This window comes from Dyella humi, assembly GCF_044904605.1.
GTDB classification, from domain to species: Bacteria; Pseudomonadota; Gammaproteobacteria; order Xanthomonadales; family Rhodanobacteraceae; genus Dyella_B; species Dyella_B humi.
In genome coordinates, this window is record NZ_JADIKI010000022.1 from 1,261,781 (window position 1) to 1,319,451 (window position 57,671).

Below are 57,671 nucleotides of genomic sequence, written 5' to 3' on the forward strand. Positions count from 1 at the left end.
ACACGGTGGAACAGATGATTGAGGCCCTGGATCTGCCGGCGACGATCCTGCGTCCCGCGTACTTCATCCAGAACGACCTTCGCCAAAAGGATCTGCTGCTCAATGCCGGCGTCTATGGCATGCCCATCGGGCAGAAGGGCATCTCCATGGTGGACGTGCGTGACATTGGCGAGGCTGCGGCATTAGAGCTGCTGCGCCGCGAACAGGCTGCTTTCCCGTTACCTCGCGAAACCTACGCCCTGGTGGGTCCGGATATCATCACCGCACGTGAAGTGAGCGCAATCTGGAGCGAGGCTTTGGATCGCCCCATTAATCATGCCGGCGATGATCTGCAGCGATTCGAGGGGCTGCTTAAGACCATGATGCCCGCATGGTTGGCGCTGGATATGCGAGTCATGTTTGGTCGCTATCAAAGCGACGGCGCGATTGCCACCGCGGACGATGTGTCGCGCTTGTCGCAACTGCTCGGTCGCAAACCGAGGTCTTACCGCGATTTCGCGCGCGATGCGGCGGCTCAATGGCGTGCACAATAAAGCACGTCCTTGAGGGCCCTTATTGAGAATTTCATAACTCGTGATATGGGCTCCGCAGTGATCTTCACCTGTCATCCCAGCTTTCGCTGGGATGACGAGCAAAAGGGCAGGGTGCGCTGAGGTTCAACACCAACCATGGCAACCTTCCCCAGACAGCAGTAAGCGAAAGCCCGGATCATCGGGTCCCAGCTTTCGCCTGCACGACGAACAAGATTCGGTGCTGGATCTATTCCGTCGAGTCGAGAGTTTTAGCCGCGATCAATCTCGCCGATCGCTTGATCTTAGCGTGCAGGCATGGGTGCGATAGCTTGCCTACCGGCCTCCATCAGCACTCCCCCGCGATAGATGGAATCATGATCCGGCTCATTCCACACATACCAAAATATGCCATCTAGGCGTCCCTGCCGAAAAAGGTGAAGGAAGTAAGTGCGCATCTCCGCGACAGAACGGGCGCGGGTCTGATCGTCGCCGGAGGATTTGGCGGTACTGGAAAATCCCCATTCCGTAAGCCAGTAGGGCTTCGTATTTCCTGGCGGAAAAATCGATTTATCCAACATGGCGATCCGCTGCGCAGCGGCGGTTTTGTCTCCCGGATTCACTTCCGGGGGATAGTCGTGGACTCCATAGCCGTCAACGAGTTTGTCGAGCCCATGGGCTCGAAGATACGCATAGGTAGCCGGAATGGAGACGCCATCGACCTGCAGTTTTTGCTGCCACGATCCGCCGGTCACGGCAGCCATTCCGGCCGAAATGATGGGTGTGTGCTGGTTTAGCTTGGAATGATCGCGCACCTCCTTCAAGACAGCCAAAACCTTCAAATACTGCAGGAATCCTTGAGCAACCTGCTTTGCTTCTGGATCTTGGGAGAGATCCTCCAGGGTGAAGGACTTGCCTTGGCCGGGTATCGGGAAGTCCCCGTTGAAATCGGCCCAATTGATCTCATTGCCCAACTCCACTCCCGTCAACACGACTCCTTTTGCGTCCAGTTTGTCGAAGATCGTTTGGAAGTAGGCACGGGAGCGCTCAGGATCGGCATAGGACAGAGGCGTGGCGCTTCTAAAATGCCGCGTCGTGTCGGCAGGGCGCAGCGGAGCATTGGGAGAGAACTGGATGCTCGACACAAGAACCAGCCCGATCCCCTCGTCCTGGAGAGTCTTCGCCAGGTTCATGTTCTTGTCGTCCGGCCTGAGGGAGGTACGCACGAAACCGACGCCAGAGTGCTTTAATTGCCCCACGATCTCCTGCTGCTCTGCGGCGCTAAAATTTTGAAAGCTATTCACATTGACGCCAACGGGACACTCCGTCCCGTGCGCAAAACCCAGTGTCCATGTCATGGCCAAGACGAGGGCAAAAGGCGTTCTCCGGTAAGAACGGTTGATGACATAACGCACGCGGGTAATCCAATGGAGTAAAAAAGGAAAAAGATGGCACGGCACTGTTGGCATCGATATCTCCCTGATTCAGATGGCTGCTTAGACCCAATGGTTCTACCAGCGTTTCGGTCCATGCAAAATGTTGTTTGTGGTCAGTTTGGCAACGCAGGCACCGACTCGTGTCGATTTAGCTGTCAGTCGTTCGTTGCATGGATGGAAGAGTACGCCGCTGAGGTGTACGACACCCGGAACCGGCAGGAGCACGCATGCCGCGGAACATGGACAGCGATTATCCGCGTTGGCAGCCCTGATCGAGCCCTTTCAACTTAGACGGAATAACTTGCCATGAACAACACTATCCGAACAGCTTCTCGGCGGCTTGCCGCCAGCTCGGTTGCCATCTTGCTTGGTGCGTATTGCGCAATGTCTCACGCTGCCGACTCTTCCGCACCACCTGCAATGCCACCCATGACTGCACCGCCCGCTGGCGTGTACCAAATCGATAAGGCCCACGCGAGTCTGCAACTTCGTGTAAGCCACATGGGGTTCTCGACTTACACCACGCGATTTAGCCGCTTCGATGCAACATTGACGTTCGATCCAAACAACATACCTGCATCCAAGCTCGTAGCTACTGTCGATACGGCGTCGTTGGAAATGGATGCGGCACCGAAGATGTGTACGGATATTGTGAAAGGACCCCAGTTCCTTGACACAAAAAAGTTTCCCAAGATCGTCTTTCGCTCGGAAAAAATTCGAATGACCGGCGCCAAATCGTTTGAAATCTCGGGCACCCTGGATTTGCACGGTGTCACGCGCCCACTGATTCTAACCGGCACTTACAACGGTGGGTATCCAGGAATGTCCATGGACCCACACGCTCGCATCGGATTCTCCGCGCATGGGGCCTTCAAGCGCTCAGATTTCGGTATGGGATATGGCGTGCCCGCTCCGGGCACAACGATGGGCGTGGGTGACTTGATCGACGTGTCTATTGAGGCCGAGTTCTCTGGTCCGCCGTTGGCGACTGCTGCCGGCAAATCACACTAACGCCAGTTATAAAAGGACGTTCACCAATATATTGCGTGATTCCGTCACGCGGCACAACGACTGAGGTCCGTTGTGCCACGTGTTGGTGCGGTTATCGTCTCGCCGACTCAAGGGTTCTTTCGCGAGTATTCGCCGCGAAAAGCGGTGGACCAGGTGTTGCCGTTGTCGGCTGATTTCTCCCACACCTGATCCACTCTGTCTGGCCCGATCCGGATTATCTGGACGCGATTGAGCACCGATGCTCCATCGGGCCCGATGCTGGGGCCTGAGAACGTCAAGCCATCCGGTGATGCTTTTCCGTCCTGAAATGTATGCACACGTCCCTCGTTGTCCACAAACATACCGTGCCAATGTTTGTCGTCCGCACTGTACGCAAAGATGTTTTCGCCACGATGCCCGCGACCGCCGTCCCAGCGCTCGATCACCACGCATTTGTCCAGCGTCAGGGAAACATTGCTGGACGCGTTGGCCCCTGCGCCGTGTCCTCCGATAGCCCAGCTGCCGACCCAAAAGTCGAGTTGGCGGCTTTCTGCAGCGGTAGCGCAAGACGATGCTGTCGATGCACCAAAGGCTTGTGGGGTGAGCGCCATGCATGCGCCCGCTATGGAAACCAGAACAAGATGCCGTAGCTGCTGGGTCATGATTGCGTTGCTCCACCGTTCGATGTGACCCAGCATGGTCGTTGCGGCACTTGCAGACTATCGATACAGTGACAATAAATGTCGAATGAGCGACAAACGGTGATTGTCGATCGCGTGGAGAATAGTGCCGACGCGATAGTTACGCTTACGCGTGATTACCCTGCCGGGCATACCATTCCGCTGCATCTTCATGATCGCGACCAGTTGGTTTACGCATCACGCGGTGTGATGACTGTTCGCACCACTAGCGGCACGTGGGTGGTACCGACTCATCGAGGCGTCTGGATACCGAAGGGCATTCCGCACACGATAACCATGTCAGGCATCGTGGCCATGCGGACGCTTTATCTAAAACCCAGGCTTGCGAAAACCTTGCCACGTGAGTGCTGCGTCATAAACGTGTCGCCGCTGCTGCAAGAGCTCATTTTTTACGCGTGCACGTTCAGCTCACTGCAGACGAAGGTCCGCGCACAGCGTCATGTGATCGACATCATCATTGATCAGCTGCAAATCATTCAGATGGTGCCCCTGCAACTTCCTCATTTGACCGACCCACGAGCACTCCGCGTTACCGAAACGCTGCTGGCAGAACCCGGTTACCACCAGTCGCTCGATCAAGTCTGTAGAGCAAGCGGCGCCAGTCGAAGAACGATAGAGCGACTTTTTCTGGACGAAACGGGGATGACCTTCGGCAAATGGAGGCAACAGCTTCGATTGATGCACGCCTTGCGCCTTCTCGGCGAAGGATCGAAGGTGACTCATGTTGCCCTGGAAGCAGGTTACAGCACCCCTAGCGCATTTATTGCAGCCTTCCGCTCTGCACTGGGAACCACACCTACGCTGTATTTTGGAAAGCCGGCGATGAGTGCCACTTTACGAGGGTGTTAGGCCCTTATGAGGCATATCGAATCATGTGGCGATGGCTTCATTGTCAGATGATGAAGCATGTCTATTTCTGAAGGTTCCGATCGTCTAAAGGATAAGCTCACTTTGAGCCTTAATCCTGAAATGGAGATTGGCCTTATGTCTTCGAAACAGCCTCTTGAGCCTGAAGTTCAAACACTTATGAGCGGTATCGCCATGGGTGAGTCACCGCGTTGGCATCAGGGTCGCCTATGGTTTGCCGACTGGGGAACCCAGCAAGTCGTCGCCGTCGATGCGTTGGGGAACAGCGAAGTGATGGTCGAAACCCATCTTGATCTTCCTTTTTCCATCGACTGGCTACCTGACGGGCGCCTTCTTATCGTGGCAGGGCGGGCCAGTCTGATATTGCGCAAAGAGGTAGACGGTATGGTAGTGACTCATGCCGATTTACGCAGTATCTCTGATATGGGCTGGAACGAAATCGTCGTAGACAGGAATGGACGCGCTTACGTCAACGGAGGGCCTGGTGTCATCGCTGTCGTGAATCCGGATGGATCCGTGCGACAAGTGGCCGACAACATCGCTTTCCCTAACGGAATGGCCATTACCCAGGATGGCAAGACGTTGATCATCGCCGAGTCTCATGGGAGACGGCTCACCGCTTTCAACATCGAAGGTGATGGAAGCCTATCCCATCGACGTGTGTGGGCCGATTTGGGAGAGGGATGTCCCGACGGCATCTGCGTCGACGCTGACGACGCTGTCTGGTATGGGGATGTGCCTAATAAGCGCTGCGTGCGCGTGCTCGAAGGTGGAGAAGTGGTCCAAACCATTGCGCTTGACCGTGGCTGCTTTGCTTGCATGCTGGGAGGAGCAGAAGGTAAGACCCTATTCCTGGTAGCAACCGAGTGGCGCGGCATGGAAAACGCTTCCGCAGTCGCGTCCGCACGAACCGGGAAGATATTGACCGCCGAAGCACCCGCTGCGGCTGCGGGACGGCCCTGAGTACAGGCCACTCGTCAACGCATGTATCAAGCACAGCCATTTACGTATCGCGCCCCTGTCTTTCTCAAAAAAGGCGCCACCACTTGGATATCGACAATTCGCCCACATCGCTCTTCTGAACATCCTGAAATGAACATCCTTAAAGGAGACGCGATCATGACCCAGTCCGATACCCTCTCTTCCCGCCCCGTCAAACAGCCTGGTCCGGACCATCCCATCACCATCGCGCGCAATCCGCAGCGTGTCGTGGTGAAGGCAGGTGGCCGTACCGTGGTTGACACTCGCCACGCGCTTACGTTGCAGGAGGCGAACTATCCAGCCGTGCACTATATTCCACGCGCCGACGTTGACATGACGTTGCTGGAACGCACCGATCACGCCACCTACTGCCCATACAAAGGTGACTGTTCGTATTACAGCATTCCTGCCGGTGGCGACCGCGCGACGAACGCCGTGTGGTCGTACGAAAACCCATATGACGCCGTTGCTGCGATCAAGGACTACGTGGCTTTTTATCCGGATCGAGTCGACGCGATCGAGCTGACCGATTGACCGGTATTGTCGATGGCGATGGGCGTCGATTTCTTCCGATATCGTTCGTCATATAGATCAGAGGGCCTTCCTCTGCCACCGAGACCAAGCCATGCCCCATACCATTCGTCTTCACCGCATACTCCGTTCTACCCCCGAACGCGTCTACCGCGCCTTTCTAGATGCGGACGCCATGGCCAAGTGGCTACCGCCGAACGGGTTTACCGGCAAGGTCCATGAGTTGGACGCCAGGGTAGGTGGACGCTACAAGATGACGTTCACCAACTTCACCACGGGCGAAAACCATGCGTTTGGTGGGGAGTACCTGGAGCTGGTGCCGCATGAGCGCATTCGCTACACCGACACGTTCGATGATCCGAACCTGCCCGGGGTGATTCAGACGACAATTTCATTGCGTGCGGTGGCATGCGGCACGGAATTGAACGTGGAGCAGGCAGGCGTGCCCGAGGCCATTCCGGCCGAAATGTGCTACCTGGGTTGGCAGCAATCCTTGCTGTTGTTGGCGAATCTGGTCGAGGCCGAAATCCGTCAATAAGAAAAACGCACCGGTCGGCAGGCCGGTGCGTTTCTTTGCGGTGCGCGATGAGCGGCTGATGCATGCAGTTCAGTGGCCGAGGAAACTCTTGCCTTGTTTGAGCACGACGTCACAGGCCTTGGTGGTGATCTTCGATTTCAGGTCGCTGTTGCCGCCGCCGACGTCGGAGAGGTTGGTGGTCTTGCCGTTACTGCCTTTGAGAATGCCGCCCAGGCCGCTTTGGTAGTCGGTGTTGCTGGATCCACCCTGGGTTTTGCCCAGCAGCTTGCCGGCCAGGCCGGAGGCGCCGGAGTCGCCGCCCAAGTAATTGTTCTTGACGCAGTACTGCAGCAAGCCGGCCACGTTGCCCATGCTGCCGGAGCTCATGGAACCGCTGCTGCCGCCGAGCACGCCGCCCAGTTTTCCTCCGAGATTGCCGAGATCCTGCGCGGTGGCCGTGCCACAGGCCAGGGCAAGCACCAGGGCTGTCGCGGCCATGGCCGCGGTTGTTGCCATTGCGTTCTTGTGCGTCTTCATGATCCTTCCTCCTTTTGGGTGTGCCGATTCAACACGGAAGCTTGTTAGAAGTATGTCAGCGTGTCGCTCGATAACCCTGCCAATGGAATGAACGGGTTCAGTGAATCGATGCCTTGAGCGCCTTGGCGGCTTCGCCGGCGATATCGTCCTGGATCGTCAGCGTGTCGTCCCGGCGTCGATTATAGGTCTGCAATCGTTCCGTGAACCACAGGGGCGTCCACATGATTCGCCGTCGTCAAGCGATTGCAAATGCGAGGGCAGCGGTGAAGAAGTAAGGCAACGGGCACATGTATGTGCCGGTTTTTTGCAGCCGCCGACACCCCTGTAACGCTATATCGGGTCTAATTCGCGCAGGTGATAAAAAAGGCATGCGATATGCAGAAATCCGCCGAGACTGCGCAAACGGTCATCAAAACCCAGCTCACCGGCTACGACCTCGTCAACAAGCCCATGTTGAACAAGGGCATGGCCTTTACCGAGCGCGAGCGCAACGTGTTTCGCCTGCATGGCTTGCTGCCGCCGCATGTCGGCACCATCGAGGAGCAGGCCGATCGGCGGTTGAAAATTCTGCGCGCCTTCAGCACTGATTTCGAGCGTTATGCGTTTCTGCGCGATCTGCAGGACACCAACGAAACGCTGTTCTACCACGTGCTGGTGCATCACTTGGAAGAACTGCTGCCGCTGGTCTACACGCCGACGGTGGGGGAGGGCTGTCAGCATTTCAGCGAGATCTGGCGCAAGCCACGCGGATTGTTTCTGAGCTATCCCAACAAGCATCGCATGCGCGAGATCCTGGCCGATCCGCGTTTCGACCACGTGCGCGTGATCGTGGTGAGCGACGGTGAGCGCATTCTGGGCCTCGGCGACCAGGGCGCGGGCGGCATGGGCATTCCCATCGGCAAGCTCTCGCTGTACACCGGTTGTGCCGGCATCCATCCCGAACTCACGCTGCCAATTCTGCTGGACGTGGGCACCAATAATCGCGAGCGCCTGACCAATCCGCTTTATATCGGCTGGCGGCACGAGCGCATCGTGGGTACCGAGTACGACGAGTTCGTGGAGGAATTCGTCAACGCCGTGATCGAGCGTTGGCCGAACGTGTTGCTGCAGTGGGAAGATTTCGCGGGCACGAACGCAGGCCGCCTGCTGCAGAAATATCGCGATCGCCTGTGCACGTTCAACGACGACATCCAGGGCACCGCGGCCATCGCCGCCGGCACCTTGCTTGCCGCCATCAACGTCACCGGCATCAGTTTGACGGAGCAGCGCATTGCCGTGCTCGGCGCCGGTTCGGCCGGTTGCGGCATTTCTTCTTTGCTGCTGCGCGCCATGGTGGATGCCGGCTTGAGCGAAGCGCAGGCACGTAAGGCGTTCTATCTCGTCGACCGTAACGGGTTGCTGGTGGAGGGCATGGAAGGCGTCACGTCGGCGCAGGCGCCGTTCGTGCAATCGCGCGAAACCGTGGCAGGGTGGGGCGATGCATCGAACCATATCGGGCTGCTCGAAGTGATGCAGCGTGCCAAGCCCACTGTATTGATCGGTGTTTCAGGGCAGGCCGGTGCGTTTACGGAACCGGTGGTGCGCGCGATGGCGCAGAACGTGGAGCGTCCAGTGATTTTTCCACTTTCCAATCCGACCTCGCGCAGCGAGGCCACGCCGCAGCAACTGGTTGAGTGGACGGAAGGGCGCGTGCTGATCGGCACCGGAAGCCCATTCGCGTCGGTCCAGTGGAAGGGCAGCGCCATCCATGTTGATCAGACCAACAACTCCTATGTTTTCCCCGGCGTTGGTTTGGGTGTATTGGCGACCGGTGCGAGGCGCGTGACGGATGCCATGTTCATGGTCGCGGCCAAGGCAGTGGCGGCCATGTCGCCCACAGTGAAGGACAAAACAGCAACACTGCTACCGCCGGTAGATCAATTGCGCGATGTTTCCATGGCTGTGGCAAAGGTCGTTGCACGACAGGCGCAGGAGGACGGCGTGGCAGAGCGTTGTGATGACGCGATTATCGACGAGCGTATTCGGGCGATCGTGTGGGAGCCAAAATATTTGCCTTATGAGCTTGCTGAGTAAAGCGCCTCAGCGATGAACCAGCTAATCAGGTAAAAAGTTAATTCTGGAAAAGAAAAAGCGCCGGCGATGCCATGGATCGCCGGCGCCATTGGCCGGATTAACGTGCCCGCATGGATTAACCGCGAGAATCGTCGTGCATATCACTCCTGTGCCCCCACACATTGAAAACGCAGATATGTGCCATCGCTACGTTTCAACTCGACAAATCGCCGAAGAACTTGGTATGCAGCTTTAATTCTAGGATTTATCGGTAAGCCATCACCATCTCCGGAGAGGACAAAGCTCTGGTGCAATCAGGCCACTGTTTATGGCAGGCATCGCATTAATTTGCGGATATGTTTTTGCTGTTGCATATCGGCCGGCCAAGACATTTCATTGGCCCAATTTGGACAGTGAGTCACTGGCCATAATCGCTTAACTTATTTCAAACAGCGCGACTTTTTCCCCTTGGCGAGCCCTCAGCAGCCGAGGCGGTTTTTTGCTGGGAAAAATCAAGTTTTTCGACGTCCTAGGGGATTTGTTTCATGAAAGATCAACAGCGTAAATGGCTGTGCGTGCTTATTTGCAGTTCGTTGGCAGGCACGCTTGGGCATGCCGATACCGTACTGGCGCAGACGACATCGTCCGATGCAAATCAGGCATCCGCGGCACCGGATGTACAACAGAAACCGCTGCAAGTGATCAAGGTTACCGGTTCGCTGATTCGCAGTGTGGACATTGAACAGGCGCAGCCCGTCGTAACCATTACCTCTTCGGATATCCAGCGCCAAGGGTTCGCTACGGTGGGGCAGTTTCTACAGAACCTCACTGCGGCTTCCACACCGGACGTCAGCAAATCCGAACCCTTCGAAGCCGGTCCCGACGTTGGCGGCAGTTCCATCGATCTGCGCGGACTAGGCGCGTCGCGCACACTGGTCCTGATCGACGGTAAGCGCATGGGAACGTCGTACATGGGCATGGCCAACCTCGACACCATTCCGGTATCGATCATCGACCACATCGACGTATTGGCCGACGGCGCGTCGGCGGTGTATGGCTCGGACGCGATCGGCGGCGTGGTCAACATCATTACCAAGAAGGATTTCAACGGCGCCCAGATCGACACGTATGAAGGCAAATTCATGCCGCACGGCGATGGTTCGCAGGGCCAGTACGGTGTGACGTTCGGCAAAAGCAGTTCGCGTGGTTCGATCCTGTTCTCGGCGCAGTATCAGAACCAGGATGCGATCGACGCCAACCGTCGTCCTTACAGCGCCTATCCGCTGACCGACAAGTTTCCGTTGAACGGCCTGTCTACCATGGGCGCCAGCGGTGAGTACTACAACCCGGACGGTACTGTTTCCGTGCTCAATGCGGGCGGCGATCCGCGCAACATCAACGACTATCACTTGCAGGTGCAGCCCACCTATGCGTCCAACGGAAGAGTGACCAACGCAGGCGATACCTACAACTATAGCAATCAGATGTCGTTGCAGAGCGCAACGAACATGAAGAACCTGTTCCTGCAGGGACAGTACAACCTCTCCGACAACCTCTCCGCCAATTTCAGCGCGGCCTTCAACCAGGACCGCAATACCAGCGAACTCGGCGGTTTTCCGCTCTCTACCTCCAGTCTCGTTTCTCTGGCGCAGCCGCAGTACAACAACTTGATGCTGTCGGCGCAGAGTTACTACAACCCGACCAACGCGGACGGGCAGACGCCGACTGACCTGGCCTTCCAGCGTTATGTGCAGGAACTGCCGCGCCTGAACATCAACAAATCTGAGAACTTCCGTTTCAGCGCAGGGTTGGAAGGCTATTTCAACCTGGGCGAGCACCAGTTCAGCTGGGACGCCTACTACTACGACACACGTTACGCCGGCACGATCATGGACACCGGCAACTTCTACCTGCCGCATCTGGCGAACGCGCTGGGGCCTTCGTTCATGGCTTCCAACGGCACGGTGGAATGCGGTACGCCAGGCAATGTCATTGCCGGCTGCGTGCCGCTCAACGCGTTGGCCGGTCCCGGCGGTTACACCGCGGACATGCTCAAATACATCGCCGTCGACACGTATGAGCGTTACGGCAGTTCGGAGAAAGGTCCGCAGGTCGACGTGAGCGGCGAAGTGCTGACGCTGCCGGCAGGCGGCGTGAACGTGGCCTTGGGCGCCTCGCATCGCTCCGTTTCGGGCTACGACACACCGGATACGCCTTCGATGCAGGGCCTTACCACCAACCTCGCCGGTCAGCCGACAAGTGGCGGTTATGGTGTGAACGAAGCCTATGCCGAAGTCAACGTGCCGCTCTTGAAGGATATGCCGTTTGCGCAGTCGTTGAGCGTGGACGTTGCCAGCCGCTTCTCGCACTACACCAACTTCGGTAACACGCATAACAACCAATACAAGATCAGCTGGAAGCCGATCGACGACTTGCTGGTTCGCGCGAGCTACGGTTCCGGTTTCCGTGCGCCGACCGTGGGCGACTTGTATGGCGGTGTGACGACCACTTATGCCGGTTATGTCGATCCGTGCGACGTTACCTATGGCTTGGCCCGCTACAACGCCAAGGTCGCCAAGAATTGCGCCAACGGCATCGGCGGACAACCTGCGCTGAGCCAGGACGCCTTGAATGCGGCAGGCCTGGGAAGCCTGTACACGAATGGATTCATGCAGGAGCAGGCACCCAATGCGCTGGTGACTTCGCCGGGCGGCTCGCCGGTGTACGCACCGTTCACCCAGGGCGGAAATCCAAGGCTTCGTCCGGAAACGTCCAAGAGCGCGCAGCTCGGACTCGTTTACAGCCCAAGCTATTTGCCAGGCTTCAACGCCTCGGTCGACTGGTTCAGCTACAAGGTGCGCAACGTCATTTCGTACATCTCGCCGAACGAGGTGCTGTACAACTGCTACGCGCTTGCCATCGCCAAGGATTGCGGCTTGTTCCAGCGCACGGCCGCCGACCAGTATCAGGTGAGCGGGCTGTTCATGGGCGAGGAAAATCAGGGCTACATGAGCGCCGCCGGCTACGACGTGAACCTGTCGTACACATTGCCGAAGTTTTCGTTCGGCGAGTTCAAGCTGACCTCCCAGTCCACGTACTACACGCGCAACGATTATCAGCAGTATTCCGGCACGCCGGTGACCTCAGTCAACGGCACCGGTTCCTCCTGGCGCCTACGTTCCAACTTCACCATCAACTGGGATTACCACAATTTCGGCGCGCAGTGGACGCTACGTTATTACTCGCCGCTCAAGGATTCCTGCTACAACCCGCAGTATTCGGCGTTCGCATGCACATTGCCGAATTACTACCAGCCGGGCGTCGGTGTCTCGCCGATGACGCAGATTCCGTCGGTGACGTTCAACGACGCACAGGTGCACTGGAAGTCACCTTGGGGCGGCGTCATTGCGCTGGGTGTGAACAACATCTTCAATCGCGTGGGACCGTATTTCTACGGTTCATCGGGTAGCGATAGCGCTTATTCGTACAACGCCTCGTACGACTATGGACGGTTCGTGTATCTGCGTTATTCGCAGAAGTTTTGATGCGCGAACCGCATATCGCCCGATCGCTGAATTTTCTCGTTTAATTTCAACTACACCGATTCGTCGCCCCGGCGAAAGCCGGGGTCCAGTGACGTTGACTGACATCCAAGTCGCTGGGTCCCGGCCTCGCCGGGACGACGAACATTTAGGCATTTTCGCAAATCGGGCAAAATTTTCCCCCGACAACAATGCGCTTTCGCGCGAATGACAAGAGGCACGCATGCGCGCGGTTTCCGAGGCTGCCTTATCGATCAAGACCGCCTCGAAATCACGCATCACTCCACGGCCGACGCGGTTGCGCCGCCGCCAAATGCAGCCGGTTGTTGATACCTTTCACGCCCTCGACGCCGTCCACGCATTGCTCGACGCGATGTCTCAGCATGGCATCGGCAACTTCGCCCTCAATGGTGACCAAGCCGTTGCGTACGTGCAGCGAGATGTCGGGTGCTTCGATGTCTGCGCGGCCGTCTAGCGCTTCGTAGATTTCCTCGCGAATGCGCTCATCCGTGCGGTTCCCGTGCTGCGCAACGTGATGGCCAAAGCCTGGGATTTTTTCGGCGTTGCGGTCAACATAGCGGTCCGGTGAGGTCTCGAGGTCTTCCGCAGTGAGACGGAAGCCGAGGTCGGGGTCGTCGGGCTCGTAGGCCGAGCTGATGTCGTTCGGCGGTAGGTCCGCCAGCAGGTCGCTCTCCGTAGAGCCGCTGTATTGAGGGTTCTGCCATGCACCGTCTCCCGCCGGGTCGTAGTGCATGTGTGGCATGCCTTCCTCGTCGTGGTAAGTGGAGACTTCGTCGGCGTATTCGTTGTAACCGCCTTCGGGCAGCGTGAGACGCTCCACGCTGTAATTGGTTTCGTCGAAGCGCAACGGGCCCTGCGACGGTTCCCCCGGGTCGCGATAACTCAGGCGCTCGGTGCGTCGATCGGGATCGACGCTGCGAGGGCCGAAGCCGAGGCTGATGTCGCGTGAATCCACCGTGGTGCTGGCCACGGTGCGGTCCTGCGCCATCATGCGGTGATGGCCCGGGTGTGGGCGTGATTTCTTTGCTTCGCTGGATTTTCTTGTCATGAGTCACTCCGTTCGTTGTCTCATCGGCAAAAGCTACTGCGCACCGGAGTGGCGGGAGAGTGAATCGGAAGCTAGCCGAATGTAATGTTGGCTTGGCCGTTCATATGCGTGGAAGACCGCGTTTTTAGCGTAGAAGCAAGCACACACACGTTCGCTTGCTGCGCGCGTTGTCGCATGAGTGTTTGATGCAACGTTATGTGATGCGCGACAAATTTCCTGCGCACATCGCGCGCAAGAAGCACGCAAGCATCACACAAGCGATGGCATGTTCCCCTCTATGCACAGTTGCTAGACAGCACGATTTCGCCAGAGCAGTGCAAGCAAGAGGTAAAGGCATGAGCAGGAAACAGCGTAACCCGGATAGGGGCGCCATGAGCGTGCGCGAGGCCGGCCGAAAAGGCGGCGAGGCACGCAAGGAGCAGCTGGGGCCGAAAGGCTACTCGGAACTCGGCAAGAAAGGTGGCGCCGCACGCAAAGAGGAACTCGGTTCGGAAGGCTATTCGGCACTCGGCAAGCAGGGCGGCGAAGCCCGCAGGCAGGAGCTGGGGCGCGAAGGGTACGCTGAGCTGGGCAAGAAGGGCGGCATGCGCAGCCGCACATCGGCCGATCGCACGAAAGGATCGCAACATCCGCAACGGTGACGCGTGCGGTCAGGCACAGCGTACGCGAATTCACCATGCGCGTTCATCATGAATGGTTTATGGATGTGATTGTTGACTGAATCTGCACATCATTTCGATAAGCGGTATCGCAAGCTTCGCGAAGGCAGCGCGAGGATGACCGAGATGCCGCAAAGTCGACCGGCGTGGGAGTTCCCGTTAGCCCGCCCCCCAACCTTGCCGCCACCTTCCGGCACGTTGAAGGAACTGCGCGAGTTGGCATCGCGCTGCCACGATTGTCCGCTCTGGAAGCACGCGACGCAGACGGTTTTCGGCAAGGGTCCCGCGCACGCCACGCTGATGCTGGTGGGCGAACAGCCCGGCTTGCAGGAAGACACAGCAGGCGAGCCCTTCGTTGGACCCGCGGGCGCGCTGCTGGACCGTGCGTTGAAGGAAAGCGGGCTCGAACGCCGCGAGGTGTATCTCACCAACGCTGTCAAGCATTTCAAATACGAGCTGCGCGGCAAACACCCCTTGCACAAGCGCGCCAACGCGGCGGAGCAAGCCATCTGCCGGGAGTGGCTTGCGGCTGAGCTGCGTGAAGTGCGCCCGCAGCGGATTCTGGCGTTGGGCGTGATGGCGGCACAGGCGTTTTTCGGCACCACGTTCCAGCTCACCATGAGTCACGGGCGCTGGTTCAAACTGCCCGGCGGCATCGACGCGATGGCCACTTGGCATCCGTCATCGGTGCTGCGCTCGATCAATCGCGATACGCATGATCATCGGTATCAGCAGCTGGTGGATGATTTGCGGGCGTTTGTGGCGGGGCCTGTGAATGTTGGGGCGGCCTCGGGGAGAAGGGCGGGGTAAGGTGCGAGAAACATTTGCTCCCTCCCCTGCTTGCAGGGGAACATCCTTGATCTTCTTCTCCTGCAAGCAGGAGAAGGTGGGGTGGGGTGAATACTTGCCTCAGACTTTCCCGCAGGGGTTCACCCCCTCCTGACCTCCCCCTGCAAGCAAAGGGAGGGACCACTCAGGAAGCTGCACGCAAGTCAATTACGAGATGGCGTTATAAACATCCGAATCAATCCGCCGGCAGCAACAACAATTGCGCCTTGGCCAGCAGATCCCCCATATCAAACGGCTTGATCAAGGCTTCCGTAGCGCCATCCAGCTCATCGGAATCCAGCCATTTCGAATCAGCGTAGCCCGTCATCAGGATCACGCGCAGTTTGGGGAATTGCTCGCGTGCCTTGCAGCACAGTTCGTAACCGTCCATCGCTGGCAGGTCGATGTCCGACAGCAGCAGATCCCATGAGGGGCTGCCGGCGAGTATCGACAGCGCCTCGTCACCCGACGCCGCCTCGGACACTTCACAACCAAGCTGCCGCAACCGCGCCGCCACGGAATGCCGGATGGTTTCGTTGTCTTCCACCACCAGAATGCGAAAGCCGCACAGGTTGGGCGCGGGCTTGGTATCTTTCGGCGGCGCAGTTTCCAGCACTGCTTCGTCGCACGGCAGATACAGCAACACCGAGGTTCCGGCGCCCTGCATGCTGCGGATGTCCACCGCGCCGCCGTATTGCGTGACGAATCCGAACACCATCGACAGGCCTAGCCCGGTGCCGCGACCTTCCGGCTTGGTGGTGAAGAACGGTTCGAACGCGCGTTTGCGCGTTTCCTCGCTCATCCCGGGGCCATCGTCGGCGACGGTGATTTCGATGTAGGCGCTGTGCGCAGCGTCCAGCGTCACCTGCACGCTGCTGTCATCGGGGCTGCACACGCGGCAACTCATGCTGAGGCGCCCGTGCCCGGCCATGGCGTCGCGTGCGTTGACAGCCAGGTTCACCAGCGCGCTTTCCAGTTGGGCGCTATCGCAGGCGAGCGGCGGCAGCTCATCGGGAAACGACACCTCCAGCACGATATCGTCACCCAGGGTGCGGTCGAGCAGTTCGCGCATCGAGTTGAGCACCTTGGCCACGCTGGTGCGCTGGCTGGAAGAGCCTTGCCGCCGCGACAGCGAAAGCAGGCGCTGGGTGAGCCGGCCAGCACGCAGGGCTGCATCCAGCGACACCATCACGTGTCGCTTGGCCTGCGCAAGGTGGTGGCGATCCAGGGAGAGTGATGCCAGTTCTAGCGAACTGATGATGCCTTGCAGGGCATTGTTGAAATCGTGCGCGATGCCCCCGGTGAGATGGCCGATGGCTTCAATCTTCTGCGCATGCACGATCTGCTCGCGCGCTTCGTGCAGGCGTCGCTCAGAAAGTTGTTGCTGGGTTTGGTCGTGAATGATCAGGGCGAAGCCGAGCAGGGAGCCGTCGCCTTCATGCACTGCTTCAATGATCACCTCCGCCGGAAAGCATTCGCCGTCGGCGCGCTTAAGATCGCATCCGATGTTCGCGCGACCGCTTTGGCCGGCCGTTCGCAAGAGTTGCGCGGGAAGATCGTCCGCGGGTTGCTGTTCGTCGAAGAAGATGGCGATCGGTTGACCTACAACGGCCTGTGCCGCATAACTGGTCATGCGTTGCGCACCCAGGTTCCAGTCCAGCACGACGCCGTCGAAATCGAGCATGCAGATGGCATAGTCGGTGACGTCGTGTACGAACAGGCGGAAGCGGCGTTCGTTTTCACGCAGGCGGGTTTGCAAGCGCTTGTACAGATGCGTATCGCGCACGAACATGGCGAAGCCGTAGACGCTTCCGTCTCCGCCTTTCAGCGCCTGCATGGAAACCTCAACTCGAATGCGCCGGTCGCGGCTCTCGGACAGCCAGGCTTCCACGCGCGCCGGCTCGGCACTGTGTGCATGCAAGGCGGCACGCAGTAACGCGTCATCGCGATCGCCTAGATACACGCTGGCGTAATGCTGGCCGATCAGGTCATGGGAGCGGCGGTTGCCGAACAGCGCTTCGCCCTCGTGAACGGCAATGACATGGCCACGGCGATCCAATATAAAAACCGCGTGGTCGGCAGGTAGCAAATGAGGTGGACTGTCATGGCGTAAAGCTAGCGGCATGGCATGGCTCAAGCATGTGTGGCCGGGCGGTCAATGCAGTGTCGTCATGAATCAACGAAGCACTGCGTTTTTACTCATGCATCGGCAACGGACCACCATGTATGACATGGTCGTTGCGCGAACTCGTGCCATCGAAACGCGCGCAACACATGCCTGGCGTAGTCGGGTGTAGCCGTCCTTCGATGATCTACTGCAACGGCACACCTCGACTGCTTCCGTACCCTGTCGGCGCCAGAGCCCCCTTTGACCCGTTACCGTCCGTTCAAGATGATGGTAATGGCGTAATGGTGGCGTGAAACAAGCGAGTAGAAGGGCCGATTTCAGGGTGAATGCTTAAGGTGGCCTTCACGTAGCTGAAGCTGTTCAGGCTGCCCGCCTGGTATTCGTGTGGAAGAGTTCGTTCATGTTCCCTGCGTGGCACTTTTTTCTGCTGCGCAGGCTGGCCAATTCACCCATGCACAAAGACGTTCGCCCGCAAAAAGCGCTGCCGCATGCGGGAAGATTTTTCTAACCTCTCTTTTTCCTAGGACAACAGTGCACCTTCGCCGAGACGCTTTACAGCAGTGAAGCTGGTCAATGACGCGCTTATTTGGAACGAATGGCGAAGTAGCCTTACATCGGCGGCAACGGCGGCGCCGAAGCCGTAACGCGCGGGTCCAGTTCCTCTGCCATCTTCAGATGCAGATCCAGCGTCGGCAGCGTCGTTTCGGCGAGCCGTCGTATTTCGGCGTTCGTGCTGTGCGCCGCCGCGCTAAACAGGTCGATGGCTTTGCGGTGATCCTGCACGATCACTTCGTCGTACGCCTGGTCGAACGCGCTGCCGTGCAGCGAGCGCAGTTGTCGCGCTTGCTGTTTGGCTTCGGGGCCGGGCTCGGCCGACACGTTCACGCGGTAGCGCCACGCCAGGCTCGCCAATTTGCGGTTCACTTGGGTCTGGTCGTCCACGATGCGCTTGGCCATGTATTGCACCGGCGCGGCAGCAGATGTTTTCAGTGCCAGCTGGCTCAACGTGACTTCAGCGGCGGAGACGGTGACAGCCTGGCGCAAAAAGCGCCGATCGTCCTTGCTTATGCTGCCGTGGATACGAGCGGGGTGATTGGCACCGGCTTTCAGTTGGTAGTAGATCACCAGCGCGACAAGGGCAAGAATGCCGGTCAATAACGTGGTTTGCGTCAGGTCCATGCTTCTTCGGAGGGTTTCGGTTCTTCGTGCACGCTGCCACGGCGGCCAAGCTCAGCCATGTGCTTGCGGTTGCGACTGATCTGACTACCGCCTTTCTGGCCGGCCTTGCGCGCTTCTTCGGGCGTGAAGCAATGGGCGCGACCTCTCGCGTGGGCGATGCGGCCGCCGAGGCTGGCCACTTCACGGCGCCGGCGTTCATCCATGGCGGCAAAACCTCGAGGAGAGGCGTTGGTTTTGTCGTGATCGGACATAGAAGCACTCGTTGCGCGATTTGCGGGTGTACAGAGTGTTCAACCTCGGGCCTGCGGAGGGCGTGAATGTGCGGAAAAGAGGGAGTGAACGCTCCCGCCGTGTCGCTGACGTAACACACCTCACATGTTCCAGGCACGCAAGTCTGTTTCGGCGGCACGAAAACACAGACGCTCGCTTCACCCGAAAAGTTGGATATTCATCGGCATCAAGCAAGGGAGGCGAAAAACTATGACATCCACTTACGACGCATCCGAACAGCGCTTGCGACACCTGGAGCGTCTTTGCGGACAGTTGTTGGCGCAGAACCATCGACTGATCGAGCGCAATGCCAGGCTGATCATGGAAATCCAGGCGTTGAACCGTGAAGACCGTGTGACACTGCCGCTCAGCAATATCGCGCGCATGCCGTTGTCGCCGCATCTTCATCCGGTGCGTTGAACAAGATCGCTTGCCGTCGCCCAGCGTGCGCACGAATCCGTGCGATCGGGTCATGACGAAATGAGTCGCTTGGAAGCATTCCCTGCATAGCGTGCATGGCTGATCGCATAAGCGGTAGCCGCAGGCGTCCATATCCGGGGGGCGCCTGCGGCGGGAGCGAATGGCTATCATGCATCGAGTCGCAAATTACGTGACACTTTTGGCAAGCAGCCCGTTGAGGCAGCCGAACAGCTCGTGCAAGTGCACCGGTTTCTGCAGTCGCTGCAGGTGCGCGTAGTTGCGCGGAATGGCGTCTCCGTCGTAGCCGGTGGTCAGCACGATCGGCACGTTGTCAGCCATCAGGCGATCGGCCAGCGGAAACACGCGTTCGCCGTTCAAATTGACGTCCAGCACCGCCGCATCCGCTGTGGCGCCCTTATCCAGGGCCTCCATGGCGGCGGCAACGTTCGGAAACGGACCTACCACGTGGACGTCTTCCATTTCAAAGGCCGAGCAGAGCGCGTCGGCAATCAGGTATTCGTCCTCCACCATCAGGACCGATTTTCCGCTCAACTGGCTGGAAGTCATGAGCTATTTTCCCCACACAAAAAACTTTATTTACACGCGGCCTTGCTTAGGTGGCGTGTACAACCAGACAAGAACATGTCCGTGAGCACTGCTGGGTCGTCACGGTCGGGAGGTTGCTTCCGCGTCGCAGCGCTGAGAATGCGAATGGCGTAATCATCTGCTTGGAAGTGCGCAAGCCCCTCTCCTTTCGGGAGAGGGGCGGGGGTGAGGGTGCAATCAGCGCGCGATGACTAAAGATTTGGGCAAGACACGTAAAGTGCTTCACATCAACACTGGCACTGAGATCGAACAGCGCACACCTTCTGGCATCATCTCGTAGCACGTTTTTGCCTTCAGCTGGTAGGGCAGTGCGCGCTCGATCAGTTCGCGGCCATAGCCGGATTGCGGGATGTTGCCGTCGATATCGGCGAGATGCACGCCGGTTTCCTCCCAATGCACGTGCAGCAGTGGCGGCTGGTCATCGCCGTCTTCCACTTCCCAGCGCACCAGCAGGTGCGCGTTGGGATTGGCGAGTGCACCGTACTTCACTGCGTTGACTACCAGTTCGTGGATGGCCAGCGCAAACGTCTGCAAGGTGGAAGAGCGCAGGCGCACGCCGGGCGGGCCGTCCAGGGTGATTTGCTGCAAGGATGCCGCGTGCGCCGCAAGCTCCGTGCGAAGCAGACCGTCGAACGTGACCTTTTCGCCCTGCACCAGGCGTGACAGATACGTCTGCACGCGACTGATCGCATCCAGGCGCGATACGAACACCGGGGCAAAACTGTCCAGTGTGGTGTGCTTGGTCATGGTGCGATCGAACACCACCTGGATCACGCTGAGCAGGTTGCGTGTGCGGTGCTGCAGTTCGGTGTTGAGCACCTGTAGCTGACCGGTGAGCGCTTCGCGCAAGGCATCACCCGCATGCGCCCATTCGGCATCGGACGTATCCAGCAGGCGTCGCGCAAGATCATGATGCTGTGCCATCAGCATGATCATGTCCGTTTCATAGGCGAGTTCCGGATGCGTTTCCGTCCAGTAATGCGCCATGCGTATGAAGGCGAGCAGGGCGACGACGTATTCGAACGGACCGTCGCCCACCGCTTGCCGCACTGCCGTGCGTGCCTGCGCCGAGCGCGAGGGAACCACGAACATCACCGTAAGCGCGTCGAACAGATCTTCTTCGGCCTTGCTACGTGGAGCGGGAATCTCGGCAGGTTCCAAGTAGCCTTCCAACCGCGTGAACACGGCTTCCAGCTGCGCGGCATTGGGTACCGGACGACTCAGAAGAATGACGATCTGTTCGATGGTTTCCGGCGTGACGCGGGCGTTGCCAGCCGGATAGCCCTTGCCGAGCAGAAAACCGGCGTGGCGTACAATGCAGTAACGCACTTCGCAAAAGCGCGACAGATGCACAAACAGGCGTTCCTTGAACAGCGAAGGCAGCGGATTGTCGAGATAGGCGGCTTTGGCCTGCGCCCAAAGTTGCGAGGCAAGCGCGGGTGCAGCCGATGTCGAGGTGAAGAAATTGGGCAGAACGCCGAGGCGATTCTGCACTTCACGCTCAAAGCGGTTGCGCGCGACCACGTCACTGCCCGTGCGCTTGGTGGGCACCAGCGCCATCCGCCAGCGTGCGCGAAGCCCAACCAGAAACTTCCGGCGATCCCCGCGCGAGGCGGCAGAAACGCGACGCATCGCCGGTGCTTCGACCAGCGCGCGAACGGTTCGTTGCAGCACAGCCGCGATGGAGAGCCGGCGCAACGCCATAAGATCAGTTGGCCGCGGCATGAGCTTTACTGCCGGTAGTGATGTCTTCCGCATGATGTTGCTGGAATAGGTCGGCGTTCATTATTTAATTCTTCTTACTTCTTTCTCTGCTACAAAAATGGCTGCATGGAGCGCAGCCATTGCTGTTTAGATATTGCCAAGCAACAACAACACGATAGCGATCACGCGTGCCACGCCCGTCGCCGAGCGGGTAATAGCCCAACGTTCGGTTGTACAGCCAGGTCGGCAGCGCACCTAACGGGACGATCAGCAGAGCGATGAGCACGATCAGCGACATTGCATACCTAAGCTACACCGGCAAACCGTGCGCATGGATGGGATGGTGCGACTATGGCATCAGCTAACTCAACGCCGTGCAGACACATCGTCAGGATGGGTTTCACATTTTATTGGGCATGATCAGCGACGCCATCCGCGATCGTGGCAGCGTGCGTGAAGAGTTCGTCTTCGTTGAGACCGGTGATGGCCTTGTGGTTTAGCGCGTAGGTTGCTAGTAACGCGATCATCACCCCTTCACTGGCCGAGCCCGATACAGTGCCAATGATCGCGCCATCAAACTCACGTGCCCTTCGCTCACGTTAGACGCCTGATGCACCGTGCTCACCAGCAATCGCCATTCCATCTTGCCGGATACCTGCGGCAGAACAAAATCCACGTCCTCGAATTGGCCGTTGATCAATAGCAGCAACGTAGTGTCGGCGCCGGGGCGTTTGAGGCCGGTGGGTTTGGCGCGGCCGTCGAGCAGCATGGCGAGGCTGCGCTCGTTGGGGTTGTGCCATTGCTCCTCGGTGAATTCGCGACCATCGTGGGTGAGCCAGGTAACGTCGCGGACGCCCGATTCTTCGTCCACCAGGCCGCGCAGGAAGCGGCTGCGGCGCAGTAGTGGATAGTCGCGACGCAAGCGGGTGAGGCGGCGGACGAAGTCGGTAAGCGCGCGCTGCTCGCTCGCGGCGAGCCAGTCGAGCCAGGTGACGTTGTTGTCCTGGCAGTAGGCGTTGTTGTTGCCACCTTGCGTGCGAGCGAATTCGTCGCCGGCCAGCAGCATCGGCGTGCCCTGCGAGAGCAGCAGTGTAGCGAGCATGTTGCGCATCTGGCGTTGGCGCAGGGCGAGGATATCCGGATTGTCGGTAAACCCTTCTTCGCCGTGGTTCCAGCTGAGATTGTTGTCGGTGCCGTCGCGGTTGTTTTCGCGGTTGGCTTCGTTGTGCTTGGTGTTGTAACTGACCAGATCGTTGAGGGTGAAGCCGTCGTGCGCGGTGACGAAGTTGATCGACGCGTTCGGGCGACGCCCGCGCTGATCGAACAGATCGGCCGAGCCGGTGAGGCGTGTGGCGAAATCGGCCAGCGCGCCTTCGTCGCCGCGCCAAAACGCGCGCGTAGCGTCGCGGAAGCGGTCGTTCCATTCCGCCCAGCCGGGCGAGAATTTGCCGGCCTGGTAGCCGCCGGGGCCGATGTCCCAGGGTTCGGCGATCAGCTTCACGCGGCCGAGCACCGGATCCTGTCGGCAAGCGTCGAGAAAGCCGCCGCCCTGGTCGAAGCCGTGCAATTCGCGTCCGAGAATGGTGGCCAGATCGAAGCGGAAACCGTCCACACGCATTTCGGTGGCCCAGTAGCGCAGCGAATCCATCACCATCTGCAGCACGCGCGGGTGACTTAAGTCCAGCGTGTTGCCGGTGCCGGTGTCGTTGACGTAATGGCGGCGGTCATCCGCAAGCCGGTAATAGGTGGCGTTGTCGATGCCGCGCAGGGAAAGCGTGGGGCCAAGATGATTGCCTTCGGCGGTGTGGTTGTAGACCACGTCCAGGATCACTTCCAGGCCGGCGTCGTGCAGGTGCGCCACCATTTCTTTGAATTCCGCCACCGTGGAGGCAGCCATATAGCGCGGATGCGGCGCGAAGAAGCCGATGGTGTTGTAGCCCCAGTAGTTACGCAGTCCCACGCTGAGCAGTTGCTTGTCGTCGACGAAGGCGTGTATCGGCATCAGTTCCACTGAGGTGACGCCCAGCGAGCGGATGTAGTCGACCACGGGCTGATGCGCGAGGCCGGCAAACGTTCCTCGTAATTCTTCAGGCACATGCGGATGCAGCATGGTATAGCCGCGCACGTGAGTCTCATAGACGATCGTCGTGTCCCATGGCACGCCTGGCCAGTAGTGCCTGCCCCAGGTGAAGGCCGGATCGATGACGCGCGACTTGGGCATGTACGGTGCGCTGTCGCGTTCGTCGAAACTGAGATCGCAATCGGGATGCCCGATGGTGTAGCCGAACAAGGCGTCGTGCCAGGTCAGTTCACCGATAATCTGCTTAGCGTAGGGATCGAGCAGCAGCTTGTTGGGATTGAAGCGATGGCCGGCTTCGGGTTCATACGGGCCATGTACGCGGTAACCGTAGAGCTGTCCGGGGCGCGCATCGGGCAGATAACCGTGCCATATCTCGTCGGTGTATTCGGGCAGCCGAATGCGCTCGGTTTCATTGCCTTCTTCGTCGAACAGGCAAAGCTCCACCATGGTGGCGTGAGCGGAGAACAGCGCGAAGTTGACGCCAAGCCCGTCCCAGGTGGCGCCAAGCGGAAAGGGCAGGCCTTCGCGCAGGCTGGCGCTGTGGGCTGTCGTCTCCGCGCCGTGACGCTGTCGCGAGGGTTTGGTTATGACGTTCATCTTTTTTCGGCCTGATTTAAATATTTACGCAACTATCAAAATCGCCCGGTCGTCATTCCGGCGAAGGCCGGAATCCAGTTCAAATATGCGTCCAAAGGACACAACATCTGATTTTTATTTTGAGTGCTTCGCACGTCGTACTGAAACTGGATTCCGGCCTTCGCCGGAATGACGGTGAGGCAAGACCATGTATGACATCCAAGATGTGCAAATACCGGTTACCTATTCTGCTTACCCATCTTCTTCTGCTGCTGCAAAGCATGCCGCTCCTCCGCCAGCACCAGCTTTTCCGCCATCAGCCAATGACGGACTTCCTGGCCAGAAGGGCGGCCTTCCGATTCCCAGATGCTGTGGGCGATCTCGCTGATGCGAGCATGCCGCTCGGCGGAAGAGCGTGTCGCTTTCATGGTCGGAATGCTCAGATCAATCTCCAAAGGTTTGACCGGATCTTCTAGGACTCGGCTATCAGCACGGCCACTGGCCATTCGGCGAAGAGCATCCGCGCGGGCAGACCTTGTGTGCCGCCCTGATGCGTACGGTGAGTAAATAAATCAGTGAAGGTGCAGGCGCCGTCATCGTTGGGGCAAGCCACGGCGGTGTCGCCCCAGAAATCCCTGTCCACCATGGGACGATCGTTGGTCGCCATGCCCGCCGCACACAGTCGTGGCACGGCCACCAGCAGTTGATGCCGCTCGTAGCGGCGGATGAATGCCACCACGTGTTCGCGCCGCCAACCGGTCACTTCCAGCGGATCGTAGCCGGCGCGTGCGAACAATTCGGGTCGGCGCCGGCGTACGCGCAGCAGGCGATGGATCACCTGTTGCTTGATCACGCCGGTGCGATAGTCGGCGAGTAGTTCATCGGGCAGTTGATTGCCGTCGAACGTGGTCGCGCGCACGGTGTAGTCCACCGGGCGGCGGTTGTCCGGATCCACCAGCGACTGATCCCAGTATTCCGTGCCTTGATACAGGTCGGGCACGCCGGGGACAGTGAGGCGCAGCGTGACTGCGGCCAAGCCATTTAATGCACCTGGCGCATCGAGGCTGCGTGCCGCGTCGTGAATGCTGTGACGTAGTGCGTCATAACGTGGCGAGAGCAGAATGTCGCGCACGGTGGTTTTGCAGGCTTCTTCGTAGGTGGGATTGGGCGTGGTCCAGCGCGTTTGGAGTTTCGCTTCGCGTTCTGCTTTCAAGAACCATTGCTCGACGCGATCGGAAAAAAGGCGCAATGCTTCGTCGTCATCGCACGACATGCCCAGCGGCCATGCAGACAGCACAGTCTGCAGCAGCATCCACATCGCGCCATGGGAAGGGCGGTTCGGGCGATCGAGTTCGGCCAGCCAGCGGCTTGCCTGGTCGACGAACCATCGCGCACGTTCGCTCACCACCGCGAGCCTGGCGCGCACGTCTTCGCCGCGCTTGTGATCGTGCGTGGCGGTGGCGAGCAGCGCGCGCGGCCAGGCGGTGGCACGCTGCTGCATGATGGTATGAAAGCGCCGTGGGGTGATCGCGAAGACGCGCGGATCGCTGCCCACCTCGTTGCGCGAAAGCAGCACTCCGTAGCGATAGAAAGCCGTGTCTTCCACCGCCTTGGCGTTAAGCGTGGTGGCGAGCTGTTCGAACAGGCGCCGAGCGATCTGCAGATGGCGCCGCTGCGACAGCGTGCTCAGCCAACGCGCCTTGGTTTCCAGCAGGTATTGCCGTAGGTACGCGCGAAACGCGACGCGATCGGGATCGCCGTCCTTCATCGCGCGCTCGAACACGTGCTCCAGCGTGCGGCGGTCTTCGTTGCTGGGGGTGCCGGTGCTGAGGTAAGTGCGGTATACGGGCATTTGTTCCAGGATTTCCGTCAGCGCCTGCTGCAGCGCCAACGGTGTGAGATCGCCGCTTTCCGGCGTATCCGTCATGTAGCGTTCGAAGGCACGCACACAGCGAGCAAGATCCGTGGCCAGGCTCGATGCCAGCATGCTTCGCCGCGCTTCGTGTTCTTCCTCGCCGAAATGTTTCGAGCGTCCGCTCAGCGATGCCCAGGCCGAGGCCAATTCCGCGTGGCCTTGATCGTCGTGCTGTAGCGCGACGACTTGATTCATGAAGTCGTAACCGGTGGTGCCATCCACCGGCCAGCCCTCGTGCAGCACCTCGTCATGAGCGAGGATTTTTTCCACGTGCAGCGTGATGCGCCGGGCCATCTGGCGCGGATCGACGCGGGCAGCGCGATCCACCCGCAGGCGCAGCTTGCGCAGGTAATCGCGCGGCTGGGTGAGACCATCGACATGATCGATGCGCAAACCATCGATCAGCCCCTCGCGGATCAGGCGCAAGGGCAGCGCATGCACCGCGTCGAACACGTCGTCGCGCTCCACCGCCAGCGCTACCAGCGAATCGATATCGAAGAAGCGGCGATAGTTGACCACTTGGCTGGCGCTACGCCACCAGGCGAGTCGGTAGTGCTGCAAATTAAGGAAGCGGCGCATCATTGCCTTGTCGGTATGCAACTGCGCGATCGCGTGATCGATCTGCTCGCGGGTGCTTTCGTCCTGGATCGCGAGCCGCAGTGCATCCATGGCATCGGCGGAAGCCCTGAAACGCGGCAACACCCGGCCGGCAAGATCGAACAGCAGGCGCAGGCCCTGTTCGGAAATCGGCAACTTCGTGCCCGCCACGCCCAACGCGATGGTGGTGCCGCCTACGTGGCGTTCCAGCCGCAGCTCGGCGCCTGCGAGCGCTTGTTCCAGCGGCACGGCAAGTATCGGCAGCCACAACTTGCCTTCCGTGTGCGGCGCATGCCAGTCGATGTCGAAGTAGTGCGCATAGCGGCTTGCGCGCCCCATCGCCAACACATCATTCCACCAGGGATTGGCGACGTTTGCGGCCATATGGTTGGGCACGATGTCCAAAATCGCACCCATGCCGTGCGTGTGCAGCGTCTGCACGAACTTGGAGAGCGCCGGCTCGCCGCCCAATTCGGGATTCACGATCATCGGATTGATCACGTCGTAGCCGTGCATCGAACCGGGTCTTGCCATTGCGATCGGCGAAAGGTAGGCATGACTCAAGCCGAGCGCTGCGAAGTAGGGCACATGTTCGGCCGCCGCAAGGAAATCGAACTCGTGGTTGAGCTGCAGGCGTACGGTGGCGCGCAATTCAGTCATGCCGGCATGGCCTCCTTTAGGGAGGTGCCGATGGACTGCAGCAAAGGTTGCAGTTGATCGATGGCGTCGTCCGGCAGGCGGTGTTGCCAGTTGGGGTGGCTGTCTACGGTGCCGGGAAGGTTGGGTTGTTCCTTGCGAGCGAGGGCGTCTTCGAGGGGGATGAGGATCAGGGGGGAGGGGGTTTGGATGAGGTATTCAACGTAGCTGTTACATGTCTGCGTAGCGGCCTGGATTGCCTCACCGTCATTCCGGCGAAGGCCGGAATCCAGTCCTGATACGTCGTGCGAAGCACTCAAAACTGATTTGGTGTCCTCCGGACGCGTATTTAAACTGGATTCCGGCCTTCGCCGGAATGACGGTGAGGCAATGGTGAGGGCTTCATCCAGACGTGCGACATCCTTCTTACGCGCCTGCATGCTTTGTTGCAGTTTTCCATCATCCCACCCATGCGCCTTCGCAAGCTGCTCAATGTCCAATCCTTCCCGCCATCCCATCAACGGCGGCAAATCGTGCGTCGTCGTCATCGCCACCGCATTCTTCCGCCACTGTCCGGGCGCAAGAAAATCGCCGTTCTTGTCACGCGTAAAAAGCAGCACATCAATGCCGAGCACGCCGCGCGCAGCCAGCACGTCGCGCAGGCCTTCCGGCACCGTGCCCAAGTCTTCGCCGATCACAATGCACTGCTGACGCCACGACTCCAGCGCCGTGAGCCGCAACAGATCCTGCAGCGGCTGGTGAACGTAGCCGCCTTCGGTGGAGGGTCTGCCTTTCGGTAACACCCACAGGTGCTGGAAGCCGATGATGTGATCGATGCGGATGCCGCCGCCGCGCGCCATGTTCGCGCGCAGCAGTTCGATGAAGGGACGGAAGCCGCTTGCCTTCAGTCCCCACGGTGAATAAGAAGTGATGCCCCAGCTTTGCCCGGTGGGATTGAATGCATCGGGCGGCGCGCCCAGCTCCAGTCCTTCCAGCACATGCTCGCGCCAGGCCCAGGCTTCGCCACCGCCTGCTTCGAAGCCGACGGCGAGATCCCAGATCAGGCCGATGCGCTGTCCTGCATCCCGCGCAACTCGGCAGGTTTTTTCCCAACAGCGCGCGGCCAGCCATTGCAGGAAGATTTCGAAATCCACCGCCGTCGGATGGCTCTGCGCGAAAGCGTTCGCGGTGGCTTCGTTGTGCCAATTCTCCTGCCATGTTTTCCACGACGTAGATTCTCCACGCATCACCGCTTGCGACTGGCGTGCTGCCAGCCGTGCATGACGGCTCAGCGCATCGCCACCCTCGGCGATGAACCGTTCCAGGTCGTTACGCAAACCCTGCGGCGCCTGCGCAAACTGCTGGTGCAGTATGCGAAACAGGTTACGTCGCAAGGCGTATACCACCGGCCAGTCCACCAGCTTGCCTTGCTGCGCGTGCTGCCCGGTGGACGCGATGCCGCTTCGATGGATAGCTGCGTCCAGCGCGGGTGCGCCGAGAATCTGTGCGGGATCGGCATGCAGCCAATTGAGAAACCCTCGGTGCGAGGGTGAGTACGGGCTGTAGTGGCCGGCGACTGGGCTTATCGCATGCAGCGGACTCAGCGCCAGTGCATCGCCACCGGCGCGGCCTATCGTTGCGGTGAGTTCGGCTACCGCGCGACTGTCGCCCACGCCACCGTCGTTCGGATGGCGCAGGGAATACACCTGCGCGCTAAGTCCCCACGCGCGAAGCGTCTGCAGTTCCAAACAGTCGCCCACGCTGAAGCAGCGCTGCGGCGCCACTGCCAGCATCAGCGGTTGGTTGCCGATGTCGAGCTGGTAATAGCCGTAGTGGGCGGGCGCCTGGCATTGGCCGTCGCCGAGCAGCGGCAGCGTCTGCGCACGACCTTCTTCATCGTATGCCGTGATGGATGTCGCGCCGCGTGCGAACGAGGGCAGATCAAATGCATCGCCGACATCAACGGTGACGAGCGATGGCCGCGCGTGATCGCGTTCCTCGATCAGCCGCAGACTTGTCTGGCGACTGGCCGCGTCATGCGCAGGCAGTTTCATCGTGTCGAGCAGGCCGTGCAGTGCATCGTCGGACAACGATCGTGCCTGTCCGTAGGCATCTGTCCATTGGACCGAAATGCCGGCGGCGCGTGCAAGTGTTTCAAGCGAGAAGTCGCTCACCTTTCAATTCCCTCACCAGTACGACAGCGGTATGTGACTGCAGGACGCCGCGGTCGAGCGCATCCATCGCATCCTGGGGTTCGATCCAGATCACCCGGGTGGCCGGATCGCGAGGGAGCGATACGTCCTGGTTCGACAGATTCAGCGCGATTTCCCAATGGCGACCGTCACCCAGACGCCAGCGTGCATACACGGCTTTCTCGGCGAGTACTTCGCAATCCAGCGCGCAGCAGCCTTCCAGACGCGGACACAAAAATCGCTGACGCAACTGCAGTAGCTCAGCAAACCAACGCTTCCACTCCAGCACCAGCTCGCTGTCTTCCATGCGCGGAATGGAGGCCGTATATGTGTCGAGCGCATTCGGATCGGGAATGCGTTCGCGTCGCTCGGGATCGGTGAAGCCCGAAAAGTGCGAGAACTCCTCGCGCCGGCCTTCGCGCACTTTCTGGGCGAGTTCGCCCTCGTAATCGGTGAAGTAATAGAACGGCGTGCGGCAACCCCATTCCTCGCCCATGAAGAACAGCGGAATCATCGGGCTGAGCGCCACCAGCACCATCGCCGCGCGCAAGTCCGCTTCGTTCGCCAGGCACGTCAGCCGTTCACCCAGCGGGCGATTGCCGATCTGGTCATGGTTCTGCAGGAACAGCACGAAGGAAGTAGGACGAAGATCCTGGCTTGGCTCGCCGCGCAAAAGGCCGCGGCGATCGTGCTGGCCCTGGAACACGAAACCTTCGGCCAGCGCCTTGGCCAGATCCTCGGTGGGTTGCTTGGCAAAGTCAGCGTAATAGCCTTCGTGCTCGCTGGTAAGCAACACGTGCAGCACATTGTGCGCGTCGTCGTTCCACTGTGCGGTGTAATCGCCGCGCAGCAGATGGGCGGCATTGTTCTCGTTTTCCAGGATCAACCACACCTGGCGCCCGCGCGGCAGGCAGGCATGCCGGACGGCGGCGCCGAGTTCTTCCAGGAAGGTCTGCGGCTGGATGGTGTGCACTGCATCCAGGCGCAGACCGTCGATGCGGTATTCGTTGATCCACATCAGTGCGTTATCGATGAAGTAGCGCGCCACCTGCGGTCGGCGGAAATCGATCGCCGCACCCCAGGGCGTGTGCACGTCGGCGCAGAAGAATTCCGGTGCGTAGTTCGGCAACTCGTTGCCGACCGGTCCGAAGTGGTTGTAGACCACGTCGAGGATCACCGCTAAGCCAAGCCGGTGCGCTTCGTCGATCATCGTCTTCAGCACGTTGACACTGCCGTAGGATGCATCAGGCGCATACGGCAGCACGCCGTCGTAACCCCAGTTGCGGTCGCCCTGGAATGAGGCGATCGGCATCAGCTCGATCGCAGTGAAACCGCAGGCCGCCAGGCGTGGCAATGCTTGGCACAAGGTATCGAAACCACCCAGCGCGCCAACGTGCACTTCGCAGATCACGGCGGTATGCCACGGTGCGCCACGCCAATCGTTGCACTTCCACACATAGTCGCACGGGTCGACCACCGTGCTTGCGCCAAGCACGCCGCCGGGCTGCGCGCGCGAAGCGGGATCCGGCACCTGGCGATCACCGATGCGGTACACGTAACGTGTATCCGGATCGACCTCAATGGCGAGCGTGTGATTACCTTCCGCGTCGCGCTCCATCGGGAAGGCGATGTCATCGATGACAAGTTCGACGCGATCGGCACCGGGCGCCCACAGGCGGAAGCGGGTGGTGCCGTCGTCGAGGACTTGCGCGCCATACGTGCAGTTATGGCATGACGTGGCGGGCGATTGAGTGGAGGCAGGGTTTACGGACATACGAATCGCACCGCGAGGTTCATGGCTTTTGATACTTCCTTGTGGGCGGAGGTGTGTGTTTTTTTAGTGATGTTTGTTTCTCCGTGCCGTCATTCCCGCGAAAGCGGGAATCCATTTTGCTCTTGCCGGGGAGCGAAAATGGATTCCCGCTTTCGCGGGAATGACGGCACGGAAATATGAAGACTCATCCCTCGCTCCTGTCCGGCCGAAGTATCAACGTCGCCAACGGCGGCAATAGCAAATTCAACGAATAAGGTTGCCCGCGGCAGCCGAGTTCATCGGCATGCACCTGGCCGCTATTGCCGAGGTTGGAGCCGCCGTAATGCCTGCTGTCGGTGTTGCACACTTCGCGCCATGCGCCGCCTTCGGGTACGCCGACGCGATAGCCGCGGCGAACCTCCGGCGTGAAATTGCACACGACGAGAATTGGCGCCACGCCTTCACCGCCGTAACGAAGATACGCGTACACCGATGCATGGGTATCGTCACCGACCACCCATTGGAAACCTTCCGGTTCACAGTCGCAGCGATGCAGCGCCGGCTCGTGCACCAGCAGTTGATTGAGATCGCCCACGAGCTTATGCATACCGCGATGCATTGGATCTTCCAGCAGGTGCCAGTCCAGCGACCGGTCGTGATGCCATTCGCGGTGTTGCGCGAATTCGCCGCCCATGAACAGTAGCTTCTTGCCAGGGTGCGTCCACATGAAGCCGAAGTACGCGCGCAGGTTGGCGAACTTCTGCCAGCGGTCGCCCGGCATGCGCGCGATCAGCGAGCCCTTGCCGTGCACGACTTCGTCATGCGAGAGCGGCAGCACGAAGGCTTCCGAATAGGCGTAGGCCAGGCCGAAGGTAAGGTCGTGATGGTGATGGCGGCGATAGAGCGGATCGCGCTGCATGTAACCCAGGCTGTCGTGCATCCAGCCCATGTTCCACTTGTAGCTGAAGCCCAGGCCGCCTTCCGCTGCGTTGCGCGTGACGCCGGGCCATGCGGTGGATTCTTCCGCGATCACCAGCACGCCCGATTGTTCGCGCGCCACGGTGGTGTTGAGCGCCTGCAGGAAGGCAATGGCTTCGAGATTTTCGCGCCCGCCGTGCTTGTTCGGTATCCATTCGCCTTCGGAACGACTGTAGTCGCGATACAGCATGCTGGCCACTGCATCTACGCGCAGGCCATCCACGTGAAAGTGGCGCATCCAGTGCACGGCGCTGCCGAGCAGGTACTGGCGCACTTCATGGCGGCCGTAGTTGTAGATCAGCGTGTCCCAGTCTTGGTGCACGCCTTCGCGCGGATCGCTGTGCTCGTAGAGCTTGGTGCCGTCGAAATCGCGCAGCCCATGCTCGTCGGAAGGAAAGTGCGCGCTTACCCAGTCGATGATCACGCCGATGCCGGCTACGTGGCAGGAATCGACGAAGCGAGCGAACGCATCCGGGCTACCCATGCGCGCAGTGGGCGCGTACATGGCAATAGGCTGATAACCCCATGATCCGCCGAACGGATATTCGCTGATCGGCAGCAGTTCGATATGCGTAAAGCCCTGCGCCTGCACGTAGGGAATCAGCCGCGTGGCGAGCGCGTTCCAATCGAACGGCAGTCCGTGTTCATCCCATTGCCAGGAAGTGACGTGCACTTCGTAGATGGAAATCGGCAGGCGTTGATGATCGACTGACGCGCGATGCGCCATCCACGATGCATCATGCCAATTCACCGACAACGGCGCCGCCACCACGGACGCGGTGGCGGGCGGCAGCTCGGCCCGTCGTGCGAATGGGTCCGCTTTCAGCGGCAACAGGTGCCCGTTGTGGTCGAGCAGTTCGAATTTGTAGAGCGCGCCCGCTTTCAGGCCGGGAATGAAAATCTCCCACAACCCTTCATGATCGTGCCGGCGCATTACGTGGCGACGGCCGTCCCATTCGTTGAAATCGCCGACTACCGAAACGCGTCGCGCATTCGGTGCCCACACCGAAAAATGCACCCCGCTTACGTTATTGAGATGCACCACGTGCGCACCAAGAATGTCGCCCGGATGGCTCAGTTCGCCAGCGCGAAACGCGTGCAGCGTACCTTCGGTGAGCAGGGTGCCGAAGGCATAGGGGTCGTTGATGATTTTCTTGCCGGTCGGCCACTCGATGCGCAGACGATAATCGTCCGGCCGATGCGGTAGCGAGGCCGCGAAAACGCCTTCGGCCAGTCGCTGTGCCGGCCACACGTCGCCGTCGGGTGGGCAGATCACTTCCACCGCTGCGGCGCCGTGCGCGACAGTGGCTACGTACCAGTGATCGCCATGCCGATGCGGACCAAGCCATTCGAACGGTTCGCCGCAGCGCCCCCGGTCCAGGGCATGCAGAACCTCTACGGGAAAGTATGCGGAAAGGCGTGTCGCAGGCGCCACAGCAGTATCGCTATCGCTCCTCACGCGGCGGCCTTCTGCGGCAACATGCGGCGATACAGAGCCGCATACTGCCGGCCCGGCCCGTCCCAGCCGCGTTTTTCGAGCATCGCCGCGCCGCGCATGGCGTTGAGCAGCAAAGGCTCCGCAAAGATACGGAAGGCACGCTGCAGGCAGCGGCGCAGTTCGGATACGGTTGCGTCGCGGAACAGCAGGCCGGTGATGCCATCCTCGATGGTGTCCATCAAGCCGCCGGTGGCATGGGCGATCGGCAGGCAGCCACATGTTTGTGCGTACATCTGGCTGAGGCCGCACGGCTCGTAGCGAGATGGCATCAGCAGGAAATCCGCGCCCGCGAACATGCGCCGCGCCAAGCCTTCCTCGAACCCGATATGCGCGGCGACGCGGCCGTGGAAACGGCGAGGTAGACGCGCGATGGTACGTTCGATAGCCGGATCGCCGCGACCGATCAGAGCAAGCTGACCGCCAGCGGCGATGATTTGCGGTGCCGCTTCGCAGATCAGGTCAACACCTTTCTGCTGCACCATGCGCGAGATCACCGCGAATAGCGGACCGTTCTGCTCGCGCAGGCCCATTTCTTCGCGTAGATGTCGCGTGTTCTCCCTTCGCCTGTCCCACTGACCGATGGTGAACGGAGTGATCAGCGCCGGATCATGCTGTGGATCCCAACTCGGATCGATGCCATTGACGATGCCGATCAGGCGACCTTCCAGCGAACGCTTACGCAGCAACGCATCCAGGCCGCAACCATGGACGGGCTCGATGATCTGCTTGGCGTAGCTTTCGCTGACGGTGGTGAGATAAGTGGCTTTGGCGACGCCTTCATGCAGGAACGAAATGCGCCCGCGAGGCTCGTGCTCGGTGCGCCTGCGCGACATGCCGATGCTGTTGGCCGACGAAGGCGGGAACACGCCTTGGTAAGCCAAGTTGTGAATGGTCAGCACGGTCGGCACGCCGGCGCTTTCGCCGTCCAGGTAATGCGCCGTCAGCGCGCACGGCCAGTCGTTCAGATGCAGCAGGTCGGGGCGCCAGTTCACATGTGCGCGGCCGAGCGCGATATCAGCGGCCGCGTGGGAAAGCGTGGCAAAGCGGATGTCGTTGTCGTGCCACTCGTGACCGTGCGCATCCGTATAGGGCGAGCCTTCGCGCTCGTACAGCTCGGCGTTGATCAGCACGAGCACGGTTAGCCCGTCCTCAGTCTGGATCTCACCGATCTCGCAAGCGGGCAATTTGTGAAAGGCGGGCGTTCTACCAACCACGCGCATGCGGTCGCCGGCGTTGGCCAGCACTTTCGTATAGGCCGGCAGCAGCACGCGTACGTCGTGGTAGTTGGCCAGTGCGCGGGGTAGAGCGGCGGAAACATCGCCCAGGCCGCCGGCTTTGATGAAATCGGTCATTTCGGTGGTGACGAACAGCACCTTGCCGCCGACGTGGTCGTTGCGCGTGCCGGTGGCCGGTGGTTCGGGTCTGCGCCGATGTACGCCGGGGATAATTTCACGTTTTTGGTGCCGACGTGGCGAATAAGTCCTGTGTACGGGTCTTGCGATAGTCATCGCATCGGTTCTCATGAAATGTCTGCAAGGCGACGATTCGCCGATAATTGCAGTGCTTATGCTTGAGGTTAGGGCGCGAAGGATCAAACTCGCGTACAGCTAGCGATGTGGCAAAGTGAAGATCGCGAGACGAATGGCGGCGATCGCGCACGCGCAATTTCCACTGCGCACAGTGCATAAATGCGTGAACAACTTTTCGTGCACGCGAGCTTTACAGTAGAGAGTGCACGGTAAGGCGGTTGCCCTTCGTCTGTTGGAAGGTATTCCCACCATTTCCGTGAAGCGTCATTTTTTCCTGGACGTTATTCCCGCGAAAGCGGGGATCCATGTTGTTCTGAGGCTGAAAGCTAAGATGATTTCCCGCTTTCGCGAGAATGACGCCCCAGCAAGATGGAACGCCAGCAATAAAACCTTGCAAGCACTCGTCATCGGTTTGCTTGCCTGGACATGTATCACGTCGGCCTTCGCCACAGAGCCATCCACGTCATCGTCCAGCGCCAACGCGCCATACGTCCAGGCCGCCGCGGGCAACACAAATCCGCCTGATCCATCGAGCAAGACCACCGCAGCAACAGCGCCATCCAAGAGCGCATCCGCATCCCAGGCCGCCGCCAAGCCAACTGCCATCGTTCCACTGCAGGCCAATGGCCTCATCGCCCGCAGCTTGCGGCAGATCAGTCAGTGGGTCGATGGGCTAGGGCAACAGTTGGATGAGGCGCATCGCTCGCTGCTGGCCTTGCTCGCGCTGTTCGCGCGTTCCGGCGGAAACATCGCCAACGTCGTTGATCGCCAGCTGCTGCTGCAGACAGCAGGTGCGCTCGCCGGCATGTTTGCGGTGGGGATGCTGTTCGAATGGCTGCTGCATTTTCTGCTCAAGCGCCCCTTGCGGGCACTGGTCGCCAAGGCGAACGCAGTGGATGAGCGCGATCGGCACCACGAGGCGCGTGAATACACCGCCGCCCGTCGCGAAGCGCAGGCAGCGCAGGTATCGGAAGCGCGGCAGGCCGAGCAGGCCAAGACGATGGCGGGCGTGCAACCGCTGTCCAGCGACGTGGCGCTGATGCACACCAACGAAGACGGCGTCGATCGGGTGGAGCCCGTGCGCGTAGGCGAGCAGAACACGGCTAGCGGTCCGCAGTCGGCGAGTGCGAGTCCAGGCAGCGTGTCTCCTGGCAAACCGGGCAAGACGTCGAACCATGCGAAGCCGGCGCGATACGTGAGCACCTTGCACCATCTGCTATTTGCGTTCGGCGCGTTGTTGCTTAATCTTCTTCCACTGGTCGTGTTCTTTGTCGTCTCCGGTCTTGTGCTGCGCGGAATCGGTAGCGACGACGAACGGGTGCACGCGGTGGCCAGCAGCTTCATCGACGCCTACATCAGCACGCGCATCACTATGGCCGTGTTGCGGCTATTGGTGTCGCCGGAAGGGCCGGGCCTGTGCGTGCTGCGCGTGAGTCATCAGACGACGAAAACCGTGCTGATCTGGATGCGCAGCATCGTGATCGTCGCAGCGTTCGGCATCGCCATCGGCGATGCGTTGGAAGCGCTGGGCGGTGGCGCAGCAAGCCGCATGGCCTTCATCAAGCTCGTTTCGCTATTCGTGCATGTCGCGGCGGCGATTCTTATCCTGCGATTGCGCAGACCGGTGGCGCACGCCATCGCGGCGACGCCCGGCGCGAGCGGCGCAGTGGCTGCCGCTCGCAATTGGCTCGCACGCGTATGGGCATTGTTCGCGGTGACTTTCGTCATGGGCGCGTGGGTAGTGTGGGCGCTCGGCGTGGAAGATGGTTTTCCCAAGCTCATTCACTTCATCGGGCTTTCGGCGGGCATCCTGATCGCGGCACGGATCGCCACCATTCTGGTGCAGGGTGCGCTTGGGCGCGCGTTCCGCCATCGCGATGCCGACGGTGCGGCGGCCAGCGACGCACGCAGCCGGCTCGCGCATCGCTATTACCCGGTTATCAGCGGATTGGTGTCGTTCTTCATCGCGCTGTTCACCATCATCGCGCTGTTCCAGGCCTGGGGGCTGGATGCGATCGGATGGTTCGAGAATGGCGCGATCGGTCGCAGCCTGACTTCCGCTTCGCTGACGATCCTGGTGGCGACCATTATTGCCATTTCCGTGTGGGAGGCAGCGAGTTACAGCATCGAACGCCGCATCGCGCTATGGACCGAGCACGGCGACCTGATGCGTGCAGCGCGCCTGCGCACGCTGCTGCCGATGATGCGCACCGGTCTGTTGATCGGCGTGGTGCTGGTGGTGGGGCTTACCGCCTTGAACGAAATCGGCATCAACACCACGCCGCTGCTGGCCAGCGCCAGCATCGTCGGCGTGGCGCTGGGTTTCGGCTCGCAGAAACTGGTGCAGGATTTCATCACCGGCATCTTTTTGCTGATGGAAAACGCGATGCAGGTAGGCGACTGGGTCACTGTGGCCGGCGTTTCCGGCACGGTGGAATACCTTTCCGTGCGCACGGTGCGGCTACGCGGCGGTGACGGTTCGCTTTACATCATTCCCTTCAGCTCGGTGACCACGGTAAACAACATCAACCGCGGCGTGGGCAATGCATCCATGAGTGTGAACATTGCTTACGGCGTAGATGTGGACCGCGCGATGGAGGAGTTAGCGAGGATCGGCAAGGATCTGCGCAACGATCCGGCTTTCCGGGATCTCATTCTCAAGGATCTGGATATCTGGGGTGTGGATGCGATGGATGGGTCCAAAGTCACCCTCGCCGGCCAGATGCAATGCAAGGACATTGGACGCTGGGGCGTGCAGCGCGAACTCAATCGACGCATCGTGCGCCGCTTCCGTGAGATCGGCATCGAACTGGCTAATCCGCACGCCAGTTATCTGTTTACGCAACAGGAAACCAAGCCGGTGACGAGGACTTCGAGCAAGTGAATCCGCCGTGCAGGAAATGTTGCGAAGTTCTTGCGGCGACGCCTCCTTCATGGTTGCGACGTTAGGTTCCATCAGGAAAACAGGAGATTCCCATGAGCATGCTGCAGGTAGAAACGGACAGCCTGGGTCGGTCGATCGAACTGTTCTACGAAGACGTCGGCTACGGGCCACCCGTCGTGCTGCTGCATGGCTGGCCGTTCGATCATGCGATGTGGGAAGAACAGGCTTTCGCGCTGGCCACCGGCGGCTGCCGGGTGATCACCTACGATCGTCGCGGCTTCGGTAAATCCTCCAAGCCCGCCGACGGTTACAACTTCAACCGTTTCGTCGATGATTTGAAAGCCCTGCTCGATGCGCTCGATCTGCACGACGTGACCCTGGTCGGTTATTCGATGGGTGCGGGCGAAGTCGTGCGCTACATGGGACGCCACCTTGGTCAGCGCGTCACCCGCTTCGCCCTGGTGAGCGCGGTAACGCCTTCCATCATTCGGAGCAAGGACAACCCCGAAGGCGCCGACGACGCGAGGCTCGACGACGTCTACACGCGCATTCGCGCCGACCGCTTCGCCTTCATCGAGCAGTTCGTCGCGCAAGTGTTCGATGGTTCGGGTGTCGGTCATGCCACTGTAGAGTGGATCAAATCGCTGGCCGAGCCGGCTTCGCGCATCGCCATGCTTTCCTGCGTTCGCGCGTTTGCAGAAACAGATTTCACCGGCGACATGGCGGCGGCGATCAATCTGTCTTCGCTCGTGATCCACGGAACGGAAGATCACATTGCGCCGTTTGCTTCGAATGGTAGGCGCACGGCGGATTTGTTGCCGGGATGCATTTTTCGGCCGTATGAAGGCGGATCGCATGGATTGTTTGCGACGCATGCGTCGATGTTGAGCGAGGATTTGCTGGGATTGGTGCGAACGCCGCCGTCGCAGACCTTGCCGCCGACGGTGTTTTAGTTTTGCTCCCTCTCCCCTCTGGGGAGAGGGTTGGGGTGAGGGGCCAATCTCGCGGAGATATTTCTTAGTGCGTAGGTTGGCGGTGAGGCGAAGCCGAACCCCAACGTTTGCGCGATGTTTCGCATTTCGCGATGCACTCGCTGGCGAAATGTTGGGGTTCGGCTTCGCCCGCCGCAAACCTACATTCACTAGCAGCGCGAAAAAGGGACCGCCCTAAAACAAAACGAGCCGCCTATAAAGGCGACTCGGTCGGGCATCGGTCATCCATGTTGAGGAGGGGCCCCTCCTCGGCGCCTGACTTCCCGGCGAGCCATTTATCGCATATTGGCAGTTGGCTGTCAGGGGGTTTCACGACGAATTCACCCGAAACGGCCTGTTTCTCCGTGACCTACTTGTCAGTAGAGGCCAGGGTCTGGACGAGCCGGCGGCCATCCCTTTATAAGAGCGGGTCGCCGCACGATACAGTCGCCGCGGTCAAGGAGTGGTACTGGCTCCCCATGCAACGGATACAAGGATCTTCATGCATTTCGCCAAGGCAAAGGCTTCATCGTTCCCTTATTTCGTGGCCCTGGCCATCATCCTAGTCAACCTGGTTCTTGATGCCCTCAGCATCTACCGCATGCAGCACATGCCCAGCTTTGTGGCGGACAGTGCCTCGGCGGTGAACATGATGTATGTCGTGCTTGGCGGCCAATGGGTGGCCATGGTGTTTTCCGCTGCGATCGGCCTAGGCTATGCGCAGTGGCTGATGGAGCGGCGGCGGGTCGATCTGCCCTGGTACGCCGTCGTGGGCGTGGCGGTCGTCTATGCCGTGCTTTCGATCGCCTTGAATTATGGCTGGCTGTATGCGCAGAAGGCGGCCATGGCGCACGCAGGCTTTGCTGGCATACAAGTCCTGGTTATGGCGGGACTGTTCGTTACCCGCGTCGTTACGCTCATCGCGATCATGCTGCCGTTGTGGCTGGCATATTCTCTTGTGCGAGGGCGCTCGATATCGTCAGGTGAGATGCGCTGGCGGAGCTTGCTGATCTTCGCACTGCTGGTATGGACGTGGCATTTGATGATCGTGCAGCTGGCGCTGCCTTCCGCACTTGCCGCTGCCAGCGTGTATGGTCTCTATCTTTGGTCGATATCGCCGTGGATTTACCTGGCGTCCGTTGCGCTCGTGCTGCCGATATGGCTCGCGGCGCTGCTCGCATGGCCTGCATCGATGTCATCGGCACGTGTGTCGCGCGCCTTGCTTGCCAGCTTCCTGACAGCGATCGTCAACATCGTTTCATTGCTTGCCGTGGCCTTCGTTGCCGCGGCCGTCGTTTCCTATAGAGCTACTAGTGCTACGGAAAATGCCGCGACAGTAACTAGCCTCGCGCTGGTGGCGGCCTTGCTATGGTTCGTCATAACGCTGCCGCTGTGCTGGCTCGGCGTGAAGGCGCTCATGCGCAATGCAACGGGGAGCGTACCCGGCGAACAAAGCTATCGGCTCGGCGAAAGCTCGGTCTGACCGTTTCCCATCAACCCGGTCGACTGGCCAGGATGCGCTCCCATAGTTCTCTCGACGCCTGTTGAGGATCGGGTGTTCCACAAATGGCGGACACCACGGCGATGCCGCTCGCACCCGTCGCCAATACGTCGCTGACGTGTTGCTGTTTCAGGCCGCCGATGGCGACGGCGGGAACGGGGCAAGCGGCCACGATTCGGGTCAGGCCGGCGAAGCCGATCGGCTGTTCGTGATCGGTCTTCGTAGGCGTGGCGAACACGGGACCGACGCCCACGTAATCGACCAGCGCCGGATCAACCGCCTGCGCCGCGCTTTCCGAATTCACCGACAGGCCGAGCAGCATGTTGAGCCCGATGCGTGCACGCGCCGACGCGGCAGGCATATCGCGCTGGCCGATGTGCAGTGCATCCACACCGGCTTCGATGGCTGCCTCGATATCGTCGTTCATCACGACCAGTGCAGGCGTATTGCGCAGCGCTTCTTTTACGCTGCGCGCCAAGGCGATGCGCTCGGTCGTTGAAGCGCGTTTGTGCCGAACCTGAACCATCGTGGCGCCACCTGCGACGGCTTCGCGCGCGGTTTCCACCATCGAATGTTGCTGGCAAAGGTCGGGATCCAGCACCAGGTAGAGCGAAAGATCGAACGGCTTTTTCATGCGTTGGTGACCTGTGCCTGCGCCTGCAACGTGTTTCCATCGAGGCGGGCCAGCGCATCGATGAATTGCCATGCGAACGAACCGGGACCCGACGCCTGTTGCGCGGCCTGCGATCCTGCCACGCTGAAGCAAGCCAGTGCGCTGACGGTGGCGGCCAGGGGTGAATCCGGTGTCACCGCCACGAAGGCACCGACCAAGCAGGTAAGGGCACAGCCCATTGCGGTTACCTTGGGCATCAGCGCCGACCCGCCCGCGATGCGCACACCATCCTGTCCATCGGTGACGAAGTCGATTTCTCCCGTCACGGCGATCACAGCATGCGTGCGCCGCGCCAGCACCATCGCCGACACCTCCGCGCGTTCGACGCTATCACCGCTATCCACACCGCGCCCCGAACTGGTATCCCCGGCCAACGCCATGATCTCCGACGCATTGCCGCGAATCACCGCGGGCCGCAGCGCAAGCAGCTCTTCCACCGCCTTGCGGCGAAACGCGGTAGCGAAATGCGCCACCGGATCGAGCACCCACGGCTTGCCGCTTTCATTGGCAGCGCTGGCCGCGGCACGCATGCCTTCCAGCCAGTGCGATGAGAGTGTGCCGATGTTGATGGTGACGGCGCTTGCGATGTTCGCGAATTCGCCCGCTTCCTCCGGCGCATGCACCATCGCGGGGGATGCGCCGGAGGCGAGCAGCGTGTTGGCTGCGAAGTTCATCGCCACGTAATTGGTGATGCATTGAACCAGCGGGGATTCGTGGCGCAGCTGATCGAGGAGATTGCCGTAGGAAGTGGGCAGGGGCATGACAGATCGGTGCGAGCAAGGAGAGCCATTTTATTCTGAAACACCTCGGCGTGGATGGCGCGATGCCTTACCATTCGGCCATGGCTACCGCGAAGAAGCAAAAGAAGCCCCGTTCGCTCCCACGCTCGTTCTATAACCGCGATCCTCTCATCGTCGCTCCCGAGCTGTTGAACAAAGTGCTGCTGTGCCACGATGGCCGCGCCGGCCGTATCGTGGAAGTGGAGGCATATCACGGCGCGGACGATCCTGCCGCGCATTCGTATCGCGGCAAGACGCCGCGTAACGAAGTGATGTTCGGTGCGCTCGGGCATATGTATGTGTATTTCACCTATGGCATGCACTGGTGCTGCAATACCGTGTGCGGACCGCAAGGTGCAGGCAACGCGGTTCTGATTCGCGCGCTACAGCCGATCGCGGGTCTCGACTTGATGTATGCGGCTCGTCCGGTGGCGAAAAACGATCGGCAGCTATGCAACGGACCGGCTTGCCTTACACAGGCGATGAGCATTACGAAACTGCAGAATGGTATCGATCTGGTGCGCGGTGATGCATACGCGATTGCGGATGACGGAATGCCACCGCCGGAGCAGCCGGTACAGACCACGCGCATCGGCCTTACGAAGGCGGCGGATTATCCGTGGCGGTGGTATGTGGGGGATAGTGCTTATGTGTCGCGGAAGTGAGAGCTGAAAAGGCGAGACGTGCAGCAAATAGCAGAAGTGCTTTTCTGTTTCTCGTGATGACGAAGAATTGCATGCAGCTTCCTGAGTGGTTTCTCCTCCTCCTTGCAGCCTGGTTAGCGTCGAGTGAATCTCAGCTCACCGTGCTTATTGCTCGTCATCCCAGCTTTCGCTGGGGTGACGGCGAGGTGTGGCTGAGATTCGACGCTAATCAGGCTGCAAGCAAGGGAGGGAGCAAATGTCTCGCGCTACTTTGAACACCTATGCGAGTTACTCAGAGCACCCTACAGCAGCCACTACTTCCACCAGCTTCACCGGCTCGAACGGCTTGCCCAGTAACTTCACTTTTGAGCCCAGTTCCTTCAACGACACCAACGTTTCATCCGTCGTGATTACCACGCAGCGCATCGTCGGATGCAGCGTGCCGATCTGTTTGAGCGTGTCACATGTATCGGCGTCGGGAAGATGAAAATCGCAGACGAGCACGTCGATGGCTTTGGCAGTTTCCGCCAAGTGCAACGCATCCTGGCCGCTTCCGCTCGCCATCACTTCGGCGCCTGCGGAACGCAGCGCGTCAGCGAGCAGGGTGCGCAGTGCTTCATCGTCTTCCACCAGCAGCACACGCAAGCCTGTTACGGAATGCGTGGGCGACGGAACGTGGAATCCCGCTCCCGCCGGCAAGCGTATGTGTACGGTGGTGCCAACGTTTTCCGCACTTTCTACGCGGATGCTTCCACGTGCTTTGTCGACGAAGTGCTTGACCGCGGCGAGTCCGAGGCCCGAGCCGAGCCCCGCGGATTTGGTGGTGAAGAACGGCTCGAACAGATGCTCGCGCGCCTCGGGCGACATGCCCTGGCCGGTGTCGGCGAATTGCAGGTCGACGTGCTCGCTGTCGGGCACAGCCTTCAACGTGAAAGTGCCGCCGTGCGGCATGGCATCGCGCGCGTTGCCGATGATATTGAGCATGGCCAGCTCGAATTCTGCGCGATCCAAGTGCACCGGCAAGGGCTGATCCGACAGGTCGGCGACCAGCGCGATGCGCTGGCCGAAGATCTGCTGGATCAATGGCTGCATGTCCGCGATGGCGACACGCACATCGAAGGCTTCGGGTGTGCTGAGCTGTTTGCGTCCCAGCCCGAGGATTCGCCTTATCGCAATGGCGCCGCGTTGTGCGGCCAGCTTGATGCCTTCCAGCGAATCCAGGGCCACCTCGTGGCGCTCAAAGGCATCGGGCTTGCTGGCATAGCCCATGATTACGCCGAGGATATTGTTGAAGTCGTGCGCCAGTCCGCTGGAGACGCGGCCGACGGCCTCGATCTTCTGTGATTGCACCAGCATGGCTTGCGAGCGTTCCTTTTCCAGAATCTCCTGCTGCAGCGCCTGCTGCGTGCGTTCCAGCGCCTCGCCGTGGTGATGGGCGAGATCGAGCGTTTCGCGCAGTGCCGATACCGCGCGATCCAGAATGACGGCGATGACCAGGAAACCGATGCCGCTGCGGATGAAGGTAATCCAATGGGATTCCTCGCCATGCATGCCGGGTACATCCCTCGATGCGTCGACCATCGTGCCGATGCCGAAGATGATCTGCATCGCCAAGACGATCAACCACAGCGTGCGGCGCCCGAGCAGCATGCCACCCAACACCAGCGGGAAAGCCTGGGTCACCTGCGAATGCACTTCCGCGTCGAGCCCGGTATGCCAGTAGGACACGGCCATCAGCACCAGCGACATGGAAAGAAACAGCTCGACCGAACGCTTGAAAAATCCACGGCGCAGCAGCCACAGGTTGAGGTAGACCATGAAGATGGTTGCCGCGTTGATCACCTCGACCAGGTAGTCGATCGGCTCGGCGCCACGCGCGACCGTGATCCATCGCGGCAGCGACAGCACCGGCACGCCCACGCACATGAGCAGCAGCAGTATCTGCACCATCGGCGCATTGCGGCGGTCCACCGGATTGTCGATCGGCACGTTGCGCAACCAGGCGAGGAAGGCGCAAAGCGGGCGGAAGCGGCGGCGGGTGGCCGTAGCCGATGAGGTCGATGACATGAGCGGGGACTCTCGTGACAACCAGTGAAGATAGCCGATCCCAGCGGGAACGGCATGGACGCATACGCGGCCGTACTCGGCATGTGCATGATGGCAGCCGCATCGTGTCACCAGGCCACCTTGAGGCTGGGCTTGATTGGCCGATGCGAAATGTCTCATCCGCACCCTGTGTAAGGATGCACATGGACTTTACAGACAACCACGACGTAACCTGCAATGCGTGACATACGCGTGGAACGCGCAGCGGAAACTGGAACCGCTGCGGAAACCACCGCCGATACGGCGGATGGAGCAGGGGAAAGGCATGATTGAAAGCGTAAAGGGCAACGTGCTTGTCGTGGAAGACGATGCGCAGTTGCGGAACGACATTCTGGTGCCCGGGCTGAAGGCATTTGGTTTCAACGCGGTGGGCGTGGGTAGCGCAGCGGAGCTTTACCGCTCGATCGTGGTCGAGCGTTTCCGGCTGATCGTGCTGGATATTGCACTGCCGGACGAGGATGGGTTCAAGATTATCGGTCAACTGCGCGCGCTGTCCGACATGGGCATCGTGGTGCTGTCCGGACTGGATTCCACGGCGCATCGCGTGCGCGGGCTCATCGAAGGCGCCGATGTCTATCTCACCAAGCCGATCGATGTGGAAGTGCTGGCCGCTTCGCTGCACAGTTTGAGCCGGCGCGTAAGCAATGCAGCTTCTTACGAGCTTGCTGCCACCGGCTGGCATCTGGAAGCAGGCGGGTGGCGGTTGGTTGCGCCGAACGGCGCAATCGTCGCGCTATCGCTGCCCGAGCGGCTGTTGCTCAATCGGCTGGCGACTTCCTCGCCGGAACCGACCGCGCGCGGCGTACTGATCGACGAAATTGCCGGCGTCATTCCTGGCTTCGATCCGGCGCGGCTGGAAATGCTGATCCATCGTTTGCGGCAGAAAGTGACAAAAAAAGCGGGTGAAGAACTGCCGCTTATTGCCGTGCGAGGGGTGGGTTATACCTTGGCCTTGAATTGAGCGGGTCAACGCATTGCGCGTCTTTACATATGCAAGAAAACGCAAGAATGGGTAGTTTTTTGAGATTGTGGGACGCGCGCCGAATACTTAAAGTTCGCCTCGCTGCGAGGTGGCGCTACGTCACGGAAGATGCGGGACTGTGATATTCGCAAACTTCCTCCGGAAAAACTGGGCACGTCATCTCGTTTCAGCAGCAAAGCGTCATTAAAGCGTCATTGTCTAAAGCTTAGGGAGCAGGGGGAGATCTCACTGCGGATGGCATGATTCGTGGATGAATCGTGCGAGTCCAAGTGAGATCTGGGTGAGCTAACAGGGGTCGCTCTTCGATACATCACGTGTCATCCGACTGGCTTGATGTCCAGCGCTTGTTTGCAGCCGTATGTCTGGCTGCAACGAGAGCAGGCGTCGAGCTGGAGCGGTGTGTTGCGCGTGTGATTCGACCTGCGCGGGGCGGCAAGCGTCCCGCGTTGCGTGTGAACAAGCTGCCATTCCCAAAAACTTCGATCAGGTGTAGTGCCATGAGTTCTAAGTGCCGCCCGTGCCGGAATCGCCTTGAATGGCGAGATGCCGCGCTGTCTGATGCCACTCCCGTCATCACGTCTGACGCTCCTGCGCGCAGGCATGCAGTGGGTCGCCGCTTTGCGGTGCTGTCGCTGCTAGCTACCGCGCTGGGCATGACTAGCCTGGCGTATGCCAGTGGTGGCCCGACCGGCGGACAGATCGTCGGCGGTTCCGGGCAGATCCAGCAGATCGGCAACACCACGACCATTCGCCAGAACAGCCCGACGCTGTCGCTGAACTGGCAAAGCTTCAATATTGCGCCCGATCAGACGGTGAACTTTCTGCAGCCGGGCAGCAATGCGATCGCGATCAATCGCATCTTCAGCAGCACGCCTAGCGAAATCTACGGGCATCTCAATGCCAACGGCCAGGTGTGGTTGATCAATCCGAACGGCGTGCTGTTCGGGCAGAGCGCACAGGTGAACGTTGGCGGCCTGGTAGCGTCCACGCTGGATTTTGACGACAGCACGCTCGCCTCGGACAACCGCCGTTTCAGCGGCTCGGGCAAGGGCAGCATCATCAATCGCGGCAGCCTGACGGCGAGCAACGGCGGCTATATCGCTTTGCTCGGCAATCAGGTTTCCAACCAGGGTGTGGTCACTGCGCAGTTGGGCACCGTGGCGATGGGCGGCGGCAGCGCCGTTACGCTCACGTTCTCCGGCAACCAGGTGGTGCACCTGCAGGTCGATCAGAGCACGTTGAACAACCTGGTGGAGAACCGTCAGCTGATCGTTGCCGACGGCGGCCGCGTGATCATGACCGCGGGTGCCAAGGACAGTTTGCTCGCCAGCGTGGTGAACAACACCGGCGTGGTGCAGGCGCAGACCGTACAGAACCACAACGGCGAAATCACGCTGCTGGGTGGCATGACGGCGGGGCAGGTGAATGTTGGCGGCACGCTTGATGCGAGTGCGCCGAATGGTGGCAATGGCGGTGCCATCGAAACCAGCGGCGCACAGGTGCACATCGCCGATGGTGCCGTCATCACCACCAAGGCGGCCGGTGGTAAGGATGGCACGTGGCTGGTTGATCCCACCGATTTCACCATCGCCGCCAGCGGCGGCGATATCACAGCCACCAATCTTGAAACCCAGCTCGCCAACGGCAACGTCGCGTTCACCAGCGCTAACGGTGCCAGCGGTACCTCCGGCAACGTCAACGTCAATCAAGCGGTGACGTGGAGCGCCAATACGACGCTCACGCTGACCGCAAGCAACAACGTCAACCTCAACGCCGCCATCACCAATACCGGCGCCAGTGGCAAGACGGTATTGAACGCGGGCAATGCTTTCGTCAACAACGTCGGCGCGTCGGGTTTGGGCGGCAACTGGGCGATCTACAGCGCCAGCCCCACGGCTACCGGTGAGAAGTTGGGCGGCCTCGCGCCCAACTTCATTCAGTACAACGCGCCGATCGGCACTGCGGCGGCCGCCACAGGCAACGGTGTGTTCTACAGTTTGGCGCCCACGCTGTCGGTCTCGGGCGTCACCGGCACCGTGTCGAAAACCTATGACGGCACCACCAGCGCATCGCTTGCGGCGTCCAATCTCAGTACCAGTGGTTTGATCAACGGCGACACCATTGCATCGGCCGCCGGTACGTACAGCCAGTCCGACGTGGGCACCGGCCTCACGGTGACCTCGCCCTCGTCCATCGCCGGCTTCAACATCGTCAACGGCAGCACGCCAGTTTACGGCTACACCCTGTCTGGCGCGTCCAAGACAGCGAACATCGGCCAGATCATCGCGGCGCAGTTGTACGCCACCATCATCGGCGACCCCACCAAGGTGTACGACGGCACCACCACGGCCACGCTGACTTCGGCCAACTACTACATCACCGGCCTTGCCGCGGGGCAGAGCATCACGGTGAACCAGCCCAGTTCGGTGGGCTACGCCAGCGCCGACGTCAACACCAACGGCGGCACTACGCCGGGCGGTGGCCGGGTGGCGGTCAACGCCAGCTTCACTAGCACCAACTTCGTCGTTGGCTCAGGTACCAAGCTCTCCAACTACATCCTACCCACGGCCACCTCCATCACCAGCGCCGCGCTCGCCCAGGACGCGACGGCCGGCTACGGCATCATCACGCCGGCACCGGTGCAGCTGAGTGGCGTACTGACCACCAATAAGACCTACGATCAGACCACCAACGACACGCTGGACACCAGCAACGCCAACATCTACGGTGTGCTCAGCACCGATCACGTCACGCTCGACAAGAGCAACGCCGTCGGCATCTTCGCCAGCGCCAATGCCGGCAATAACATCGCCGTCGCGCTCAGCGGCTTCGCCCTCGTGGATACGACGGATTCCGCCGGTGTCGCCGCCACCAAGGTCGCGGACTATCAACTGATCGCACCAACCAACCTGACCGCCGACATTGCCCGCTACGCGCTCACCGTCAGCGGCATCACCGCGAACAACAAGACCTACGACGGGACCACCGCGGACACCCTGAACACCAGCGGCGCCCAGCTCAGCCCTGCGTTGAACGGCGACAGCGTGCATTTGACGGGGTCGGCCACGGGTACCTTCAGCCAGTCAGACGCTGGCACCGGCCTGGCAGTAGCGGTCAACGGCCTGTCCGTCGACAACAGCAACTACACCGTCAACGCGCCGACCGGCCTCACTGCGAACATCACACCGCGGGTGCTGGACATCGAGTTCAGCGGCAGCGCCGACAAGATCTACGACGGCACCAATTACGCCACGCTGTCCACGGGCAACTTCACGGTCGCCAACGTCGTGTCGGGCCAGACCGTTTCGGTGAACCAGGCGCCTGCGGTCTACTCCGGCGCCAGTGCGCCCAACGTCGGCACCGACACGGTGACGGCCATGCTGCAATCGTCGGATCTCACCTTCGCCAATGGCGCCAAGGCCGGCAACTACACGTTCAACACCAGCGTCGTCGGCAGCGGCCACATCACCCCCGCGCCGCTGACGGTGACCATCAACGGCAATCCCACGCGCACGTATGACGGCGCCAGCGATACGTCGGCCACGCTGTCCGGCGGCAACTACACGCTGTCGGGCGTGATTCCGGGCGAAAGCATCACGCTGAACGGCCCGGCCACGGGCAACTACTACGACACCGCCAACGGCGCTGCCCCGGGTCCAGGCAGCTACGAGGGCAACGCCGGCACGTGGGGCGTTGTCGCCGCGCTGTCCAGCGGCAACTACACGGCCAACGGCAGCACCTTGCTGTCGAACTACTCGTTGCCGACCCTGGCGTTGGGTTACGGCACCATCACGCCCGCAGGATTGACGGGCATACTCGTCACGGGAGCCAGCGGCAGCAAGGTCTACGACGGCACCAACACGATCGCCATCACCGGATCGAGCACCACCAACCCCGGTTCGGTTCCGCTGGGAAGTGCGGTTCTTGTACTCGGCGGCGCGCAGGCCGGCGACAGCGGCATCGCGCTGTCCGCGAGCGCGAATCTCACCGGCTTTTTCGCCAGCGCCAACGTCGGCTCGCAGCCGCTCAGCGTCAGCAATTTAACGTTGGCGGATTTCACCTGCACCGGTTGCTCCGCCAACTGGCAGACCAACTACACCTTCCCGGAGAGCGTCACCGGTACTGGCAGCATCGTTGCCAAGACTCTGTACATCACGCTCAACGGCGTCACCAAGCAGTACGACGGCAACACGACGGTGCTGCCGCTCTCCAACGGCAACTTCACCGTTTACGGCTACGTTGACAACAACACCAGCGGCACGAAGGATAGCGGTTGGGTCAGTGGCGAGGGCGCCACCATCACGCCCACGGCATCGTTCACCTATGCGTCGCCGAACGTGGTTCGCGACGTCAACGGCAACGTGCTCAGCAATCAGATCGGCGTTACCGGCACGCTCACGCAGAACAACTACGCTGCCAACGGCAGCACACTGCTGACCAACTACAACCTGGTCTACAACGTGAGCGGCATGGGCACCATTACGCCGGCGCCGCTGTACGTCACCGGCGTCTATGCGCAGAACAAGGTCTACGACACGACCAACAGCGCCACCGTCAACATCGTCAACGGCCAGTTGGCCGGCCTTGCCGACGTGGACAAGAACAACAGCGCCATCACGCTGACCATCGGCACCACCACCACTGGCAGCATCGCCGGCAATGGCACCGTCACCGGTTCGACCGTCGCCGGCACGTTCGCGTCGTCGGAGGCGGGCAACGGCCAGACGGTGTCTACGCTCTTCAGTCTTGGCGGCACCTCGGCCGGCAATTACAACCTGGTGCAGCCTGCTCTCGCCGCCAACATCACGCAGGCGCCGTTGATCATCAGTGGCATCGTCGCCAACGGCAAGGTATACGACGGCACCACCACTGCCACGTTCGGTGCCAACAACAGCTTCACGTTCGATACCCAGAACGCCACGCTCAGCGGCTTCGTGGGCGCGGACAACACGAACGACGTCACGTTGTCGGCCACGGGTACCACCGGCACGTTCAGCACGGCCAACGTCGGCAACAGCCTCAGCGTCACCGGCGTCAACGGCTTTTCGCTGAGTGCCGGCACGGCTGGCGACAAGTCCAATGACTACTATGTGGTGAATCCCACCGGACTGACCGCCAGCATCACGCCGCGGCCGCTCAGCGTCACCATCACCGGCAACCCCACCAAGGTTTACGACGGCAGTACTTCCGCGACGCTCACCGCAGGCGACTACACCATCGGCGCCGTCGCAGGGAATTCCAACAGCGGCTGGGTGAGCGGGCAGGGCGCCACGCTCCCGCAGTCGGCGACGGCGAGTTATGCGTCACCCAATGTCAATGGCGTCAATGGCAGCGTGGTCAATTCGACCCTGGTGTCGTCCGACTGGAAGGTCGACAACGCCAGCACCTTGCTGTCGAACTACATCCTGCCAACGACGGCGACGGGTACTGGCACCATCACGCCTTATGTGCTGAACCTCAGCGCCACGCGCGTGTACGACGCCACCACCAACATCTATTCCAGCCTTTCCGGCAACGTCACCAATGCCGACAACGCCAACACGTTCGGCACCTTGACCGGTCTCAACGGCGACCAGTTCACCGTGACTGGCACGGGCGCGACGACGAGCAAGAATGTCGGCACCTACACCTCCGGCGCCGGCTCGTTCACCCTTGGTTCGCTGGCGCTGGCCAACGCCGGCAGCAACGCCGCCACGGAGTTGGCCAGCAACTACACCCTGGTCGGCGGCACGGACAGCTACACCATCACCAAGGCCCCGTTGAACATCACCGGCGCATCGGTGACCGCGAAGGTTTACGACGGCAGCGCCAGCGCGACGGTGACCGGCGCGACGATCACATCAGGCAACGCGTCCGGCGACGTGCTGACTGGCGACAACGTCCAGGTGAGCAGCGGCAACATCGCCGGCACGTTCAACAACAAGAACGCCGGCACAGGCAAAGCAGTCACCATCAACAGTGGGGACATCACCGGCACCGATGCCGGCAACTACACCATCGTGCAGCCGTCGGGCCTGACCGGCACCATCAACCAGCGCCCGGTCACCTTGAGCGGCGTGCGCTCGTACGACGGCACGACCACGGTGACCGGCAACAGCGGCGCCATCACCTGGGCGGCGCCCGGTGCCGTGGCCGGCAATGCGAATTCCGGCGTGGTGTCCGGCGACTCGGTCACGGTGAACGGCGGCAGCGGCTCGGTGTCGCTCGCGAACGTGGGAACGTACAACTCCGACGGTTCGGGCAGCGGTACGTTCACCGCTACCGGCTTGACCTTGAGCAATTCCAACTACGCGATTGCATCGACGGGCAACCAGTTCCAGATCACGCCCTACGTGATCAACTTCACCGGTTCGAGCACCTACACCGGCAACACCACGGTCAGCATCAGCAACGGCAACTTCTCCAATGGCAGCAATACCGTTTCCGTCACCAATGGCAGCTTCGCCACGGGCGTCCTTGGCGAAACGCTGACCCTCGATGGCCCCTACACGCTGGCCAACAGCGGCAATGCCGGCACCCACACCATGACGGTGAATGCCGTCAGCGGCGCCGGCCTGACCCTTGCCAACGGCAGCGGCACCGCCAGCAACTATGAAATCGGTACCGTCACGTACACGGTCAACCCCTACGTGCTCAGCTTCAGCGGCTCGCGCGCATACGACGGCACCACGAACGTCAATGGCAGCGATCTCCTTGACGCGACGACTGGCAGCGCGACGCTGGGCACCGCCACTTTCACCGGCCTCAACGGCGACACGTTCACCGTAAGCGGCGCGGGATCGTTGAGCAACGCGAACAAGGGCAACTACGGTGGCAACGCCAGCGGCACCAGCGGCACGCCTAGCGGCACCACGCAGATCGGCGTCAGCGGACTGACGCTGACTGGCACCGGTGCCAACGCAGGCACCGAACTGGCCAGCAATTACACCTTCGTGGGCGGCAACGACACGTATGACGTCAACGCGAAGCTGGTCACCATCAGCGGCACGCGCGTGTACGACGGCCAAACCGATGCCAGCGGCCAAGCGGGCACCACCTGGCTGGTCAACGGCGTGACCAGCGGCGATGCGTCGAACGTGATCGTGAGCGGCACCGGCTCGGTGTCGAGCGCGAACATCGGTACCTACAACAACGCGGGAACCGGTGGCAAACAGTTCACTTCATCCGGCCTGAGCCTTTCCGGCAGCGCCTCCGGCAACTACACGCTGGAGACCACAGGCAACACGTTCACCATCAACCCGTTTGTGATCAACCTGACCGGTACGCGCACGTACGACGGCACGACCAACATCTATAGCGACGGCACTAGCGGCAGCAGCTTCGCCGCCATCACCGGTTTGAACGGCGACACATTCACGCTGAGCGGTGAAGGTTCGACGTCAGGCAAGGACGTGAACGGCGGGACGGCGTACACGGGCAGCGGCTTCAACTTGGGTACGCTGGCGCTGGTTGGCGCCAACGTCAGCAACTACACACTGGTGGGTGGCACGGACAAGTACACGCTGACCCCGCTGGCGATCACCGTGGGCGCGACGGCGGCGAACAAGGTGTACGACGGCGCGGGCACCGCAACGGTGACCTCGCTCACCAGTGGCGGCGTATTGGCTGGCGATACAGTGAACTTCACCGACACCGGTGCGAGTTTCGCCAGCCCGAACGTAGCCCACGATACCAACGGCAACGTGATTGCGCAGACGGTGACGGTGAGCGGCATCGCCGCGAGCGGCGCGAATGCGGGCGACTACACCGTCAACACCACGGCGACCACCACGGCTACAATCTCGCCGTACGTGTTGAGCTTGAGCGGTACGCGTCAATACGACGGCACGGCGAACGTCAATGGCGGCGATCTGGGTACGTTGAGTGGCGTCAATGGCGACCAGTTCACGGTGAGCGGGCAAGGCACGTCGTACAGCGCGAACGCAGGGACCTATAGCGCCACCACCTTGTCGGGCGCGCCCACCAGCACGCAGCAGATTGGCGTGAACGGGCTGACGCTGAACAGCGCGGGCGCCAACTCGGGCACGGAACTGGCCGGCAACTACACGCTGGCCGGCACGCCGACAAATGGCCGGACGGACACGTACACGATCAGTCCGAAGGTGTTGAACCTCACCGGCTCTCGCACTTACGACGGCACGACGAACATCTATAGCGATGGCACCAGCGGCAGCAGCTTCGACGCCATCACGGGTATCGGTACCGACACGTTTACGCTAAGCGGTGAAGGTTCGATATCGAGCAAGGACGTGAACGGTGGGGCAGCGTACACGGGCAGCGGCTTCAACTTGGGCACGCTGGCGCTGGTTGGCGCCAACGCCAGCAACTACACACTGGTAGGCGGCACGGACAAGTACACGCTCACGCCGCTGGCCATCACCGTGGGCGCGACGGCGGCGAACAAGGTGTACGACGGCACGGGCATCGCGACGGTGACCTCGCTCACCAGCGGCGGCGTATTGGCTGGCGATACAGTGAACTTCACCGACACCGGTGCGAGTTTCGCCAGCCCGAACGTGGCCCACGATACCAACGGCAACGTGATTGCGCAGACGGTGACGGTGAGCGGCGTCGCCGCGAGCGGTGCGAATGCGGGCGACTACACCGTCAACAACACCACGGCCACTACCACGGCCAGCATCACGCCGCTGGCATTGAACCTGACGGGTTCGCGCACCTACGACGGCACGACGAACATCTACAGCGACGGCACTAGCGGTAGCAGCTTCTCCGCCATCACCGGTTTGAACGGCGATACGTTCACGCTGAGCGGTGAAGGTTTGACGTCGGGCAAGGACGTGAACGGTGGCACGGCATACACGGGCACCGGTTCGACGACGAGCACGACGCAAGGCTTCAACCTGGGCACGCTGGGGTTGGTTGCCGTTGGCAGCGCCAACGTCGGCAACTACACACTGGTGGGCGGCACGGACTCGTACACGCTCACGCCGCTGGCTATCACCGTAGGCGCAACGGCGGCGAACAAGGTGTACGACGGTACGAGCACCGCAACGGTGACCTCGCTCACCAGCGGCGGCGTATTGGCTGGCGACACGGTGAACTTCACCGACACCGGTGCGAGCTTCGCCAGCCCGAACGTAGCCCACAATACCAATGGCAACGTGATTGCGCAGACGGTGACGGTGAGCGGCGTCGCCGCGAGCGGCGCGAATGCGGGCGACTACAAAGTCAATACCACAGCCACTACCGCGGCCAGCATCACGCCGCTGGCAGTGAACCTGACGGGTTCGCGCACTTACGACGGCACGACCCATATCTACAGCGACGGCACCAGCGGCAGCAGCTTCGCCGCCATCACCGGTTTGAACGGCGACACATTCACGTTGAGCGGTGAAGGTTCGACGTCAGGCAAGGACGTGAATGGCGGCACGGCGTACACGGGCACCGGTTCGACGACGAGCACGACGCAGGGCTTCAACCTGGGCACGCTGGGGCTGGTTGGCGTCGGCAGCGCCATCGCCGGCAACTACACACTGGTGGGTGGCACGGACAAGTACACGCTGACCCCGCTGGCGATCACCGTGGCCGCGACGGCGGCGAACAAGGTGTACGACGGCACGGGCACCGCAACGGTGACCTCGCTCACCAGCGGCGGCGTATTGGCTGGCGATACAGTGAACTTCACCGACACCGGTGCGAGTTTCGCCAGCCCGAACGTGGCCCACGATACCAACGGCAACGTGATTGCGCAGACGGTGACGGTGAGCGGCGTCGCCGCGAGTGGCGCGAATGCGGGCGACTACACCATCAACACCACCGCAACCACCACGGCCACGATCTCGCCGTACGTGCTGGGCTTCAGCGGCACGCGTCAGTACGACGGCACGGCGAACGTCAATGGCGGCAATCTGGGTACGTTGAGTGGCGTCAATGGCGACCAGTTCACGGTGAGCGGGCAAGGCACGTCGTACAGCGCGAACGCAGGGACCTACAGCGCCACCACCTTGTCGGGCGCGCCCACCAGCACGCAGCAGATTGGCGTGAACGGGCTGACGCTGAACAGCGCGGGCGCCAACTCGGGCACGGAACTGGCCGGCAACTACACGCTGGCCGGCACGCCGACGAATGGCCAGAGGGACACGTACACGATCAGTCCGATGGTGTTGAACCTCACCGGTACGCGCACGTACGACGGCACGACGAAGATCTACAGCGGTGGCACCAGCGGCAGCAGCTTCGCTCCCATCACCGGTTTGAACGGCGACACGTTCACGCTGAGCGGTGAAGGTTCGACGTCAGGCAAGGACGTGAACGGCGGCACGGCGTACACGGGCACCGGCTTCAACCTGGGCACGCTGGGGCTGGTTGGCGTCGGCAGCGCCAACGCCAGCAACTACACACTGGTAGGCGGCACCGACTCGTACACGCTGACGCCGGCCATGTTGACGGTGGTCGGTACCACCGTCAGCACCAAGACCTACGACGGCACCACCGCGGCGACCCTGAGCAATGCGACATTGAGCGGCGTGCTGGGTAACGACCAGGTGACGCTGGGCAACGCCACCAGCGGCACGTTCGCCACGCCAAATGCGGGCACGAACATCGGCGTGACTGCGAGCACAATGACGATCGGTGGCAGCGACGCGGGCGACTACACATTGGTGCAGCCCACTGGTCTCACCGGCACGATCACACCGGTCGTGCTCAACTTGATCGGCACGCGCGTATACGACGGCATGACGGATGCCAACGCCAACTTGTTCGGCAGTACCGGCGTGCTCACCGGCGTGAATGGCGAAACCGTCGACGTCAGCGGTTCGGGTGTGCTTGCTAGCAAGCATGTCGGTACGCAGTCGTTCGCCAATCTCGGCACGCTGGTGTTGGGCAACGGCACGGGCCTGGCCAGCAACTACACCCTGGTGGGTGGTACTGACCAAGTGACTGTCATGCCGCTGGCTATCACGGTCAACGCTACTGGCCACAACAAGACCTACAACGGCAATGCCACGGCCGGCGTCACGCTCTCCAGCAACGGCGTGCTCGCTGGCGACACGGTGAACTTCAACGACGGCGCAGCCAACTTCAGTTCGCCCAACGCTGGCAGCAACGTCGCGATCACGGTCACTGGCATTGGCGCCACCGGTGCTGACGCCGGCGACTACAGCTTCAACACCACGGCCACTACCAGCGCGACCATCAACCCGTACGTGCTCAGCCTCACCAGCACGCGCGTGTACAACGGCACCATCGGCGCCAACGCCAACTTGTTCGGCAACAACGGCGTGCTCACCGGTGTGAATGGTGAAACGGTGAACCTCAGCGGTTCGGGCGTGCTCACCAGCAAGAATGTGGGCTCGCAGCGCGCGTTCGCCAACACCGGTTCGCTGGTGCTGGGCAATGGCACGGGCCTGGCCGGCAACTACACGCTGGCCGGCGGCACTGATTGGGTGAGCGTTACGCCGGCCACGCTGGCGGTGATCGACACGACGACCACCAATCGCGTCTATGACGGTACCAACGTCGATGCGCTGAGCGGTTCGACGCTGAGCGGCGTGTTCGGTAACGACAACGTTGTACTCGGCAATGACACCACTGGCCTGTTCGGCAACAAGAACGTCGGCAACGGCAAGGCGGTGAGCACGGCGATGACGATCAGTGGCGGCGATGCCAGCAATTACATCCTGGTGCAGCCCACGGGCCTCACCGCCGATGTCACGCCACTGCCGATCATGGTCACGGCCACCGGCACCAACCGCATGTACAACGGGCAGACGGGCGACGTGATCACGCTCAGCACCAACGGCGTGCTGTCGGGCGATCAACTGAGTCTCACGGACAGTTCGGCCAACTTTGCCGATCCGTACGTGGGCAACAACAAGACCGTCACCGT

At 60.8% G+C, this 57,671-nt stretch carries 38 protein-coding genes (2 of these 38 running past the window's edge); 17 read left to right on the forward strand and 21 right to left on the reverse strand.

The genetic code is table 11. The annotated features are described in order from the left end of the window. A protein-coding gene (locus ISP18_RS10400; RefSeq protein WP_380010498.1) for an NmrA/HSCARG family protein crosses the window boundary here: on the forward strand, nt 1–533 show its 3' portion. The gene continues 349 nt to the left of window position 1, outside the view; 533 of the gene's 882 nt are visible here — the last part of the coding sequence; its start codon lies off the left edge, out of view; the stop codon is at nt 531–533. A gap of 281 nt (nt 534–814) precedes the next feature. On the opposite strand, the gene ISP18_RS10405 is transcribed toward ISP18_RS10400, so the two are convergent. Further along, nucleotides 815–1,978, reverse strand: a complete 1,164-nt coding sequence (locus ISP18_RS10405) for a hypothetical protein (RefSeq protein ID WP_380010501.1) — start codon at nt 1,976–1,978, stop codon at nt 815–817. Nucleotides 1,979–2,251: 273 nt separating this feature from the next. Between ISP18_RS10405 and ISP18_RS10410 the strand changes: the two genes are divergently transcribed. After that, on the forward strand, nt 2,252–2,956 hold the full coding sequence (locus ISP18_RS10410; RefSeq protein WP_380010504.1) for a YceI family protein: 705 nt from the start codon (nt 2,252–2,254) through the stop codon (nt 2,954–2,956). 107 nt (nt 2,957–3,063) lie between these two features. Here ISP18_RS10410 and ISP18_RS10415 read toward each other — a convergent pair whose 3' ends face one another. Then, nucleotides 3,064–3,597 carry a hypothetical protein gene (locus ISP18_RS10415; protein WP_380010507.1) on the reverse strand — a complete coding sequence of 178 codons (534 nt, stop codon included), beginning with the start codon at nt 3,595–3,597 and terminating at the stop codon, nt 3,064–3,066. Between the two features lie 78 nt (nt 3,598–3,675). On the opposite strand from ISP18_RS10415, the gene ISP18_RS10420 reads away from it, so the two are divergent. The 4 genes from ISP18_RS10420 (at nt 3,676) to ISP18_RS10435 (ending at nt 6,553) form a co-directional block, all read left to right on the forward strand. Then, nucleotides 3,676–4,485 carry an AraC family transcriptional regulator gene (locus ISP18_RS10420; RefSeq protein ID WP_380010510.1) on the forward strand — a complete coding sequence of 270 codons (810 nt, stop codon included), beginning with the start codon at nt 3,676–3,678 and terminating at the stop codon, nt 4,483–4,485. A 57-nt stretch (nt 4,486–4,542) separates the two neighbouring features. Then, entirely contained in the window at nt 4,543–5,466 is a 924-nt protein-coding gene (locus ISP18_RS10425; protein WP_380010513.1) for an SMP-30/gluconolactonase/LRE family protein, read from the forward strand. A 156-nt stretch (nt 5,467–5,622) separates the two neighbouring features. After that, complete coding sequence (locus tag ISP18_RS10430) at nt 5,623–6,018, forward strand: DUF427 domain-containing protein (protein ID WP_380010516.1); 396 nt, start codon at nt 5,623–5,625, stop codon at nt 6,016–6,018. A 91-nt stretch (nt 6,019–6,109) separates the two neighbouring features. Beyond that, nucleotides 6,110–6,553: an SRPBCC family protein gene (locus ISP18_RS10435; protein WP_380010519.1), complete on the forward strand. Its 444-nt coding sequence runs from the start codon at nt 6,110–6,112 to the stop codon at nt 6,551–6,553. Between the two features lie 69 nt (nt 6,554–6,622). Here ISP18_RS10435 and ISP18_RS10440 read toward each other — a convergent pair whose 3' ends face one another. Both ISP18_RS10440 and ISP18_RS10445 read right to left on the reverse strand, forming a co-directional pair. Then, nucleotides 6,623–7,069: a DUF2501 domain-containing protein gene (locus tag ISP18_RS10440; protein ID WP_380010522.1), complete on the reverse strand. Its 447-nt coding sequence runs from the start codon at nt 7,067–7,069 to the stop codon at nt 6,623–6,625. Between the two features lie 97 nt (nt 7,070–7,166). After that, nucleotides 7,167–7,292: a hypothetical protein gene (locus ISP18_RS10445; RefSeq protein ID WP_380010525.1), complete on the reverse strand. Its 126-nt coding sequence runs from the start codon at nt 7,290–7,292 to the stop codon at nt 7,167–7,169. 152 nt (nt 7,293–7,444) lie between these two features. Here ISP18_RS10445 and ISP18_RS10450 point away from each other — a divergent pair, with 152 nt between their 5' ends. Both ISP18_RS10450 and ISP18_RS10455 read left to right on the forward strand, forming a co-directional pair. Then, nucleotides 7,445–9,142, forward strand: a complete 1,698-nt coding sequence (locus tag ISP18_RS10450) for an NAD-dependent malic enzyme (protein WP_380010528.1) — start codon at nt 7,445–7,447, stop codon at nt 9,140–9,142. A gap of 524 nt (nt 9,143–9,666) precedes the next feature. Further along, nucleotides 9,667–12,666, forward strand: a complete 3,000-nt coding sequence (locus tag ISP18_RS10455) for a TonB-dependent receptor domain-containing protein (RefSeq protein ID WP_380010531.1) — start codon at nt 9,667–9,669, stop codon at nt 12,664–12,666. A 268-nt stretch (nt 12,667–12,934) separates the two neighbouring features. Here the strand turns inward: ISP18_RS10455 and ISP18_RS10460 are convergent, their stop codons facing one another. After that, nucleotides 12,935–13,732, reverse strand: coding sequence for a BON domain-containing protein (locus ISP18_RS10460; RefSeq protein WP_380010534.1), 798 nt, complete (start codon nt 13,730–13,732; stop codon nt 12,935–12,937). A 335-nt stretch (nt 13,733–14,067) separates the two neighbouring features. On the opposite strand from ISP18_RS10460, the gene ISP18_RS10465 reads away from it, so the two are divergent. Further along, nucleotides 14,068–14,373 carry a KGG domain-containing protein gene (locus ISP18_RS10465; RefSeq protein ID WP_380010537.1) on the forward strand — a complete coding sequence of 102 codons (306 nt, stop codon included), beginning with the start codon at nt 14,068–14,070 and terminating at the stop codon, nt 14,371–14,373. 72 nt (nt 14,374–14,445) lie between these two features. Further along, the gene (locus ISP18_RS10470; protein WP_380010540.1) at nt 14,446–15,201 is read left to right on the forward strand and encodes a UdgX family uracil-DNA binding protein; all 756 of its coding nucleotides are present in this window, start codon (nt 14,446–14,448) and stop codon (nt 15,199–15,201) included. Between the two features lie 214 nt (nt 15,202–15,415). On the opposite strand, the gene ISP18_RS10475 is transcribed toward ISP18_RS10470, so the two are convergent. From ISP18_RS10475 to ISP18_RS10485, 3 genes are all read right to left on the reverse strand, one after another. After that, nucleotides 15,416–17,344: a hybrid sensor histidine kinase/response regulator gene (locus ISP18_RS10475; RefSeq protein WP_380010543.1), complete on the reverse strand. Its 1,929-nt coding sequence runs from the start codon at nt 17,342–17,344 to the stop codon at nt 15,416–15,418. Between the two features lie 612 nt (nt 17,345–17,956). Then, a complete protein-coding gene (locus ISP18_RS10480) occupies nt 17,957–18,526 on the reverse strand; it encodes a DUF4142 domain-containing protein (RefSeq protein ID WP_380010546.1) in 570 nt (189 codons plus the stop codon). After that, nucleotides 18,517–18,777: a stress-induced protein gene (locus tag ISP18_RS10485; RefSeq protein WP_380010549.1), complete on the reverse strand. Its 261-nt coding sequence runs from the start codon at nt 18,775–18,777 to the stop codon at nt 18,517–18,519. Before ISP18_RS10485 ends, ISP18_RS10480 begins: the two co-directional genes overlap by 10 nt. Nucleotides 18,778–19,006: 229 nt before the next feature. Between ISP18_RS10485 and ISP18_RS10490 the strand changes: the two genes are divergently transcribed. After that, on the forward strand, nt 19,007–19,216 hold the full coding sequence (locus ISP18_RS10490; protein WP_380010552.1) for a hypothetical protein: 210 nt from the start codon (nt 19,007–19,009) through the stop codon (nt 19,214–19,216). Nucleotides 19,217–19,402: 186 nt separating this feature from the next. Here ISP18_RS10490 and ISP18_RS10495 read toward each other — a convergent pair whose 3' ends face one another. The 10 genes from ISP18_RS10495 to glgA form a co-directional block, all read right to left on the reverse strand. Continuing rightward, complete coding sequence (locus tag ISP18_RS10495; protein ID WP_380010555.1) at nt 19,403–19,783, reverse strand: response regulator; 381 nt, start codon at nt 19,781–19,783, stop codon at nt 19,403–19,405. Between the two features lie 261 nt (nt 19,784–20,044). Then, complete coding sequence (locus ISP18_RS10500; protein ID WP_380010558.1) at nt 20,045–21,547, reverse strand: sensor histidine kinase; 1,503 nt, start codon at nt 21,545–21,547, stop codon at nt 20,045–20,047. 64 nt (nt 21,548–21,611) lie between these two features. Then, nucleotides 21,612–21,824 carry a DUF3309 family protein gene (locus tag ISP18_RS10505; RefSeq protein ID WP_380010561.1) on the reverse strand — a complete coding sequence of 71 codons (213 nt, stop codon included), beginning with the start codon at nt 21,822–21,824 and terminating at the stop codon, nt 21,612–21,614. A gap of 228 nt (nt 21,825–22,052) precedes the next feature. After that, the gene (gene glgX / locus ISP18_RS10510; RefSeq protein ID WP_380010564.1) at nt 22,053–24,203 is read right to left on the reverse strand and encodes a glycogen debranching protein GlgX; all 2,151 of its coding nucleotides are present in this window, start codon (nt 24,201–24,203) and stop codon (nt 22,053–22,055) included. Nucleotides 24,204–24,421: 218 nt separating this feature from the next. Beyond that, nucleotides 24,422–24,610, reverse strand: a complete 189-nt coding sequence (locus ISP18_RS10515; RefSeq protein ID WP_380010567.1) for a DUF2934 domain-containing protein — start codon at nt 24,608–24,610, stop codon at nt 24,422–24,424. Nucleotides 24,611–24,654: 44 nt separating this feature from the next. Then, a complete protein-coding gene (gene treY, locus ISP18_RS10520) occupies nt 24,655–27,354 on the reverse strand; it encodes a malto-oligosyltrehalose synthase (protein ID WP_380010570.1) in 2,700 nt (899 codons plus the stop codon). Then, complete coding sequence (gene malQ / locus ISP18_RS10525) at nt 27,351–29,504, reverse strand: 4-alpha-glucanotransferase (protein WP_380010573.1); 2,154 nt, start codon at nt 29,502–29,504, stop codon at nt 27,351–27,353. Before malQ ends, treY begins: the two co-directional genes overlap by 4 nt. Continuing rightward, complete coding sequence (gene treZ, locus ISP18_RS10530; protein ID WP_380010576.1) at nt 29,485–31,296, reverse strand: malto-oligosyltrehalose trehalohydrolase; 1,812 nt, start codon at nt 31,294–31,296, stop codon at nt 29,485–29,487. The genes malQ and treZ overlap by 20 nt, the downstream gene beginning before the upstream one ends. A 184-nt stretch (nt 31,297–31,480) precedes the next feature. Continuing rightward, complete coding sequence (glgB, locus tag ISP18_RS10535) at nt 31,481–33,688, reverse strand: 1,4-alpha-glucan branching protein GlgB (protein WP_380011035.1); 2,208 nt, start codon at nt 33,686–33,688, stop codon at nt 31,481–31,483. A 20-nt stretch (nt 33,689–33,708) separates the two neighbouring features. After that, nucleotides 33,709–35,259, reverse strand: a complete 1,551-nt coding sequence (gene glgA / locus ISP18_RS10540; RefSeq protein ID WP_380010579.1) for a glycogen synthase GlgA — start codon at nt 35,257–35,259, stop codon at nt 33,709–33,711. Between the two features lie 412 nt (nt 35,260–35,671). Between glgA and ISP18_RS10545 the strand changes: the two genes are divergently transcribed. From ISP18_RS10545 to ISP18_RS10555, 3 genes are all read left to right on the forward strand, one after another. Beyond that, the gene (locus tag ISP18_RS10545) at nt 35,672–38,164 is read left to right on the forward strand and encodes a mechanosensitive ion channel family protein (RefSeq protein ID WP_380010582.1); all 2,493 of its coding nucleotides are present in this window, start codon (nt 35,672–35,674) and stop codon (nt 38,162–38,164) included. A 92-nt stretch (nt 38,165–38,256) separates the two neighbouring features. Then, on the forward strand, nt 38,257–39,117 hold the full coding sequence (locus ISP18_RS10550) for an alpha/beta fold hydrolase (protein WP_380010585.1): 861 nt from the start codon (nt 38,257–38,259) through the stop codon (nt 39,115–39,117). Nucleotides 39,118–39,637: 520 nt separating this feature from the next. Further along, nucleotides 39,638–40,618 carry a hypothetical protein gene (locus ISP18_RS10555; RefSeq protein ID WP_380010588.1) on the forward strand — a complete coding sequence of 327 codons (981 nt, stop codon included), beginning with the start codon at nt 39,638–39,640 and terminating at the stop codon, nt 40,616–40,618. Between the two features lie 10 nt (nt 40,619–40,628). On the opposite strand, the gene thiE is transcribed toward ISP18_RS10555, so the two are convergent. Together thiE and thiM are read right to left on the reverse strand one after the other, a co-directional pair. After that, on the reverse strand, nt 40,629–41,270 hold the full coding sequence (thiE, locus tag ISP18_RS10560; protein ID WP_380010591.1) for a thiamine phosphate synthase: 642 nt from the start codon (nt 41,268–41,270) through the stop codon (nt 40,629–40,631). Continuing rightward, the gene (gene thiM / locus ISP18_RS10565; RefSeq protein ID WP_380010594.1) at nt 41,267–42,070 is read right to left on the reverse strand and encodes a hydroxyethylthiazole kinase; all 804 of its coding nucleotides are present in this window, start codon (nt 42,068–42,070) and stop codon (nt 41,267–41,269) included. The genes thiE and thiM overlap by 4 nt, the downstream gene beginning before the upstream one ends. Nucleotides 42,071–42,132: 62 nt before the next feature. On the opposite strand from thiM, the gene ISP18_RS10570 reads away from it, so the two are divergent. Next, nucleotides 42,133–42,753, forward strand: coding sequence for a DNA-3-methyladenine glycosylase (locus ISP18_RS10570; protein WP_380010596.1), 621 nt, complete (start codon nt 42,133–42,135; stop codon nt 42,751–42,753). 267 nt (nt 42,754–43,020) lie between these two features. On the opposite strand, the gene ISP18_RS10575 is transcribed toward ISP18_RS10570, so the two are convergent. Continuing rightward, nucleotides 43,021–44,799: a hybrid sensor histidine kinase/response regulator gene (locus tag ISP18_RS10575; protein ID WP_380010599.1), complete on the reverse strand. Its 1,779-nt coding sequence runs from the start codon at nt 44,797–44,799 to the stop codon at nt 43,021–43,023. 304 nt (nt 44,800–45,103) lie between these two features. Between ISP18_RS10575 and ISP18_RS10580 the strand changes: the two genes are divergently transcribed. Together ISP18_RS10580 and ISP18_RS10585 are read left to right on the forward strand one after the other, a co-directional pair. After that, nucleotides 45,104–45,799, forward strand: coding sequence for a response regulator transcription factor (locus tag ISP18_RS10580; protein ID WP_380010602.1), 696 nt, complete (start codon nt 45,104–45,106; stop codon nt 45,797–45,799). Between the two features lie 626 nt (nt 45,800–46,425). Continuing rightward, nucleotides 46,426–57,671, forward strand: the 5' portion of a protein-coding gene (locus ISP18_RS10585) for a YDG domain-containing protein (RefSeq protein ID WP_380010605.1). Its footprint extends 331 nt past the window's final position; 11,246 of the gene's 11,577 nt are visible here — the first part of the coding sequence; its start codon is at nt 46,426–46,428; the stop codon falls past the right edge of the window.

Bases quoted from the DNA above. Each gene is read 5' to 3' on its own strand.
- ISP18_RS10580 (WP_380010602.1), top strand. From the start codon at position 45,104: ATGATTGAAAGCGTAAAGGGCAACGTGCTTGTCGTGGAAGACGATGCG.
- ISP18_RS10465 (WP_380010537.1), top strand. From the start codon at position 14,068: ATGAGCAGGAAACAGCGTAACCCGGATAGGGGCGCCATGAGCGTGCGC.
- ISP18_RS10550 (WP_380010585.1), top strand. From the start codon at position 38,257: ATGAGCATGCTGCAGGTAGAAACGGACAGCCTGGGTCGGTCGATCGAA.
- ISP18_RS10420 (WP_380010510.1), top strand. From the start codon at position 3,676: ATGTCGAATGAGCGACAAACGGTGATTGTCGATCGCGTGGAGAATAGT.
- ISP18_RS10440 (WP_380010522.1), bottom strand. From the start codon at position 7,069: ATGAAGACGCACAAGAACGCAATGGCAACAACCGCGGCCATGGCCGCG.
- ISP18_RS10455 (WP_380010531.1), top strand. From the start codon at position 9,667: ATGAAAGATCAACAGCGTAAATGGCTGTGCGTGCTTATTTGCAGTTCG.
- treY (WP_380010570.1), bottom strand. From the start codon at position 27,354: ATGACTGAATTGCGCGCCACCGTACGCCTGCAGCTCAACCACGAGTTC.
- ISP18_RS10445 (WP_380010525.1), bottom strand. From the start codon at position 7,292: ATGTGGACGCCCCTGTGGTTCACGGAACGATTGCAGACCTATAATCGA.
- ISP18_RS10405 (WP_380010501.1), bottom strand. From the start codon at position 1,978: ATGCCAACAGTGCCGTGCCATCTTTTTCCTTTTTTACTCCATTGGATT.
- ISP18_RS10485 (WP_380010549.1), bottom strand. From the start codon at position 18,777: ATGTCCGATCACGACAAAACCAACGCCTCTCCTCGAGGTTTTGCCGCC.
- ISP18_RS10415 (WP_380010507.1), bottom strand. From the start codon at position 3,597: ATGACCCAGCAGCTACGGCATCTTGTTCTGGTTTCCATAGCGGGCGCA.
- ISP18_RS10500 (WP_380010558.1), bottom strand. From the start codon at position 21,547: ATGCCGCGGCCAACTGATCTTATGGCGTTGCGCCGGCTCTCCATCGCG.
- glgX (WP_380010564.1), bottom strand. From the start codon at position 24,203: ATGAACGTCATAACCAAACCCTCGCGACAGCGTCACGGCGCGGAGACG.
- thiE (WP_380010591.1), bottom strand. From the start codon at position 41,270: ATGAAAAAGCCGTTCGATCTTTCGCTCTACCTGGTGCTGGATCCCGAC.
- ISP18_RS10475 (WP_380010543.1), bottom strand. From the start codon at position 17,344: ATGCCGCTAGCTTTACGCCATGACAGTCCACCTCATTTGCTACCTGCC.
- ISP18_RS10495 (WP_380010555.1), bottom strand. From the start codon at position 19,783: ATGACTTCCAGCCAGTTGAGCGGAAAATCGGTCCTGATGGTGGAGGAC.
- ISP18_RS10575 (WP_380010599.1), bottom strand. From the start codon at position 44,799: ATGTCATCGACCTCATCGGCTACGGCCACCCGCCGCCGCTTCCGCCCG.
- glgA (WP_380010579.1), bottom strand. From the start codon at position 35,259: ATGACTATCGCAAGACCCGTACACAGGACTTATTCGCCACGTCGGCAC.
- ISP18_RS10435 (WP_380010519.1), top strand. From the start codon at position 6,110: ATGCCCCATACCATTCGTCTTCACCGCATACTCCGTTCTACCCCCGAA.
- ISP18_RS10570 (WP_380010596.1), top strand. From the start codon at position 42,133: ATGCCTTACCATTCGGCCATGGCTACCGCGAAGAAGCAAAAGAAGCCC.
- ISP18_RS10490 (WP_380010552.1), top strand. From the start codon at position 19,007: ATGACATCCACTTACGACGCATCCGAACAGCGCTTGCGACACCTGGAG.
- treZ (WP_380010576.1), bottom strand. From the start codon at position 31,296: ATGTCCGTAAACCCTGCCTCCACTCAATCGCCCGCCACGTCATGCCAT.
- ISP18_RS10410 (WP_380010504.1), top strand. From the start codon at position 2,252: ATGAACAACACTATCCGAACAGCTTCTCGGCGGCTTGCCGCCAGCTCG.
- ISP18_RS10460 (WP_380010534.1), bottom strand. From the start codon at position 13,732: ATGACAAGAAAATCCAGCGAAGCAAAGAAATCACGCCCACACCCGGGC.
- ISP18_RS10505 (WP_380010561.1), bottom strand. From the start codon at position 21,824: ATGTCGCTGATCGTGCTCATCGCTCTGCTGATCGTCCCGTTAGGTGCG.
- ISP18_RS10555 (WP_380010588.1), top strand. From the start codon at position 39,638: ATGCATTTCGCCAAGGCAAAGGCTTCATCGTTCCCTTATTTCGTGGCC.
- ISP18_RS10515 (WP_380010567.1), bottom strand. From the start codon at position 24,610: ATGAAAGCGACACGCTCTTCCGCCGAGCGGCATGCTCGCATCAGCGAG.
- ISP18_RS10425 (WP_380010513.1), top strand. From the start codon at position 4,543: ATGTCTATTTCTGAAGGTTCCGATCGTCTAAAGGATAAGCTCACTTTG.
- ISP18_RS10480 (WP_380010546.1), bottom strand. From the start codon at position 18,526: ATGGACCTGACGCAAACCACGTTATTGACCGGCATTCTTGCCCTTGTC.
- ISP18_RS10450 (WP_380010528.1), top strand. From the start codon at position 7,445: ATGCAGAAATCCGCCGAGACTGCGCAAACGGTCATCAAAACCCAGCTC.
- ISP18_RS10430 (WP_380010516.1), top strand. From the start codon at position 5,623: ATGACCCAGTCCGATACCCTCTCTTCCCGCCCCGTCAAACAGCCTGGT.
- thiM (WP_380010594.1), bottom strand. From the start codon at position 42,070: ATGCCCCTGCCCACTTCCTACGGCAATCTCCTCGATCAGCTGCGCCAC.